Source organism: Anabaena sp. 54 (genome assembly GCF_017355725.1).
GTDB lineage: Bacteria > Cyanobacteriota > Cyanobacteriia > Cyanobacteriales > Nostocaceae > Dolichospermum > Dolichospermum heterosporum.
On sequence record NZ_JAAVWA010000013.1, the window covers coordinates 57672 to 115342 of the forward strand.

Here is a 57671-nt window from a genome sequence, read left to right on the forward strand (position 1 = left end):
GATATATCAATTACGTCAGTCTGTACAAGAACTAACTGATCGTAGTCGAATGTTAGAGCAAGTAGTACAAGAATTGCCCCAAATTTACCGTCGTAAGTTTGAGGAACGCATGACACCAGTACGAGACAAAGTAACAATACTACAACGAGAAAATCGCCAATTGCAAGCCGAATTGCAAAGTGTAAGTTACCGTTTAGCGCTCAAAAACCGCTACACAAATCATGGTGGTATTGATTTACCAACTTTTCCTCGTTCAGAAGCGACAGCCGATAGTATACCTGCTCCCCAGAATGCGTGACATCTTCCTACACTGTACTCCATAAGTCAGTGTAGGCTTAACATAGATGATAAACGCGCTTAAAAAGCAGACTCAGGTAATTTTAAATTTAATTTTCATAAACTATTAGTAATACAATTTAGGGCGGGGAAACCCCGCCCCTACTGACAATTCCGGCGTTGCTGATAGCCTGCGTGGCGAAGCCATATTGAGGTATGAAATTCCCAAATTGAACCTTTAAAACTCAAACCTCAGTGCGTCTTTGCGCCTTTGCGTGAGACTAAAATTCATACCCTTAATCAGCAACGCCACAATTCCTAAGTCTCTTTGGCTATGTCTGATATTAGATATTACTCATTATCCCCAATATCTCGTTTAAGTGGAAGTTTTCACTTATAGCGACCGCCAAAGCTCTTACCTCTGCGCCTCTGCGTGAAATAAATTCATATTTTCATGCACACCCACTTGTAACAAATCCAACCCTTGAGAAAAAATCTCATCAATTGGTAACATTTGCCCTTCTTCAGTCATAAACTTATGATCTTTTGTCGCGCGAATAATTGCCCCATTTTCTAATAAATATTCATAAACTTCCTGTTGTCCGCGATTATGCCATTGGGCAATTGATTGAGTATAAAGTATTCCATTACTATCAACAGTATAGACTTTACATTCAATCTGTTTTTCGACAATTTCCCCAATTTGTAAAAAACCATATTCAACAGTTAAAATTTCTGTGTCGTAACTTAAACAATATTCAGCAAACTTCAACATATCCCCAAATAAATGTTCAGAAACTTGGGGTACTACACCGTTTTTTGCAGAACCATCAATAAAATTTTGTTTTTGTTTCTCCATTTCTGATACTTTCTTTTTACCCATAGCGCGACGAAGTAAATCAGCTTGTCCTAAACTATAACCAGCCATATCTTGAGCAATTTTCATAATTTGCTCTTGATAAACCATGATTCCGTAGGTTTCATTTAAGATTGGTTCTAAAATTTGAGTATCATATTCAATTTCTTCTCGTCCATGTTTACGATTAATAAATTTAGGAATTAATCCGGCATCTAATGGACCTGGACGATACAATGCTAAAATAGAAGAAATATCTTCAATGTTTGAAGGTTTCAAATCTCGGACTATTTGTTTCATTCCTGAAGATTCTAATTGAAATATTCCTTCTAAATCACCAGCTTCTAATAGTGAATAAGCTTTAGCAACATCTTTTGGTAAGTTAGTATGATCACCTTTGGCTAATATTTTTTGTGCTTTTCTTTCTTGTCCTGTAATTTCATCAGGATCAATTCGGTATCCTTTGCTTTGTTCAATTAAATCAATGGTTTTTTGAATTAGGGTTAAGTTCCGCAAACCCAAAAAGTCCATTTTTAATAATCCCAATGATTCTAAATCTTCCATGAAATATTGGGTGATGACAGAACCATCATTATTGCGTTGTAGAGGAACAAGTTCGTCTAATGGTTCTGCGGAAATAACGACACCGGCAGCATGAACACCGAAGGTTTTGTTAGTTCCTTCAATTCGCATAGCCATATCAATCCAGCGCCGCACCGTTGGATCATTATCATATTTGGCTTTAAATTCTGGTTCGGGAGTTTCATCTGAAATCATTACTTTCAGTTTAGTAGGTTTACCCCGGACTACAGGAATCATTTTTGCCATTTTGTCAGAATCACCATAGGGAATATCTAATACTCTAGCAACATCTTTTAAGACTGCTTTGGATGTGAGACGGTTAAAAGTAATAATTTGAGCAACTCTATCAACACCATATTTTTCAGTTACATAATCAATTACTTGATCTCGTTTATCAATGCAGAAATCTGTATCAATATCTGGCATTGATTTCCGTTCAGGATTGAGAAATCTTTCAAATAATAAGCCATGATGTACGGGATCAATATTCGTAATTTTCATGGCATAAGCTACTAATGAACCAGCCGCAGAACCCCGTCCTGGACCAACGGGAATATTATTATCTCGCGCAAATTTGATGTAGTCCCACACTACTAAAAAGTAGGTAGAAAATCCCATTTGTTGAATCATTTTTAATTCATATTCCAATCTTTCTTTATAGACTTGATCTACTTCGTGGCGAGATTTGCGATTTAATCTTTCTAAAAGTCCCAGCCATGCAACTTCTTCTGCATAAGTATCTGCTGTGTGTCCTGAAGGGATTGTGGGTGTGGGAATTTGGGGATCACCCATGATGTGATAAGGTTCGACTTTATCGGCAATTTCTTCCGTTGTGGCGATCGCTTCAGCAATGATATCATCGGGCAAATGGTCACGGAATAATTGGTGCATTTCCTCAGATGATTTGAGGTATTCTGTGCCGCTATACCGCATTCTTTTATCTTCGCTAATGAGTTTCCCGGTTTGAATACATAACAAGGCATCGTGGGATTCTACATCAAAACAGGAGATAAAATGGGAGTCGTTGGTGGCGATGAATTTAATTCCTAATTCTCTGGCAATTTTGACTATTTCTACATTCACAATTCGGTCTTCTTGAGAACCATGATCTTGAATTTCTAAATAAAAATCTTCGCCAAATACATCTTTATACCATTTAGCAACTTTTCTGGCTGCATCTGGACGATTACTCATAATTGCTTGGGGAATTTCTCCACCTAAACAAGCACTAGTAACTATTAAACCTTCCCGATATTGTTTGAGTAAATCTTTATTAATACAAGGACGGGAAAAAATGCCTTTACCTTGAACACCTTGAAGGTGAGAAATTGTGGTTAATTTAACTAAGTTTTTATAACCTTTGGTATTTTTAGCTAATACGACTTGATGATATTTGGGACGGCGTTCTTGTTTGTCAATTTCACCGTTTAAAATGTACATTTCGTTGCCAATTATTGGCTTAACGTTCTTGTTGCGGCAGATTTTTATCAGTTCAACTGCGCCATACATGACACCATGATCTGTGAGGGCGATCGCTTTCATTCCTAATGCGATCGCTCGATCTACTAATTCTGGTAGTTGACTAGCACCATCAAGCAAGCTGTAATCACTGTGAATATGTAAAGGAACAAATGACATATTAGTATTTGGTAGAGTAAGAGAATTTTAGATTAACAATGATATCAAGTATTTGAGTTAATGATAACCCAATCGCGCATCTTTTACCAAAAGCTACATCATTCCCAATAATGGAGGCTTGATGTCCTGATAAAAGTACACCGCTATTAGCTGCTAAATTTCCATACATATCATATAATAACTTATTATGACCAACTACAAACTACTCGCTATCTTTTAATTATGAATCAATCCAATAATGGTGGCATACTTGAACAGGTTGTCAATATAGTAATGGGTGTAAAAACTGGGACTCAAGAACAGTCTCTAAATACATCAGCCGCGGATACACAAGAACTAGATATCAAGGCAGTTCTAGTTTATAAATTAGGAACTATCCTACAAATAGGAGTGATGATTCTTGTATTGCTGGGAATGGAAAAATTGGTAATATTGATTGATAATAATTCTTTTTTTCCTATTTGGTTTAGCACTTTAGTCACCGCATTATTTTTTGCTTTATTAAGTATCCGTTCCCGGATCTTCTCCCTTTTAGATAATACTCGTTCTCGGACAACGTATGATCAAGTAATTAGACCAAAGTGGTCTCCTCCACCTTTAGCATTTCCCATAGTTTGGATGATAATTGCGGTTTTGCGGGTAATTTCTTCGGTGTTAATTTGGCAGGAAATGAATCACCAATTTTTGATATTGCCGTTAATTCTGTTTGTTATACATCTAGCTTTAGGAGATACTTGGAATACGATTTTTACCGTAGAACGGAGATTAGGTGCTGCTGTTCCTGTGGTGATTTTAGGTCCTTGGTTATCGGCTATAGTGGTGACAGCGATTTATTGGCAAACTGTTCCTTTAGCGGGAATGATTTTATCTTTTTCTTGTGTATGGCTAACTGTTGCTGCTGTATTGGTATTGAGAATTTGGCAGTTAAATGGATCTGAGCCTTTGTATCCTTTAAAATTAGCTGTTGTGGAGAAATAAATAGGGTTTGCTGATAGCGTAGCGTGGCGTAAGCCATAAAAGTTGTCCGTGAAGGCAGGTGAAGGCAGGGAACAGTTTTAGCTATATCAATACCTTGTCCAAATCGAAAAAAGTCTTGATTTGTAGGTTGGGTTGAGGTACGTTCACGAAGTGTGGCGAAGCCATAACCCAACAAATGCGTGGGGTTGCGCTGTCGCTTAACCCGACCTACAAAAAATGGACAAGGTATTGCTATATGGATATCCTCAATTTTCCAAATCCGACAAGGAAAAATGCACCTATTTTGAGACACCATCAGCCAAAACCTGGCACTTTTTTGTGATAAAAATCCGCGAAACCTTTATTAATAAACGGTTTTAGCTTTATATGGTTAACGCCACGCTACGCTATCAGCAAGCCATAAGGGACTTCCAATTAAAAAAATACCCAAAAATTTCTTGTGGTGCGGGACGAATTGCCCGCTAATCATCAAGGACGGGCAGGATGCCCATCCCACAAAATTGGGTAATTTATTTTTTGGTGTTCCCTAAATGGTCACAATTATAGTGAGTTATGCGATGGCTACGCTCGTCAGAGGTTCCTCCACCTACCTATTTAACAAGAAAATTAAAAGTTGTTATAAAAAATATTAACAGTAGAAAGCCTTGCCATATCTAGGTTATAGCCATAAAGATAACCCAGGTTTCTAAATTTATCAAAAAATATTACGAAAACCCCTTTACAAATCGAAACATAGGGCTTAATATAGGTTCATAAGGTAGAAACACCTACCAAAACATACATAACTCAAACGCAATTATAAACACATGACAACCACCTTACAACAGCGCGAAAGTGCTAACGTATGGAGCCGCTTCTGTGAGTGGATCACAAGCACCGACAACCGTTTATATATCGGCTGGTTCGGCGTAATCATGATCCCCACCCTCCTATCTGCGATCGCTTGCTTCGTAATTGCATTCATCGCCGCTCCTCCAGTTGACATTGATGGTATCCGCGAACCAGTTGCAGGTTCTTTACTCTACGGAAACAACATCATTTCCGGCGCAGTAGTTCCTTCCTCCAACGCTATCGGTTTACACTTCTACCCAATTTGGGAAGCTGCTTCCTTAGACGAGTGGTTGTATAACGGCGGTCCTTACCAGTTGGTAGTATTCCACTTCTTGATCGGCGTATTCTGCTACCTCGGTCGTGAATGGGAACTTTCTTACCGCTTAGGTATGCGTCCTTGGATTTGCCTAGCATTCTCTGCTCCTGTAGCAGCAGCAACCGCAGTATTCTTGATCTACCCAATTGGTCAAGGTTCATTCTCTGACGGTATGCCTTTAGGTATCTCTGGAACATTCAACTTCATGATCGTGTTCCAAGCTGAACACAACATCTTGATGCACCCCTTCCATATGTTGGGTGTAGCTGGTGTCTTCGGTGGTTCTTTGTTCTCCGCAATGCACGGTTCTTTGGTTACTTCTTCCTTAGTTAAAGAAACAACCGAAAACGAATCACAAAACTACGGTTATAAATTCGGTCAAGAAGAAGAAACCTATAACATCGTAGCTGCTCACGGTTACTTTGGTCGCTTGATTTTCCAATACGCTTCCTTCAACAACAGCCGTCAACTACACTTCTTACTCGCTGCATGGCCTGTAATTGGTATCTGGTTCACAGCTTTGGGTATCAGCACCATGGCGTTCAACTTGAACGGTTTCAACTTCAACCAATCCATCATGGATTCTCAAGGTCGCGTTATCGCTACCTGGGCTGACGTAATCAACCGCGCTAACTTAGGTATGGAAGTAATGCACGAGCGCAACGCTCACAACTTCCCCCTAGACTTGGCTGCTGCTGATGTTGCTCCTGTTGCTTTAAGCGCTCCTGCAATCAACGGTTAATAATTAAAGCTTTGTTAATAGCTTAATTAAACAATCGCCCTCCAGAAATGGGGGGCGTTTTGCTTTGCATAAAAATCTGGTGTTGCTCATAGGTAAGATGGTAATTGTCCGTAATTAAAACCTTATGCCTAGTACCGCTAATTTTCTCCAATATACCCAATGGTCAGGTATTGCGACAATAGTATTTGCAGTTCTGACAATCTTGGCCTTCATACTCAAATGGGGCTTTCGCTTTCGATTGGTGGGTGCAACTGGCTTTATGCTGGTACTGACAGGGGGGTTATTTTCACTTTCCCTTGTTCCCCTGAGTCGTACAATTATTCCTGGTGCTGTCAAGTACACCCTAGTTTATGACAACGGTTCTAACCAAACAGTAATTGCGATCACCCCAGAAATTACTCCCACAGAATTAGAAGCCACTTTACGTCAAGCAGCTAGTAACCTTTATTCCTATGGTCGCTTAGGTACTGGTGGTAGCAAGGAAATGATAGTCCGCGCTCGCACCATTATCCACCCAGAAATAGGGTTATCTGTACCGCTGTACTTGGGTCAAATAAATCGCACTTTGGTCAGTCGTGAAGACCCAGAAATGGTGGTAGAAGTTTATTTAGACAAGTTTGCTTCCTTACCAAAACCTACAGCTTCATAGGTGACAGGTGACATGATAGTTAAGAGGGAATAGGAAAATCTGACAGGGCGCAGGCCCTGCGCCCCTACATCCTGATTTTCTATTTGCACATTTTTTGGTCATCTATCATACAATAAAGATTATTTTAAAATTTGATTAAGAAATATCAATAGTTTTGGCAAAATAACGATCATGCCTAATCAACATTCTACTGAAACTTTGTCCACTCAAACGACTAGTTCATTTTTCAGCCTTTCTGTTTCCCCTGGGAAAGTAATTCGCGGTGCGGGAGTTTTGTCAACCGTTGCGGCTGAAGTCGCTAATTTCGGGAGTCGTCCGTTAATTATTGCCGGCAACCAAACTCTTAATCTGAGTCAAGAGAGTTTACAACCTCTTTTCCAATCTCCAGAATTACATCCTTTGTCAGTTTCCTATGGTGCTGATTGTTGTGAAGCTAGTTTGAAGGCTTTACGCAAAGCTGCTAAAGAACATAAAGCTGATCTGATTATCGGGATTGGTGGTGGTAAAGCCCTAGATACGGCTAAATTAGTCGCCCACCAATTGACATTACCAATTGTGACAATTCCCACTTCTGGGGCTACCTGTGCGGCTTGGACTGCCCTTTCTAATGTCTATTCAGAAACTGGGGCGTTTTTATATGATGTGGCTTTATCTCGCTGTCCTGATTTGCTGATTTTGGATTATAATTTAGTTCAGACTGCACCTCCAAGCACATTAATAGCAGGAATTGGGGATGCGATCGCTAAATGGTATGAAGCCTCAGTGAGTAGTGGACATTTACAACAAACTTTAATTATTGCCGCAGTCCAACAAGCGCGAGTTTTACGAGATATTTTATTACAAAAGTCCGCCGCAGCCCTACAGTCCCCCGGTAGCAAAATTTGGCAAGAAGTTGTAGACGCAACTGTACTCCTAGCTGGAGTAATTGGGGGACTCGGTGGGGCGCAATGTCGCACGGTTGCCGCCCATGCAGTCCATAATGGCTTAACCCATATTTCTGGACATGGGAGCATTCATGGGGAAAAGGTCGCTTATGGTATCCTGGTACAACTGCGGTTAGAAGAAATGATCCAAGGAAATCAATTAGCAGCGTCAGCAAGACAACAATTGTTGAAGTTCTATGCAGAGATTGGACTACCCCAAAAATTAGCAGATTTGGGACTAGGTAATATCACTTTGGGTGAGTTACAAACAGCAGCGGAAATTAGTTTAGAACCTAATTCTGATATCCACCGTTTACCGTTTAATGTAGCGTTGGAACAATTGATGGCCGCAATGGTTTCTACCACTGCACCAATAGATATTAATCGTGTTTCCACCAGGGGAATAAGTGACGAGGTGAAGGAATGAGTTTGAGTTGGATGTCTCCCGCAGAACGGATACAAAAATTGCCGCCTTATGTATTTGCTCGTTTGGATGAATTAAAGGCTAAGGCTAGAGAACAAGGGTTGGATTTAATTGATTTGGGTATGGGTAATCCTGATGGACATACTCCCCAACCTGTGATAGAAGCGGCTATAGCAGCTTTGCAAAATCCCGCTAATCACGGTTATCCTCCATTTGAAGGAACGGCTAGTTTCCGTAAGGCGATTACTCAATGGTATAATCGCCGTTATGGTGTTACCCTTGATCCTGATAGTGAGGCTTTACCCTTACTCGGTTCTAAGGAAGGTTTGGGACATTTAGCGATCGCCTATATTAATCCTGGTGATACTGTATTAGTACCTTCACCATCTTACCCTGTGCATTTTCGTGGTCCGATTATTGCTGGGGGAGTTATCCACAATTTAATTCTCAAGGAAGAAAATAACTGGTTAATTGATTTAGCAGCTATTCCTGATGAAGTAGCTAGAAAGGCTAAAATTCTCTATTTCAATTATCCTAGCAATCCTACCGCAGCTACCGCCCCCCGCGAATTTTTTGAAGAAATTGTCGCTTTTGCACGGAAGTATGAAATCCTTTTAGTCCATGATTTATGTTATGCCGAATTAGCTTTTGATGGTTATCAACCCACTAGCTTATTAGAAATTCCTGGCGCTAAGGAGATTGGTGTCGAGTTTCACACTTTATCTAAAACCTATAATATGGCAGGTTGGCGCGTTGGTTTTGTCGTGGGAAATCGTCATGTGATCCAAGGTTTGCGGACACTCAAAACCAATTTAGATTATGGCATTTTTTCGGCTTTGCAAACAGCAGCAGAAACTGCCCTGAGTCTCCCTGATTCTTATTTACATGAAGTTCAACAACGTTACCGCACTCGTCGAGATTTTTTAATTGATGGTTTGGGTAAATTGGGGTGGAATATTCCCAAAACTGAAGCGACTATGTATTTGTGGATAAAATGTCCGGTGGGAATGAATTCTACAGATTTTGCTTTGAATGTTTTACAGCAAACTGGGGTGGTTTTGACTCCTGGAAATGCCTTTGGTGTGGGTGGTGAAGGCTATGTGAGAATTAGTTTAATTGCTGATTGCGATCGCTTGGGTGAAGCTTTACAAAGATTCAAGGAAGCGGGGATTTGCTATCAGTCGGAAGTTTCTGTTTCTGCGTAATAATTAAGGTGAATACACAATCTCAAAAGAATTAAGATCATGACAATTCTGGAAAAGGTAGTAACTACCATGCAGCAGTTACCTATAGATCAACAGCAGCAAGTTCTCCGTTTTGTTGAGTTTCTAGCATTTGAATTGGGTAATCACCAAGTTAATCAAGATTCTGAAATCTCAAATCTAAAAAAGCCTGAAGCTTCTCCTCATGATCTATTAAGAAAATGGGAAGGAGTTATTGAAGGTGGGGTAGACGATCTTTCTTTTAATAAGAAATACATGGAAGAATATGATTTAAGTCAACTAAAAAATCCTATTCGGGGTAAATATTCTCAACGATATCAAGAAGGATATAGTGTTACTATTCATCATGAAGATGGGACAACAACAGTAGAACATTTCCCTAAACAAAATGATATAATTATTCTTGATCCTGATGTGAAACAATATGAGTAAACTAATCTTAGAAATTCCTGATCAAGTAACTGAGGGATTACGTCTACCTCCTGATGAACGTCTGCATCGCATCCGCACTGAATTAGCAATTAGACTTTATCAAAAAGGGATTCTTTCTTTTGGGAAAGCCCGTGAATTGTCGCAATTAAGTAAATGGGAATTTCATGAGTTATTGGGACAAGAAAATATTGATCGTAGTTATGATTTAGAAGAGTTAGAAACAGATTTAGAGACATTAGAAATATTATCATGAAAGCAGTTAGTAATTCATCGGTTTTAATTGCTTTAAGTAGTATTGGACAATTAGAGTTAATTAATCAACGGTTTCCCGATTCGGATGAACCAATTTCAGGTAAATCTGATAAAGTCAGTTTGTGTTCTTCCATTAAATAAGCTAATACATCATTTCCGTGACAATTAGCAATGGGATAATGTTCTATTTCATAAGCCTCAATTATTGTTCCTAATGTATCTAATAAATGATAAAGAGGATGTTGTTCATTAGTACCAATTTCATCAAGTAAATCATTTAATCTTGAAATTGCTTGTTCATATTCTTCTTCATGCAGAATATCTTTAACAACTATTTGCGTTTTGTTATCCATATAACCAACCAAACCAAAAGAGTCCATCCCAAGGTAGCAATTATGCTTAAAATTAATGAAGCTGAAAAGTAATTTTTTGGTAATAAAGGTGAGTTGATCTTATCTATGTGCGTAGTGATAATACCGGAAAATATAGCACCACCACCAAAACCTATTCCTAATACTTGGACTGTTCTTTCTAAAGAGCGATCGCTCTTGAGTTTCTTATATCTCTACTATACCAGGAATTGAGATGATCGCTTGGTCTAACAACTTTCCCCTGACAGCTTACCCTGCTTTAGACAAAATTCTACTGTTTCTGAAATATCCAGAGATTTTGAGGTATTACCAGCACGAATGTAGAGTTCTGATTTTTTATCTTTACCTTGCATAATAGCTATTATATCTGATTTTCTGACATCAATTGCACAGACTACTTTACTTTCGATTGTCTCAAATCTAACCGTAACTAATGACATAAAACCAGCACCAATGCGATCGCAAATTAGATTTACAATTGTCTGTTCAAGTTGATCTAGAGAACCTTTGGAAAGTATAGCTAAATCTTGCTCTAATCCAAAAATATTACCATCATCTTCAACTCCAATAATTAAAGTTCCTCCTTCAGAATTGAGAAAAGCAGCAATAGTTTTAAGGACACTAAATTTTAAATCCTCATTTTTACGATTTTGTCTAACATCCCATTGCAAAGTGCTTTTGTATTCTAGTTTCGGACTTTCCGGTAATTTTATAAGTTCAGCAATTGGTTGTAAATTACCTATTTTTCTAATAGTAGTTAAAAACCGTCTTAATTTTCGTTCCTCAAGTAATTTGTTGAGGGTATCTTCATTATCTGCTGTTTCAATTACAGTTTTATTAATGACTGCAATATATTTACCCCAATAGTCTTTTTCTAAAATTTCCAGATTTTCAATTATCCACTGTTCATTGTGGACATTACCCCAGCGATTAAAATAAGTAATAGCTTCTTGGATAGAATCGTGGAGAGTATCAAAAACATTACCCCGCATGGTTTTAGAAATATAGTCCCATGCTTGCAATTTAAAAGCATTCCGACAATCTATCACATTATCATTAGCAGTGAGGATAATCACCACTGATGAAAGATTACCTGCTTTTACCTCTTCCAAAATCACAAATCCACTGTTATCTTGCTCCATTCGCATATCAGCAATTATGACATCAAAAGGATCACATAACTTTTCTGTTGCTTCAACTACACTAGAAGCAGTCTGAATCTGACGATAACCATAATCATTTAACCACTCTATAAGTTGAGTGAGGTAGCCAGAATTATCTTCCACCAATAGCAAATGAATATTTTCAGTCTGCATAATTCTATAACTTTCAGAGATTTAAAAACGACACAAAGTAAATTATACTATATTCCTAGTATAGCCTGATAGTGTGACTTATATCAAATTTAACAAAATTAACTATTTTCGCTTTTTGTATAAGGAATATAGATTTTAAATTTAGCTCCTTTACATCCAGTTTCTTGGATATATCCGTTCATCTGTGTTAATGTTTTGCGGATGATAAATAGTCCCAACCCACTACCATAACCTTCATTAGCTGTAGTTTTTAGAGGTTGAAATATCCAATCTTTTTTATCTGGGGGAATTCCTTGACCATTATCATTAAACTCAATTAATAGATATTTTTGCTCACCTGGAATAGTAGCACCACGAATTCCCGGAGGATTGATAATATCCTGTGTGGATATGGAGATGTTTAAATCTAGTTTTTTATCATTGTGTTTGAGAGAATTTTCTACTAATTCATTTAAAATACTTTTGATCTTTTCTTCATCACCATTAAACTCTGAATCACCATTTTCAACATCCAGAGTAATAGAAGCATTATCAATATGAGGGTTAGCTTCCCATTTTTCAAATAGTTTTTTGATTTTAAAATGATGATTTTTAATTTTGATACCTTCATTAATGGCCTTGAGATCATTAAGAGCAATTTGAGTAAATTCTAGTTGTGTTAATAGTTTCTCAAATTGCTTGTAGTGAGGATCATCAACAGCAAGTTTTCTCATAGCACGTCTAGTTTTAGACTCAATAATTGCTAACTGATTATTAACAAAATCAGAAATATCATGAGCAGTTTTGGAAATAATTGCTAGAATTTGCTCATATTGATCATTAGAAATAGTGGCAATTTGGGATTTTTCTAATCCTCGACGACGGTTAACTTCTTCAAGTACATCCTCAATATCATTAATAATACCTGTAAGCAGGGGATATTCTGTTTGAGAAAAACGCAAAATCCGGTAAGCAATCCCTTTGAGAATGCTAATTTCATTAGCAATTTTATGATAAATCGCTCGATTTAGTATTTCGGTGTCATTCACACCACTTTGGTAATCAGATTTAACCATTTTAAAATATTCTTCTTCACTTAAATTCAGCGTCAACATCTCCAGTGCTTGAGAATAGCGTGGTGATTCCTCAGCAATTTGTTGTAACATCTTAACAGCAGTTTCATTATAAGGATTATGAGCGAAGATACTTCTAGCACTAGATAATAATGATTTTTCTATATCATCTGAGTTAGCAATTGCTAAGTTAAAATATTGATCTCCTTTTTCGTACAATTTAAGACCATAGTGAAGTCTTCCTAGAGTAATATGAATAACATTTATATGATATTGGGGGAGACTATCAAAATCTATCGCTTGAAGTTGAGATATACCATCTTTGTATCTACCTAACTCTTCTAAACATCTGGCGTATATAAAAGATATATAATTATCAGATTTTATTTGTAAAAATCGCTTAAAAATTTCAGAAGCTTTTTCAAATTCTCCAGCATCTAATAATACTTTTCCATATTTAGTTAGAGTATTACCATATCGAGCTATGGTAATAATATCATCAGGTTGAAGTTGTAATGACTGCTCGAAAATTTCACAAGCCTTGTCATATCTTTCCGATTCTGTCAATGCTTGACCATAGCTAGTTAAAGTTTTTATATCATTAGGTTTAATTCGCAAAGACTGCTCAAAAATTTTATAAGCTTTCTCATAATTTCTTGCATATACTAATGCTTGACCATAGCTAGTTAATGCTATTATATTATTAGGTTTAATCTGTAAAGATTGTTTAAAAATCTCACAAGCTTTTCTATAATTCCTTGATTCCGTCAATGCTTTTCCATAGCTAGTTAAAGTTATTGTATTATTAGGTTCAATTTGTAAAGACTGCTCAAAAATTTCAAACGCTTTTTCATAATTCCTTGATTCCGTCAATGCTTTTCCATAGCTAGTTAAAGTTATTGTATTATTAGGTTCAATTTGTAAAGACTGCTCAAAAATTTCAAACGCTTTTTCATAATTCTCTGATTCTGCTAATGCCTTTCCATAGCTAGTTAAAACTCTTATATTATTAGGCTTGATTTTTAAATATCGTTCAAAAATCTCAAACACTTTTTCATAATTTCCAGATTTTGCTAATGGTTGTTTATAGCTATTTAAAGTTGTTGTATTATCAGGATTAATTTGTAAAGACTGCTCAAAAATATCAAAAGCTTTTTCACAATTTCCAGATTCTGCTAAGGCTTTTCCGTAGCTATTTAATACTATTGTATTAGTAGGATCAATTTGCAAAGCTTGCTCAAAAATATCAAAAGATTTTTCATAATTGCCCGATTCTGCTAATGCTTTTCCGTAGCTATTTAATACTGTTATATTAGTAGAGTTGATTTGCAAAGCTTGCTCAAAAATATGAAAAGATTTTTCATAATTGCCCGATTCTGCTAATGCTTGTCCATAGCTATCTAAAGTTATTGTATTATTAGGATTAATTTTTAAAGAACGTTCAAAAATTACAAAAGCTTTGTCATAAAGCTTTATTTTTAATAAAGCTTTAATATATGTACTTAACACTTTTACATTATTGGGTTCAATCTGTAAAGCCTTATCAAGAATATTTAATGCTTTATCATAATCAGCACTCTGCAATAAAGCACTTCCGTAGTTTCTCAAAATACTAACATTATTTGGTGCAAGTTGTAGAGCTTTTTCAAAAATTGTTAATGCTGCTTCTACTTTATTTAATTTTACTAGAGATTCAGCATAAATTTTCAAAGCTTCAATATTATCTGGTTCAATTTCTAAAACTTGTTGAATAATGACAATAGCTTGTTTACTGTCCCGATTCCTCAGTAAATCGTCAGCCTTGCTAATTAAAGATTGGATATCATCACTATTCATCATGGCATGGTTTATTTTTTAAATTTAAAATAATCCAGGGAATTTATTCCCTGTCTCAAAGCCAAAGTCGGTTAAAACCGACTAGAATATAGTCTAATTTACTGAAGGAACATTTGACAATCACATCCTGTAAATCCTGAAATCCTGGACATCCTGATTCTGACAATTATTCCCAAAAGTCCACATTTAACATTGCTTCAATATCACAACTAAACGGCCACGTATCAGGAAACTCACACTGTGGATAACTATTGCGGACAATTTTCAGAGCATCTGCATAAGCTTCATCAAATACTTGGCTAAAATAAGGCTTGAGACTAGGTGAATTTTTGAGTAACTTTCTGATTCCAATCCTTTGTTTAATGATTGATTCTACCCACCCACGATAACAATCAGGGATATGCACATAATTCCGCTTGAGAATATGTTCTAAAAGTTCTGCTAACCGATTTTCAAGTTCACGTTTATCTGAGCGACCCAAGTCCTCTATCTCCTCTATCAAATTATCAATATCTAGTCCTTCTATATCTCTATTCCGTAATTTGTGGACAATATCTTCAATCCAGAGTAAATAGTCTTGCTCATATAAAGATACTGCAATCGGTGTCCGTGTCATTGCTGTAAATCCTCTAAATGACCTAATTCCATTTTAAGTGAAATCATTTGTAAAGTTAGACAATCAACCTGTAAACTAGCAAAATCGACACAATTTAAATTCTTTTAACATTTTGCTTATTCAATACCTTGTCCATTTTCTGTAGCATTTTTTGGTTTCATGCTTCAACCCCCTCCCCACAAGCGATGAGGGGGCTAAGATGTACCTTATATGATTGGAAATTGCTGTAAATTACCCCCCTTAATCTCCCCGATGCTTTGGGGGGAAACCGAAAAAATTAGTTCCCTCCCCAAAGCATCGCGGAGGGTTAGGGTAGGGTAAAATATTTGATACAGCAATCATGACTTTTCAAACACCATCTTAATATTATTAGGCGATCGCTTACCTATAAAATCAAATATAGATACTCAAAATCACCACTATATCTATTTTGGACTGGGAACAGGAAAATGATTTGTGTTTCAAATTTAAACTCTAGCTATTGTAACAATCTCTAACTGATCTTGATATTTACCTCTGCGAGTTTCATAACTAACAGCACAGGGTTCACCCTCTAAAAATAGCAATTGCACCACACCTTCATTAGCATAAATACGACAGTCAGCGCTGGAAGAATTAGAAAATTCTAAAGTAAGATGTCCTCTCCATGCCGCTTCAGCAGGTGTTAAATTAGCTATTATACCACATCTTGCATAAGTAGATTTACCAATGCAAATTACTGTAATATTGGCTGGAACTTCCAGCTTTTCGAGAGCCACACCTAAACCATAAGAATGAGCAGGTAAGATAAAATAGCTACCACTTTCATCTGTATGTAATTGGGTAGACTCTAGATTTTGGGGATTAAAGTTTTTAGGATCAATAACAGTACCGGGAATGTGGCGAAAAATGCGAAATTCAGAGCCAGAAAGCCGGATATCATAGCCGTAAGAAGAAAGTCCGTAACTAATTACAGGTTGCGGAAGCTGAGATGAATCAGGTTGCAATTTACGAATTAAACTCGATTCAAAAGGCGAAATCATGCCTTTTTGAGCCATTTCAGTAATCCAGATGTCGTTTTTAATCACAAGTTCACAGATAATTCAACCAAGTTATTACGACATCTTAATACTTAAGGTTGATGACTGCGACGAATTTCTGTAATTTGGTCTGCTACATCTAAAAGAGACTTTGGCATTTGAGAACCTGTGAGGATAATATCAACATGAGGAGGACGGTGAGAAAGAAACTCTAAAACCTCAGTTTCTGGAATTAAACCGAAATTAATCGCTAAACTCAACTCATCTAATACCAGTAAAGAATACTTACCTTCATTAACTACCTTTTGGGTATGTTGCCAAAGTTGTTGCAGAGCCTGACTTTCCGCTGCGTCCAAATCGGAATTATCAATATAACGGGGTAAATCACAGCGAATCCAATCTAAATGTTGTCCCATTTGGGTGGGTCGTTCATGTCCTTGGCGAATCCCACCTTTGAGGAATTGGACTATTAATACTGGTGTACCTTGTCCAGCAATTCTCAGTGCTTGTGCCATCACGCTGGTAAAAAAGCTACGCTGGGAATTAGTAAAAACTTGTATCAGTCCTTCTACGGAATATGGTAGGCTGAGGGTTGAATTTAGACCTGGGGTTTCTAGTTGGGCAACCATAAGGCAAAGTTTAAAAACTCACTATAAATTTAATGACTTACATAGGACTTACGCAAGTTTCACACTAAAAATCTGTTGTAGGGTGCGTCAGATATCAACAATCTGTTTATTTGCAGAATTTATGCAGTCTGACCCACCCTACCAATGTGCCAGTTGGGTAAGTCCCGTTACATTTAAAGGCAAATTTTTGCTAACAGCAGAACATATAGTTATCATACAGCAGTATTTATCAGTAAAGCAGCCTTATTCCTTTGTCATCCTGGGGTAATCTAAAGGCTGTAGGCAAAAATTTTGAGGCAATTTCAATGACTTGGCAACGTCCTGACGGCAGAACCCCTGGTGAACTCCGTCCCCATAGTTTTTATCCTAATTTCACTCGGTTTGCACCTGGTTCTGTTTTAGCGAAATCTGGTGATACTCAGGTTCTGTGTACGGTTAGTGTGACTGAAGGAGTGCCTAAATTTTTGACTGGTAGTGGGAAGGGTTGGTTAACTGCTGAATATAGAATGTTGCCTTCTGCTACCCAGAAACGCCAGGAACGGGAATTGATGAAACTGTCGGGCAGAACCCAGGAAATTCAACGTTTAATTGGGCGGAGTTTAAGGGCTGCGCTGGATTTTGAGGTGTTGGGAGAACGAACGCTGACTGTGGATACAGATGTGCTGCAAGCTGACGCAGGAACGAGGACAATGGCAATTACTGGGGGTTTTGTGGCTTTGGCTCATGCTATTTCTCAATTATTGCAGCAGGGGGTTTTAGCGCGATCGCCTTTATGTGGACAAATAGCAGCAGTTTCTGTAGGCTTGTTGCAGGGTGAACCATTTTTGGATCTTAACTATGTTGAAGATGTAGCCGCAGATGTGGATTTTAACGTAGTCATGAATCATCAAATGAACATTATTGAAGTTCAGGGAACAGCGGAAGCGGGAAGTTTTAGTCGTCAGCAGTTGAGTCAAATGCTAGATTTTTCGGAACAAGGTATACAGGAATTATTAACTGCTCAAAGAAATGCTATTAGTGATTGGAATACTCTATTTGTAGCAACTTAAATTTTCATAATTCCCTAGTAAAAAAATTTAATTAGTGGCCGTAAACTTGCAACCAAAAAGAAATTTAGAACAATCTTGGATAATTCGCTATTTGTCAGTATTCCTGTTGTTCGGTCAAATTTTACTGCATTTCCTGCGCGGAAAAACCTACTATCGCAAGATATTAGAACATACAGTGACAACAGGACCAGCTTCCCTCCCTCCAGTATTATTAGTCAACGGTTTTGCGGGGATGATTTTCACGATTCAAACCGCTAGAGAATTGGTCAGATTCGGGGCTGTAGATACCGTTGGCGGTGCATTTGCTTTAGCATTTTGTCGAGAACTAGCACCAATTTTAACTGCTAGTATTATCGCCGGACAAGTTGGTTCAGCTTTTGCTGCGGAATTAGGAGCAATGCGGGTAACAGAGCAAATTGACGCTTTATATATGCTCAGAACAGACCCTGTTGATTATCTTGTCTTACCCAGAGTCATTGCTTGCTGTTTAATGATGCCTGTAATGATGATTTTTGCTGTAGTTACAGGTGTTATGGGTGGTGCTTTTGCGGCTATGCAGTTTTATCAGGTTAGTCCTGAAACATTTTTAGAATCAGTGAGAAATTTTTTATTACCATCAGATATTTTAATTATTTTACTCAAGGGGTGGATTTTTGGGGCTATAGTATCGGTTAATGGTTGTAGTTGGGGACTGACAACTCAAGGAGGCGCAAAGGAAGTGGGAGAATCAGCTACAACTGCTGTGGTAACTACTTGGGTGGCGATTTTTATTATGGATTTTGTGTTGGCGTTGCTACTGTTTGAGAAACCCTTGCTTTGACACTCCCCGGTCTAAAGACATAAGTAGTTTTGGGATTTGTTCACCTATCACCTATTTGTAGGATGATGATATTAGCATTTGTATGGTGTTGTTGCCGTCGTCAATAGGAAAATAGCGTGTCAATTCAAGAACATAAAATTACGGTAGATTCTCTAGAATGGTTTTATCGAGAAGCTGAACCGATTGGGAGAACTGATTTAATCCCTGTGTTATTTTTACATGGGATAGTTGCTCAAAGTTATAGTTGGAGAAATATTATACCTAGTTTAGCAGCACAGGGAAATAGAGCGATCGCACCTGACTGGATTGGTTGTGGATTTTCCGGTACACCAGAAAAACAGGATTTTGCTTATACTCCCGACGCATTTATCACAGCTTTAGGAGGATTTGTTCAAGCTTTAGAATTAGAAAAGTTTTCCCTAGTTGTCCAAGGTTTTTTAGGTTCAGTTGGCTTACAATACGCCCTCCGTCATCCTGAAAAAGTTGCTAATATTGCTATTTTAAATACCCCCATTTCTACAGCAGCAAAATTACCTTGGAAAATCAAACAAATGGGTTTACCCTTTGCGGGAGATATGATTACCCAAGATCCTTTATTAGTTGATAGAACCCTAGAAGGTGGAAGTCGTTACCGCATTGAAGATCAAGATTTAGATGTTTATAGAAAACCCTTTTTGAAAAGTTCTGCTCCTGGAAGAAGTCTCTTAGCAACAATTCGCAATTTCCAACTAGAAAAAGCCATGCTAGAAATAGAAAATGGGTTTAAAGAATGGCAACAACCTATTTTAGTCCAATGGGGAATGATTGATCCTTGGTTATCTGTAGATATGGCGGAAACTTTTGTAAAATCTGTACCCAATGGGGAAATAATCAAACTTAATAATGTGGGACATTATGCCCAAGAACATTATCATGAAGTGATTTTACAAGATTTACTCCCATTTTTCCGGCGTTCCCAATCGAATTAAATATCAACCAGTATTTCTTGTTCTCTGCTATCCTTCTTTTGTTTAAGTATTTTTAAGAAGAAGGATAGTAAAGTCAATACATTAGAGGATGTTTTAAAAGTGGTATCCCGTAATTTTCATCACATTTTACCCCCCTTTCCCCTTTACAAGGGGAAAAACAATAAAAATCCAGTTCCCTCCCCTTTACAAGGGGAGGGTTAGGGAGGGGTAAAACATTTGATACAGCAATCATGAGTTTTCAAACAACCTCTTATTGTCTGAGTTTTTGATTTGCACAATCAAAATTTTGCTTACTTATTTAAAATGATGATTGAACAACATAAAAATCAACAACATACCATTTTTCACGGTGATGCGGTCAACATTTTATTAAATCATATTCCTGCCGAATCAGTAGATTTAATTTTTATTGATCCTCCTTATAATATAGGTAAGAAATTTGGTAACTTCCATGATAAATGGGAATCAGAAACAGAATATATAAATTGGTCATATCAATGGCTCGATGAATCTATTCGCATTCTTAAACCAAATGGTACAATTTATGTGATGACAAGTACCCAAGCAATGCCTTATTTTGATATTTATTTGAGACAAAAATTAACTATTCTCAGTCGGATAATGTGGCATTATGATAGTTCTGGAGTTCAAGCTACAAAATACTTCGGTTCAATGTATGAACCTATTCTTCATTGTGTCAAAGATAAAAACAATTATATTTTTAATGCAGATGATATTAAAGTTGAAGCAAAAACAGGCGCACAACGGAAATTAATTGATTACAGAAAATCAGTTCCTACCCCCTATAATACAGAAAAAGTACCTGGTAATGCTTGGTATTTTCCCCGTGTGAGATATCGCATGGAAGAATATGAAAATCATCCTTCACAAAAACCAGAGTCATTACTAGAAAGAATCATTTTAGCAAGTAGTCATAAAGGAAGTTTAATCCTTGATCCCTTTGCTGGAACTTTTACAACTGCTGCTGTAGCTAAACGTTTAGGTAGGAAATCTATCAGTATTGAACTGCAAGAAGAATATCTAAAAATTGGATTGAGAAGGATTTTAGAAATGGAAGAATATCAAGGAGAAAAACTCTTACCACCACAGAAAAACCATAATATCAAAAATAAAAATGGAAAAAAAGTAGATTTAGATTTTATCCAAGGGAGTATCTTTGATGAAAATACTACAGCATGATTTTACGCAAACAATAATTAATATTCTTAATAAATACTTTCCTAGATATGGAGATATTATTTTAAAGAATAGTCAATTATTAAGTAGGTTAGCATTGAAAATCGTCGTTATGGCAAGGCAAGAGGCAAAAGGCAAGAGTGAAGAGGGTTTGGGGGATTTTACATTTCTTTACACAGTTTGGTTTTATTGTGTTCACCTACTTACAGTATATTAATATTAAAGCTAAAGCTGCAAATCGTGGTTCAAAATCAAGATCCAGATTTGCTAATCATTATGCTATATATGTTTTGATTGAAGATTATTTACAAAAGGAATTTCATCTTAAAAATGGCTATGAAGATTATGAAGGCGCACAGTTTACAACTTTAAAAATGAGACAACAAAAACTGCCTTTTGGAAATAAACTTCAAAATCATGCTCTGAATCATCGTTTAAATGAAGAATTTAAAAAATATTTTCACACCTCAGATTATTTACCAATAATAAGAGATTCAACAACAAATAGATATTGGATTAATGAAAATCTTTTAAAAATTGAAACACAAATGCAAATGATGGTGGGATAGATTTTGTCATGAAGCCTCTGGGAAGGTTTTTTCAAGTTACAGAAACCTTAGATACGGGAAAATATTTTTTAGATATTGATAAGGTACAAAAATATCCAGTTACTTTTGTAATCAAAACTGAGGAAGAAGTCGAATATTTACTCAATAAGATTGAGGAACAAGCAAAGACAAGATATCAAATCAAAGCTATTATTAAAAAGTATATGGAATGTATAGAGGAAGTGATAAATATTCCAGAACTAATACTTCGTTTTAATAAAGGTTTAGAATTTCAAAAGGGTATTCAAGTAATTGAAGAAATAGTTTTACAAAGTCGAGTTGAGTTTAATATGGAAGAAGAAGCTGTTGGGGATGAAGTATGATGATGCTAAATATACGGTTCACACTTCTTAACCTATCCACATCCTTGCTGCGAAATCATCTTAACCTGATAATGAGAGTAGATGCAATCATTTGTAAATTGATAAAGGTAGGTTACAATTCATGGCGTATTCTTGGTTTAAAGCATTTCATATTATTGGCTTTGTGGTTTGGTTTGCGGGGTTATTCTACCTAGTGCGGTTGTTTATCTACCATGTTGAAGCTAACCTTGAACCAGAACCAGCAAGAACGATACTGAAGAACCAGTATCAAATCATGGAAAAGCGTCTTTACGACATTATTACTACTCCGGGACTGTTTATGACAGTAGCAATGGCTATTGGTATTTTATCTACCAACATGGAACTGTTAAAAGAACCCTGGCTACATTACAAGTTAGGATTTGTAGCGGTCTTAATTGGCTATCATGTTTACTGCGCTAAATTAATGAAGCAGTTAGCAGCGAATGAATGTAAATGGACTGGTCAAAGTTTACGCGCCTTAAACGAAGCACCGACGCTTTTATTAGTCGTAATTGTGATGTTGGCGACATTTAAGAATAACTTACCTACAGACCTCACCGCTTGGTTAATTTTTGGTTTGGTGATTTTCATGGCTGTGAGTATTCAACTCTACGCCAAAATCCGCAGACGCAATCAGGAAAAACTGACAGGACAATTAAAAGAGGAGTCAGGAGTAAAAGCTTTTTAACTAAGTAGGTGGACGTGAAATAACCAAAATGTGTAACGATATGTAAATTCACCTCGATGGGTTATTGTCGTTGAGTTTTAGCCATTTCAAAAAACGAAATATATTTTGATTTTCCTCCGCCCACCTACTTATCGGTAGGGGTTTAGCACTGCTCATAGGTGTCAACTTAAGTGAGAAATGGCTTATCTGTTTGTTTTCACACCCGCCCAGAAATGAATTTCCGGGCTAATAGCTAAAGTTTACTAAAGTAAACTGAAGGTTTAGACAATTATTAGTCATCTTTAGATGACTTTCGCTATTAGACTGGGAATTAATTCCCAGACGGGCTATGGGTTTTACGTTAAGTTGACACCATTAAGCACTGCTAAAACCCTACATAGGGTTTGCTGATAGCGAAGCATGGTGTAGTCTATAGAAATTGTCTGTGAGGACAGAGAAATCTTAACTGGGAACAGTTTCAGCCATCTGGATATCCTCAATTTTCCAAATCCGACAAAGACAAATGCACCTATGTTGAGACACCATAAGCCAAAACCTTGCAAGACAGAGAGTATGGTGTCAGCTATACTCCTGTATTTTGTTAAACTGTAACTGGTTGACGAACTTCTACTGCTGCTCCTGTTAAACTAAAAGCACGAACTTCGGTAATTTTAACTTTGACGATTTGCCCTTTGAGGCGATTAATATCACCACTAAAGAATGTGAGACGATTTCCCCCAGTTCTTCCCATAACCTGGTTTGTGTCTTTGGTATTTTGAGCTTCTACTAATACTTCTTCAATCCGACCAAAGTAACGTTGCGATCGCTCTGCTGCTTTGATATTAACTAAATGGTTCAATCTTTGCAAGCGATCGCTTTTAACTTCCTCACTCAGTTGATTATCCCACAAAGCCGCAGGTGTACCAGGACGAGGTGAATAAGCCGCAGTATTCACTAAATCAAACCCGATATCTGCCACTAATTGCAAAGTATTTTCAAACTGTGTTTCTGTCTCACCAGGAAAACCCACAATCGCATCAGCACTAATTGACGCATCCGGCATATACCCTCTAATAGTATCAATAATCCGGCGATATTTTTCCTGAGTATAGCCCCGTGACATAGCTTTTAAAAGCTCATTATCCCCAGATTGAAAAGGAATGTGAAAATGTTCGCAGACTTTGGGCAAATCTGCACAGGCTTTAATTAATCTTTCCGTAAAATAACGGGGGTGACTGGTAGCAAATCTTATGCGTTCAATACCCGGTACATCATGGACATAATAAAGTAAATCTGTCAATGTGTGCAGGTGACGACCTTCGGCGGTAGAACCAGGTAAATCCCGTCCGTAAGCATCAATATTTTGACCCAGGAGAGTAATTTCTTTATATCCTTGTTTTGCTAACTGTTCGATTTCCGCCCGAACCGCTTCTGGTGTCCGAGACTGTTCCACACCGCGCACATTAGGAACAACGCAATAAGTACAACGTTCGTTACAACCATAAATAATATTTACCCAAGCAGTTACCTGACTATCCCGACGCGGCTGGGTGATATCTTCAAAAATATGAACTTCTTCCGTAGCGACAACTTGATTACCAGCAAAAACCGACTCTAGCAAATCTTTAAGACGGTTAGCGTGTTGGGGTCCCATCACCAAATCCAATTCTGGCACACGACGCAGCAAAGCTTCACCTTCTTGTTGGGCAACACAACCAGCAACAATCAAAGTTAAATCAGGTTGTTCCTGCTTGCGCTTGGCTTGTCTACCTAAATAAGAATATACTTTTTGTTCCGCATTATCACGAATCGTGCAGGTATTGTAAAGAATTACATCTGCTTGGTTTGGGTCATCTGACCACTCAAAGCCCATGTCTTCTAAAATACCAGCCATGCGTTCAGAGTCTGCCTTATTCATTTGGCAACCGAAGGTGATAATGTGGTAATGGCGGTTAGTGGTCATTGGAAATTACGCTTAGTTAGTAATGTATATCAAGTCTGTTTTCTATTCTATATAGGAATCTTATCTTATTTGGGTAACATTTTCAGGAGTGTGCGGTTTGTGGTGAACAATGGAAATGTGTCGCTCAATATTTCGGGGGAAAGCGCCATTCGATTATAACGGCTAGAAGCTGGACTTTTTTATCATACAAAGAACAAGGTTCAAAGCCTCTCCAGTATTAAATATTATTCCTTTTCCCTCTCCTCTTAGGAGAGGGTTAGGGAGAGGTGCAAAGGAGAGGTTTACCAGAGGGGTTTCATATTTGGTTAAACTATGAACCGTTTGCAGTATACGTTACGTTCTGAGCTTTCTCTAGACAAATTTTAACTTGTTTTGCCAATACTCTCACATTCGGTTCATTGAGAAGAGAAAGATGAGAACCAGGAATATACTTAATATCTAAATCACCCATAACTATCTCACCCCAACCAAAATGGGAATCATATTCTAAACCTATAGCCTCAGTTCGATTTTCATCTCTCGTGCGGAAAAGAGTTAGTTTCCCTGCATAAGGTCGAAATACATAGGTATTCAAAGCTTGTTTATGAGCATTTGATATTTCTAAATACTTTTTATCTTCAGGGAGAATGACATGAGAACCAGTCGGAAAGTAATGATTGCAAACTTGTTTAGTATATTCAGGTAATTTATTCTGTAAATATTGCCGAATTTCTTTAGTAGTAGGTGCTGGTTTTTGTTGAGGAACAATATAAGCTATGAGACGTTTATCTTCTGGACTATCTTCACTAGCTATAACTACAGCTTCTTTAATGTTGCTAATTTTCAGCAATTCCATTTCAATTTCTGCAACTTCAATGCGGAAGCCTCGGATTTTTACCTGAAAGTCTTTTCTTCCTTTATGAATTAAACAACCATCTGCTTGAATACAGCCTAAATCACCTGTGCGATAAATTCTTTTTTGGCTATTTTGAATATCGGGTAAAAATACAGCTTGCGTTAATTCTGGTTTTTGCCAATAACCTAAAGCTAAATATTCACTTTTGAGGGTAATTTCTCCAATATTGCCGTTTTTAACTTCTACTCCTGCTTCATCTAATAGCACAACTTCCATATCTTCAACTGCATAACCAATAGGTACGATGCTATTTTCAATTTTCGTATCTTTATCAACGATGAAATTACGGAAAGTTCCTGCTTCTGTTGCGCCTAAACTGGCATATAAAAGACAATCTGAAGAAAAGTATTTTTTATAATTTTCGACATCTCTAATTAAGGTAGCTTCACCACCTAATTTAACTAGGCGAATTTTAGGAAACTGTTCTGTACCAGTGAGAGTATCTACAAAATGCCGAAACAGAGTTGTAAATGAATGATAAATTGTAATTTCCGATGTAATTAACCAATTAACTAAATTAGTTAATCCCTGTTCTTTGACATTGAATGAATAGAGACTCGCACCATTAAGTAAGGTGTAGAAAATACATAATATTCCACCTAAAGCACTACAAGAATAGAGAAAAACTACACGATCTTGATGGTTAATTAATAAAGTTTTTGTGTCATTCATGCAGTAATGCAAAGCATTAGGATGATTCTGTACAACTCCCTTGGATTGACCAGTTGAGCCACTAGTATAAATTAGATAAGCTGGTGCTTCTGGTGATATTTTGATAGTGGGATTTTGGCAAGAATTATGGTTATCAATATTGTCTATATTAAATAAATGACAACTATTAATAGTAGCTTCAGCGAGTTTTATCGCCAAATCCAAATTGAGATTATTGGTAATAAATGCAACGGCTTGAGCATCTTTAATAATATAAGCTAGTCTATCAATAGGAAATGTGGGATCTAAAGGAACAAAGATTTTACCTGTTTTCAATACTCCCAACATACTTGTAATAAAATCTGCACCTTTTTCCAGTAGTAATACAATTACTTCTAATTTATTTCCTCGTTGTTCAAGAATTTGATTGGCTAACCGATTAGCATTTTTATTTAGCTGTGCATAAGTGAGAGTTTGATTCTGGGTTTTGATAGCAATATGATCTGGATATTTATCAACTTGTTTTTCAAATCGGCTAGGTATAGACTGTTCAATCTCAAATTTGGGAAAGTCTATAAAGCCTTTTGGCGAGGGAATTAGACGATTGCAAATAATTTTTTTCTGGAATAAGATATTTGGAATTGTGGAGTAAATATTATTCATGGCTATATAAACTTTATTGAATTTTTGGTGAAAATCAGGGTTGAGGTAGAAAATTATCTCTTTTTAATTTATTTATTGCCCTTGACTTAATTAATGATGTGCATTGATAAAAATAAATGGTATGACAAATTATAATAACCTGCCATACTCAAGGAGAATCTTTCATAAAATCTTTATCTATACTTTGTTTTTAAAATAAAAATTGTATACAAATTATCCAAATTAATGTATAATCATAAACTGTAGATACCCAAATTATCTAATAAATTGGGTATTTGGATAGTATATCTTCTAATTGCGATCGCGCTCTAATTGATCAATGACTCTTTGTAAATACCAATCATCTGACATTCCCGGATAATGATATTCTTGTTGTTGAATCAAGCCTTTGGCGATTTCCCATTGTCCCCCCACTAACCGCAACAGTCGCTGACGTAAAACTTCATATTTTTGATTATTAATTACGGGTTGGGACATTTGGATTTTTTGTAACCTATTTAATACCTGTTGATAATTTTCCCAGTCTTCTTGTTCACAATAAATACTCGCTGCTTTTTGATAATCGGCTACAGCAGTTTGTATTTCTTCTAACAATGTATAGGCAAGACCACGATTATAGTAAGCTGGAGCGTAATCATGATTTATGTGCAGTGCTTGACTATAATCTTGAATTGCATTCAAACAATTACCCATTTCTCGATAAATATTACCTCTAGCAACATAAACTAAAGGATCTTCAGGCTGCATTTTTAAGGCTTGGTTTAAATCCGATAATGCACCCTGATAATCACCAATTTGGCAACGGGCTTTTCCTCGGTTACGATAAACAATGGCATCTTGAAAATCCAGTTTTAGTGCTTGATTAAAGTCAGTAATTGCTTCTCGATAATTACCAAGTTTACACTGAACTACGCCGCGACAGCAATAGGCTTGAGCATCTTTAGGATCAACTTTTAATACCCAGTTTAAATCAGCAATAGCTTCTCTAGTTTCTCCCTGTTCTGCCTTTGTTAATAATTGCTGAAAATATTGATTGGTAGAGGTAATAGATACAGTTACAGACTTATTTATTTGTTGTTCTGGCTTTTGAGGTGGTTGTAATTGTTTAATTTTTTGCAAACAACTTTGACATTTTTCCTTATCTTTTTGTTCTAGATATAATTTAGCTGCTTTCTTGAAATTAGCGATCGCATCTTGAATATGTCCCTGTTTACGTCGGACAATCCCCCGTAAATCATAAGCAGCAGCATCATCAGAATCCAGCCAAATTGCCCTTTCTACATCCTCCAAAGCACCAGGAAGATTTTTTAATGCCAATCTAGCTAAAGCCCGAAAATAACAGGCTTCTCGACTATATTTATCCAGTTTTATAGCTTCAGTATAATCATAAACAGCTTGCATAATTGCCCCTGAATCATAATATGCTAGACCCCGTTGAATATATGCTTTACTAAACCCAGGATTTTGTTGGATAGCAGCGGTAAATTCTCCTATCGCACCAGTATAATCTTGTTGTTTAGCTTTTTCTAATCCCCGATTGTAAAATTCGTCATTCATCCTGCTAATCCTTTAATCCTGGATATCCTGATTCTAACAGGTTTGGATTTTATCGCTTGTAGGGTGCGTCAGACCCGATAATTTCGCAAAAAAACAGATTTCCTGTATCTGACGCACCTAACTCAACAAGTGATTCCCCACGCCGAAAACGACGCAATTTCATTTATTTATATTATTTATATTACAGCGATTTCCAATCATATAAGGTACATCTTAGCCCCCTCATCGCTTGCGGGGAGGGGGTTGGGGGTGGGGTTCTTGTTCTGGGTTTGATGACAATTTGCTGTATTTATATTATTTATCGAACAGAATTCAGGATCAGGAGTCACCGAGTCAGAATTCAGAATGAATTCTGTGCGAGTCACGGATGAATAACTGGGTTTAAGACCCCCACCAAATCGTAGATTTGGTGGTCTTTAATCAGTCGCAGGTTTGAATCCTCGACTGATTGATTCTGACTCCTGGCTACTGACTCCTGACTCCTTCTTCAAATTATTTATATTATTTATATAGCGGTTATCGGTTGGAGGCAATACAATTTAGGGCGCAGACCCTGCGCCCCTACAGGTTTTGTGATTAAAAGTCGGACATTATACTAGGATAATTGATCACAAATACATCCCTACTTCCCAATCCTGGAACTTGGGGTTCTATCGGCGTAGTAAAATGGAAAAATTGATCTTCATTCACCAAAATTATTTCTCCAGGTTGCAAAATCTTGTTAAAAACTGGCTTTTCTTTTTTAGCAGCATATAAATGGGTTTCTCCACCTTGAATATTGTCTCTTCCTGCGGAAAAAATGCCAATAAAATCACTACCATCTTTGTGAATACCTTCAGGTGCAGGATTTCCTAAATTAGTTGGTGAACAGGTAGTTCTAATTTGATGAACATCAACTGCTGCCGACGAATACAGTTTACAAGAATCACAAAATGCAAAAACCAGTTTCTTGAAAATATCTAATTCTATCAGGGCATCATCTAATTCAGCAAACTCTCTTTTTACTCCTCCCAATAAAGGATTATATTCTTTAGTTTGTAATAGATATCCATGAGGCAATTTAACCAATTTATCTCCAGAAACTTTAAATCTGGATAACCTGCGGGAACGGTATTCACCCTTAACATAGGGGTCAATTGGTAAATTCTCAAAAAATGGTCGAAAACCTGCTGTATTAATCGAGTTTACTTTTCTCAGAGTGAACAGAAAAGCATATTCTAATTCTGTATAGAGTGAGACTTTTTGCATAGGATATTTTTCCTTGCATTGGTAAATACTACCATATTTATCTAAATGGTAAGCTGTAATATCTATAGCAATCCTAAATGAAATGTGAACATCTCTTACTTCCCCACCTCTGTGTCCTCTGTGTCCTCTGTGGTTCGTTAAAAAAACTAGTTCATAACTCAAATAGGATTACTACATTATATTTAATTTCTCTAAAAATATTGTAAATTTGACTACAAAAGTTACTCATTTATGATGCAAATTAGACTTTTTCGATAAGAATTTAGGTAAAGTGATAATATCCCCGACTTCTGACATCAATTTATGGTTTGCGGACACAATAAACAAAAGAAGTCGGGGATCTGTTCATGGTATTTTCATTGAGTTACTATAAATCAATGCTCTACCTATTTATGACTAATGATTGATTGGCTCTATAACTACCCCACACTCTATCCTGGCATTTTACTCAAACGCTACAAGCGGTTTTTTGCTGACGTTCAACTAGATTCTGGAGAGGTAGTAACAGCACATTGTCCAAATACGGGTCCAATGACGGGAGTTTCTACCATTGGTAGTGCTGTACAAATTTCTAAAAGCGATAATCCTCACCGAAAGTTAGCTTATACATTAGAGTTGATTCAAGTTAATGATAATCAAACAGCTTGGGTGGGTGTAAATACGGCTTTACCGAATCGGGTGATTAAATTAGCTTTAGAAAAACGTTTATTTCCAGAGTTGGGTGAATATGAACAGGTGAAAGGTGAAGTTGTTTATGGAAAAGATCGCAAAAGTCGGATAGATTTTTATTTGACCGGTAGTGCTGAACAACGCCCAATTTATTTAGAAGTGAAAAATACAACCTGGTGTCAGGGAACTTTAGCCTTATTTCCCGATACAGAAACCACCAGAGGACAAAAGCATTTACGGGAATTAATGGAAGTTTTACCCGCCAGTCGGTCGGTAATGCTGTATTTTATTAATCGAGGTGATTGTGTAGAGTTTGCACCTGGAGATACAACAGATCCCGTATATGGTCAGTTGTTACGGGAAGCGATTAAACTGGGTTTAGAAGTTCTCCCATGTCGCTTTGATATATCTCCTGACGGTATTCGTTATTTGGGTTTAGCAAAACTGAAAATTTAACAGAAACGTTGATGAGATAATATTAATGTCACTAATTTTAGTTGCAAAAAGTTTTTGAGGGTAGATAAGGGAAGAATTGCTGTCAACCACCCATCACTTCCCTTCGGGTAAGTGAGGGCTTGTAAAAAATTACACAATTGATTTTTCTGTTCCCTGTTCCCTGTTCCCAGTTAAGAGTTCCCTGTTCCCTCTCTCAACGAGTGAATTTAATTTTGTCCGACTACTTATCAGGAATATCAGCCGATTGTCACTGATATTCCCGTTAATTTTGCTATTGGTTAAAGTTGATGGGAAGCGAGAAAAGCATCAACTTCTGCCGCAGTTGGTTGGGAAGCGATCGCACCTGGTTTAATAGTAGTTAATGCTCCCACAGCACTGGCATAGGTGACAATCCTTTTGGCTGTATCTGCATCTTTGAGGCTGTGAATCCCCACCTGTTGCAATTGATGGATAAACCCAGCCAAGAAACTATCTCCAGCACCAGTTGTATCTACCACAGACATGGAAAACGCCGGCATTTTACCTTCATTTTCCCCTAAACAATAGGCACAACCATGTTCACCGTCTGTCACCAAAACCCCTTCCAAAGAATTAAGCCTATAAGTAATTGCCCCTGGGTCTGTAGTATTAAATAACCATTGAGCTTCTTCTTTGGTTAATTTGAGAAAATCAAATCGCTTTAGCAATGACAGAATTTTAGTCTTAGCTGTATTTTCATCTTGCCAAAATACTGGTCGCCAATTGACATCGAGAATAATTTTTAGGTCATATTGTTCTGCTAACTCTAAAGCCCGCAAAACCGCTTTTTCACTTTCAGGATAGGCTAGTTCTAAAGTTCCTACTACCAAAAAGTCGGCTTCATTAAAGAGCGCAGTTGGTAACTTTGCAGCTTCTAGGCGAGTATCAGCAAATTCTGAAGTATCATATTTACCAAAACCAGCAAAAGTGCGATCGCCTGCCAAATCCCTAACTACATATACTTGTCTCGTTGGCGCTGTAGAATAACGTTGCACACCAGTTGTATCTACACCAACATCTTCTAATAATTTTATCAGTGTACTTCCTGCTTCGTCCTCACCCACAGCACCGATAAAACCGGCTGAAGTTCCCAACTTTACCAAAGCACAAGCTACATTCGCCGGCGCACCTCCGGGATAGGGAGTCCATGATTTCACTTCTTCTAGCTTAAGTCCCAATTGATCAGCTAAACAGTCAAGTAAGACTTCACCAAGACATAAAATAGAGGGATTACTCATTTCATTTTTGATTTTCGATGGGGCATAATCTAAATCTAGTTTGACACTATCGCAGTATGCACTTGAATACAGCTTTTTTATTTATCCTAGTTAAAATCAATACCTATTATTTGTAACAAGTAGGACTACAAACCTAAAATTAAAAGAAAATCTTGACATTAGTATTATTAGCAACATTTAAAACTATCTACCTCGGAAAGAATCTTCTAGAATGAGGAGTAAGATTTGAGTACATATACCAAGGGAGGAATAATAAGTCATGGCTACTAGTGAGTCTGGGACCCGTGTTAGTCTGTCAGACAGAGAACTGCAAATTATAGACTTAGTGGCTACCGGCTTAACTAACCAAGAAATTGCAGTCAAACTGGAAATTAGTAAACGCACAGTTGATAACCACATTAGCAACATTCTCACCAAGACGAAAACTGATAACCGTGTGGCTTTGGTACGTTGGGCTTTACAATGGGGTAAAGTTTGTTTGAATGATGTTAATTGCTGTCCTCTTTCTCCCCGGAATGATGAAAGTATCTCTTAGTCAAGAAGCTGATTAATCTAGCTTTTTTGCTATTTTATAGATTGCTGATTGAGAGTGGAGGTAGTTGATTTACGCTGTTGTGTACTACTTTGCATATTGAAAAAGCAAGGTTAAAGCACAGGTATCTAAAGGCGTAAATCAATTATCCCACAAATATACTTTTAATGATCGTTGCAGGTAATATCACATTATGTACAAACAATTGATTAAACCAATTATCTTTGTCATTACCAGCATGGTGACAATATTGCCACAGGTCAGTATTGCTGCACCAAAGGGTTTTCAATCCCCTAGTGGTAATATGTTTTGTGAGCTAATGCCAGGAGAAATAAACAGTTTAAGATGTGAAATCAATTCTTCACTGAAACCCAAACCGCCTCAACCTTATTCTGGATACTGCGGGTTTGATTGGGGAAGGGGTTTTTTGTTACCTGCTGATGCTAGACCAGAAATTTTGTGTATTAGTGATACTGTCGCTGATAAGAATAAAACTGTTTTAGCTTATGGACAGACTTGGAACAATGGCGGTTTTAAGTGTGTTTCCCAAAAAACTGGTTTAACTTGTACTAATCAAAATGGCATTGGCTTTTTTCTCAGTCGGGAAAAATGGCGTGTCTTCGGACTTTCTCAATCTTAGTTAAGCCAGCCAGCCAGGGAATGAATTCCCTGTCTAAAAGCTAAAGTCGGTTAAAACCGACTATTTCAGATAAATAGGATAATTTTTAATTTTGAATTAATTAGAGTGCGTTTTAACGCACTTTAGCTTTGAGACCGTAACTTAAGTTCCGGACAAGTTTGTTCCGCCAAACAAATAAGCTATTCCTAGCATAAGTTGACACCAATAATCACCGCTATACTAAACACGGGTGAGATTTAAACTTTTGCCAAATGACAAATAACCCAGATGTGTAGGGGTAAAGCAAGAGCTTCATCTTCATAGGTGTCAACTTAACGTAAAACCTCTATCCCGCAAAGAACTCAAGTCGTCTCGTTCCCAGTCTCTGACTGGGAATGAATTCTAGAAGGCTCTGCCTTCAATAATATTAGAGGCAGAGCCTCATCAACTGCATTCCTAGTCAGAGACTAGGAACGAGATGTGGTAGGGATTTGAGCTTAAGTTGACACCAATGAAGCTCTTGCTTTACCCCTACGTTTAGAATCAAACAATCAAGCCGTTTTGAGTATAAAGGGGTTAAAATAGAGGAAAGAGCGATCGCCTACAATCGCCCTTTATCTGGGGCTGGCTACCTACTCAAATCCCATCGCCGCCGCCACAGCCTTAATATCAGCATCAATGCCCTGTTTGAATTGAGCATGACTGTGTTTAATAGCCGTATCTGGATCTTTTAACCCATTACCAGTTAAGACACAAACAACCGTTGCACCACTAGGAACTTCGTCTTTTACTTGTAACAAACCAGCCACAGAAGCCGCACTAGCCGGTTCACAGAAAATCCCTTCCGATGATGCTAAAAGTCGGTAAGCGTCGAGAATTTCCTCATCAGTCACAGACCGGAATCTTCCTTGACTGGCTGTTTGCGCTGCAATGGCTTTATCCCAACTGGCGGGATTCCCAATTCTAATGGCTGTGGCTATGGTTTCAGGATGTGCCACCCGTTGACCATTGACCAAAGGTGCAGCACCAGCGGCTTGAAAACCCATCATTTTCGGTAGGCGATCGCATTTACCATCTTGATGATATTGACAAAAACCCATCCAATATGCTGTAATATTGCCCGCATTCCCCACCGGAATACATAACCAATCGGGAGCATCACCCAAAGCATCAACAACCTCAAAAGCTCCGGTTTTTTGTCCTTCTAAGCGGTAGGGGTTGACAGAATTTACCAAAGTAATAGGATAACTATCTGCCACTTCCCGGACAATTTCCAGAGCGCGGTCAAAATTGCCTTTAATAGCTAACACCTCTGCGCCATACAGTAGCGCCTGTGCCAACTTACCTAAAGCCACATAGCCATCGGGAATCAGCACAAAGGGTTTCATTCCTCCCCGTCTAGCATAGGCAGCGGCAGCGGCAGAAGTATTACCAGTGCTGGCACAAATCACAGCCTTAGCACCTGCTTCTGCTGCTTTAGAAATTGCCATTGTCATCCCCCGGTCTTTGAAGCTACCAGTGGGGTTAAGTCCATCATATTTAACATACACCTTCACCTGTCTGCCAATACGTTCGGCGATCGCTGGCACGGGAATCAAAGGTGTGTTACCCTCCAGCAAAGTCACCACAGGGGTTTTTTCACTGACAGGCAAGTATTGACGATAGGCTTCTATCAGCCCTGGCCACGGTTGGCAATGAGATTTAGCAGCAGACAGGCTCAAAGTCACAGGATTAAAAATTTCTTAATTAAGGATTTACGATTGGGAATGCTTTTGAATAAGTATCCCACTTTTCAAGTCTATATGTTAGTTGCGGAACACCGTAATAATGAAAAAATATTCAAGGCGGTTTTAACCGCCCGTGTCGCTTCCCTCTCAGGGCTAAAGCCACGCTTGTTTCCCACTTACCGGATATCCTTATGATAAAAACTATATAATGTCTTAACAAAGATTAAGATAAGTATATTATACTATCTCTAAATGGTGTGAGTTAAATTTCTAATGCCAACAACTATGTCTACTATGTCATCCAGTGTTTCCGAATGTGAATCCCACGCTAACTTAGTCGAGAAGTTAACGAAGGCGTACTATCAAGGCGATCAGCAAGTTAAGTTTATTAACTTACAAGCAGAGGTAGATTCTCTTTTAGAGCAATTGCAAAATCTCAAAAGCGAACAAATCGAAGCTCCTAGCGACGAAGCATAAATTAGGATCTGTGATAACTATTCAAATCGCTGATTAGTTTGTGACCAACGTTCCAAACTATATCCCTGCCTATTTTCTACCAGTAACGCTAGAGATTGATCATCGGTAAGTTGAGCGATCGCTATTAGCGTTTGCTGGTTTGCACGGGCAAAATCACTATAAATGACATTACTATCTGCCGAAAAGATGAGAGTCCGGGGACGTTTTTGATTATCTGTCGGTTTTGAAGTATTACCATCGAACTGATTTAAGGAGGCTATAGCAGGATCAGAAATAGTTAGCACAATCTCCTGATGTTGATCATTCGTCAAATCAGCCAATTGAACTGGCCAATCAGCCATTTTTTCGCGCATTTCCTGAAAATCAGGAATCACACCAGCAGTTAAATCACCCGACTGTTGTAATTTTCGCCATAGAACTGGCAGCATGGACTCCACTAACTTAGGTTGTTGTTGATATAAGTCCTTCACAGTTACCGGAGATGGTTCTACCCATGTTAACGCATCCACGGTCAGAGCTAAAGGTCGAGGCTGGAAAGAATTAACCTTGCGTTCAGGCAACGCAGAACCCAACATTAACAACCGTAAACTCTGTCCCCTAACTTGTACAGCCTGAATATTCGTCGTAGTAACCTCCTGTTCTCCATTAGGTTTCCAGACAATAACCTGCATACTGGGGTCAGAACTAATCCCCAGAAGTTTGCGCCAAAATTTTCGAGGTTGATTTTGCAGTTGGTCAAAATTAGCAAACGGATAACTTAACCAACTCGTACCATCATAAAAGGCACTAACTTCCACCTGATACCAAACTTGATTATTAGTAATTTTCAAATCAGTTTGCAGAGATATTGGCAACCAATCCCCCTCATTAATGCGACTAACTTGTTTTACAGTGCCAATAATTCGACTTTTATAGGCATTGATTTTATCATCATCAAGTTGAGTTAAAATACCTTGAATATAGTTAAGTGTTTCCGCATTAATATTCGGTTGTGCTTGCAACCAAGCATTAGCTCTTTCTTCTCCCCGTTGCACCTTAAAAATTAACGCTACCCAAGCTAAAACCGCGCGACGATTAGGATTAAGTCGCAACGCTACCGCAGCCCGATTCCAAATTCTCCCCTTATCAGTTTGTAATAAATTAGTAATTTCTTGACCATTATCAGGTGAATTTTCCAATACCTGCAAAGCCTTTTCCCAACGACCATCAATAATATCTGCTGTAACTTGTTGGTGAGGACTTGCCCAATTTTTATCAGCCTGCATTCTTGTAAATTCCGAATGTAAGCGGATGACATCTATTTGCGCCCGTGCTGCCGCTGAAAAAGGCTGTTTACGCTGTTTTTCTAAAGATTTCAACCATGTAAAAGCAGGAGTCCAAAGTCCATTTCTGGCTAATAACAGAGACTGTTGAAAAGCAAATTCATTAACGGCAGGTTTTTGGAAATTAATTGCTTCCAGATAAATAGAATTAGCCACTAACTGACTCGGTTTAACTTGATAAACTTGCAAATTTGGTTCTATATTTACCGTTTGATCAATAATTAATTCCTTTGAATCATTACCCGTTATCCCTTGCCATTTAGGTAACTGCCCATTGCGGGTTTTCCAAGATAACATTTTTTGTAAGCTTTTGAGAGTAGGATTGTAATAGACAACTTGACCATAGATAATATTATTATCGTTATTTTTGTATTCACCCCGCAAATAAAACCAAAATCCTGGAAACAGGTGAGGATCTGTAAAAGCTTTCACCTTAGTTAGAGGTAAATGTATTTTTGTTTCTTGATTGTCTGATTCAGAAATAACCACACCTGAAGAGGATTCTATAAAACCTTTCGATAGACCAATAACAGGTAATTTAGTAATTAAATAGTAGTATTTTTTTGACTGAAATTTATATTCCAAATCCTGAGAAAGTTTATAGATCCTCAGTTCTACCAATTCTTGACAATTAGACTGACAATGCTTGCGTTTTTGGAAAATTGGTAATAAAAAAGATTCCTCTGATTGACCATCTAAAGGCATGATTTCGCCAGATAGAAGTTGTTTTTGACTTAAACCGAGTTCAATAGCTGTAACTGTTTCCGGTAATTCTCGTTTACCTGTAGATATTTTTGCCCATTTTGGTAAAAAATCATTCACCCAGCTAACCTGGGCAGGATTTAAAATAAATAGCACACTCATCCAACCAACACCAATAATTATACCAGCACTGCTTAACAACAGACTCAGCGCCAACGTAGACGATAACCAACTACGCCGTTGATAACGTTTGGGTAGTTTTTTAACATTCTTATTTGTTACACTTTGAGGAGGCTGATTCAGTCCAGCAGCTTTTGGTATGCGTTTGCGGGGTTTATTGATCATCTGACGATTACTAGCACTGGTAATTTGATGTTGTTCAAAATCATCCATGATAAATTTTGACAAACTTAGTGCAATTTCGCCAGTGTACTAGTACATCATGGCGTAAATAAAGCAACTATTTTAATCAGATACGTAATAAAAGCGGTGAGGAAAGGTATGAATGTAGATGTGAGAATTGACTCCTTTCCCTTTAGTGAATTTAGTTTTAAGTAATTACTTTTCAAACAATGTCTAACATACCAATATTTCTTCCCTCCGTGTCCTCTGTGCCTCTGTGGTTCGTTTATATTGTAGGTTAGGTTGACGCAAATAAACCCAACAAAATATTTGATAATTTTGATAATGTTGGGTTGCGCTGTCGCTTAACCAAACCTACTATATACTTATACCATAAATAATAACCAGTACAAACAAAAAAACCCCCTTGGGGGGGATTGTAGGTTATTCGAGTGGAGTGAACAACTAAGTAATAAATACCTAGAGTAAATAGAGTAATCCGAACAAAATAATCCAAATTACGTCTACAAAGTGCCAGTAAATTTCCGCTGCTTCAATGCCGAAGCGGTTTTCATTGCTGTAGTGTCCGGGAGTAAGCGATCGCCACAAAACTGCTAAAATCGCTAAAACACCGATGGTAACGTGCAAGCCGTGAAAACCAGTCAAAACATAAAACGTACTAGCGAATAAATTGGTAGTCAGACCAAACTCCAAATGAGTATATTCATAAACCTGACCCGCCAAAAAAATCGCCCCCATAGCTGCGGTAATTGCCAACCAAAGCCGCATTCCTTTCGTATCATTCTTTTTAATAGCCGTATCAGCATTGTGCATCACAAAACTACTAGCTATCAAAATAGAAGTATTCACAGTCGGTAACAACAATTCTAAATCTGGAGTTCCTGTCGGTGGCCAGACAGGAATAGTTGAACGGTAAGTTAGGTATGCACCAAACAAACCCATAAAAATCATGCCCTCAGCCACCAAAAACATAAATAGACCAGTTAAACGATGATCTGGATGTTCCTCATGATGAGAAACGTCCGTATGGTGATTTAATTCAGTTTTTGCCGTGTCAACAATTTGACCTTGCATAAATTAGTAATTGGTAATGGGTTCAAGGCAGGGCTAGTTCATTTTTATCTAGTAGTCTGTCAAATTTATTTTGACGGGTTTTTGGTAGTGCGGCATCTTGCCCGCGTGAGCGAGACGCTCACACTACAGTCCATCATTTTTATCTTGACAGACTACTAGCCCACCTCAGAATGAATTCTGAGTCTAATAGCGAAAGTCGTCTAAAGACGACTAAAATAAATTTCTAGTCCGTTTCAACGGACTTTAGTTATTAGCCCGGAACTTCAGTTCAGGGCGGGTTATGTCAATCCCTTAAAGTGCTGATTCAGTTTGGGGAGTTAACACAGGTTCAGTTTCCACCCGTTCCTCACTCACCCCATAATCGTATGGACCAGTAGTCAAAACAGGAAGAGTTTCAAAATTCTCAATACTAGGAGGAGAAGAAGTCATCCATTCCAAAGTCAGCGCTTGCCAAGGATTATTGCCCGCTTTTTCCCCATAGAACCAACACCAAACCGCATTGATGATAAATGGTAACGTCGAAACCGCCAATATATAAGATCCGTAGGTACAGATTTGATTCAAAGTCGTGAACTTAGGATCATATTCCGCAATGCGGCGGTTCATACCCATTAATCCCAGTTTGTGCATGGGTAAGAAAGTCATATTTAAACCAATCATGGTGAGGGCAAAATGCACCTGACCCCAAAATTCGTTCAGTTTCCGTCCCGTCATTTTTGGAAACCAGTGGTAAATAGCCGCAAAAATCCCTAACACACTCCCACCAAACAAAACATAGTGGAGATGTGCCACCACAAAGTAAGTATCGTGAACGTGAATATCAAAAGGAACTGCTGCCAACATGACCCCACTAATGCCACCAATCACAAAAGTGGCTAAAAAGCCGATAGCAAACAACATGGGACTGTTGAGGCGGATTTTACCACCCCAAATAGTAGCTAACCAACCGAAAATTTTAATACCAGTGGGGACAGCGATGATCATGGTAGTGATCATGAAAAACATCCGCAACCAACCGGGAACACCACTGGTAAACATATGGTGCGCCCAGACGATTAACCCTAAAAAGCTGATAGCTAGGGATGAAAAAGCGATCGCTTTATAGCCAAAAATCGGTTTACGGGCATGAATTGGCAGAATTTCCGAAATTGCCCCAAAGAAAGGCAAAATCATAATGTAAACTGCCGGATGAGAATAGAACCAGAACATATGCTGGTAAACAACAGGATCTCCCCCACCAGTCGGGTTAAAAAACGTTGTTCCTGCCAGCAAATCAAAACCCAGCAAAATCAAAGCCGCAGCTAATACTGGTGTAGATACCAACACCAAAGCCGAAGTTGCAATCATCGCCCAACAAAACAACGGCATTTGAAAGATGCCCATACTAGGAACACGCATCTTCCAAAGGGTGACGAGAAAATTAATCGCCCCCAAAATCGAAGAAGTTCCCAATAGCAACACACTCATAATCCAAATCCCCTCACCCACCTGGCCTGTTACCAAACTCAGAGGTGGGTAAGAAGTCCAACCAGCATCCGGGGCATCACCTACAGCCAAACTAGCAACCAGTAATACACCTGCTGGGGGAACCATCCAAAAAGCTACCGCATTCAGGCGCGGAAATGCCATATCTCTCGCCCCAATCATCAATGGGATCAAATAGTTAGCAAATCCTGCTCCTGTTGGTACAATCCACAAGAAAATCATGATTGTGGCGTGGAGTGTAAACAGGCTGTTGTAGACTTCAGGCGTGACAAAATCCACTTCTGGAGTCCGTAATTCTGTCCGCACCAAATCAGCCATTACGCCGCCAATGCAGTAAAAAACAAACGATGTTACCAGATATTGAATCCCAATCACCTTATGGTCTGTACTAAAACCGAAAAAGTCTCGCCAATGCCTTTCCCCATGTTCTTCAGCATGGTTAGGGACATTAGCAATTTCTTCTAACTGTGCTTGTGTCATATTTTAAAAAAGAGTTAACCGAGCGGTTCAAAACCCCGTCTATACAGGCGAAACCCACCTTCGTGGGTTAAATGAACTTGATTTTTATTAGTCCACGCAGGTGGACTTTGTTTGTGTAGCCGCGTTCGCGGAGCGTGGCGAAGCCATATTCTATTCGCGGGGACTTTGTTTATTAACCGGGACTTGATTTTGTAAACCCTGCAACTCTTACAATTCCCAAACTACTTAATTTGATGCAGAATTTCTGAGTGAATGCCCATATCCTTGATGTAAGGAGAGAGAAATTCATCGGCAGTCATGGACATAGAATTCACAGCTACCGCTTGATTAGGGATATCTTTACCAGCAATTAGCTGTTCTTGCATCCAACTATCAAAAGCTTCCTGTGTCTCCACAACTACTTGGCTTTTCATCACCCCGTGATATGGACCACACAATTCAGCACAAATTAGGTCATAATCGCCCGCTTTTCTGGGTGTAAATCGCAAATGGGTTTGTCTACCAGGAATAGCATCTTGTTTCACCCGAAATTCAGGAATCCAAAAAGCGTGGATGACATCGTTAGCTGTCATGTTGATTTCCACAGTTTTGCCAATGGGTAAATGCAGTTCACCCGTTGTTACGTCCGTGTCTGGATAGTTGAATAACCAAGCATATTGGAGTCCAGTGACGTTAATGGTCAATTCTGGCGGGTTTTTAACTTCATCAGAATTTGTCTTTAACTGTGATACTTGTACAGTCGCAGCCATTGCCGTTCCCGGCATATTCATGGCATCTTCCATCATCGGGGCAGCATGAGCCGAATGGGGATCAAAGCCACCCATGTTGTTATACACATCAAAACTGTAGAGAGAAATACCGACAACGATAATTGCGGGGATCGCTGTCCACAGTATCTCTAGAGGTACATTACCTTCAATGGCTGGTCCATCTTCATTGTCTCCAGCCCGACGACGATATCTAATAACAGCGTAAATTAAAACACCTTCAACAATCAAAAATATGCCTGTAGAAACAGTCATCATGGTGTTGAATAGACCATCTACCAAAGGGGCTTCGTCGGAGGCCGCTACAGGTAACAGACCGTGATTTTGACCGTACCAGAGACTGGCAAGTGTGAGGACAATGCCAATGAGTAATGTCCAGATTGCATTTGGAATTTTCACGGCTGATTTGGTGATTAATTGACTATTTTATCTCAATACCTTCGATTCGTAGGTTGGGTTAAGCGACAGCGCAACCCAACAAAGCAAAAAATGGTAAAGGCATTTTTATCTGTAAGTTACTTCACTTTTTAAAGTAACTCTACTTACTAAGGTAGTGCAGGGAATGAGATATAGTGTCCGCTGGTCTGAAATCTTTATTAATTTTTTCGATTAATAACACAATTTTGAGTACAAGGGAGATAAGTTGTCTTGCCCAGGTTAGATGACAATTAGGCAAAAATTTTCAGAAATTTCCATTAATTCCCATTGGTTAATTATTTCCATCTGCAAAACAGCACGAAATCTTACAGCGAAAACTAGCTAAAGTGATCCAAAGTATAGGGGAAGGCTGATTTCCATATTCTGACCTATACGTTAGGGTGAATATAAGTTGGCACTAAATCAAAATAGAAAATTCTCAATTTCCAGCACAAGCGGTCCGAAGGTATTGTTAATGAACGAATTTGTCCTAGAACAACAAAATAAAGCGGCAATAGTAGCACAACAGCCCCAGGAGATGATTCGTCGCTTGGTGTGGAAAATATGCGTAGCCACCTTGATTTTGATGGCTATAGGCAGTGCTACCCGCGTCATGAATGCTGGACTTGCTTGCCCTGACTGGCCTTTGTGCTATGGGGAATTAGTTCCAGCTAAACAAATGAATCTCCAAGTGTTTTTGGAGTGGTTTCATCGTCTAGATGCAGCTTTAATTGGCTTTAGTGCGATCGCCCTTTGTGGTTTATCCTGGTGGCATCGTCAACATTTACCCAAGTGGCTACCTTGGGCATCCACATTTGCCCTGTTTTTAATCGTCTTCCAGGGGATTTTGGGAGGACTGACTGTAACTGAATTATTGCGGTTTGATATCGTTACCGCCCATTTAGGAACAGCACTACTATTTTTCACCACTTTGTTAATTATCGGTACAAGTTTGATCCCCTATCAAGGCACGGGAACAGTAGGAAAGTTGCCCTGGGTGGGTTTAACTGCTGCTGTTTGTGTCTACTTGCAAAGTTTACTGGGTGCAATAGTAGGTTCGCGTTGGGCTTTACACCAATGTTTGGCAGGAGAACTGCTTGCAGCAGCGCCTCGCTATCAACTTTGTGATGTCATGTACAGCCATATTTTTGGCTTAGTACCGCCAACTATCGCTACTTTAGCAGTTGTTTTCATTTCTTGGCGGACACCGGCACTGCACCCGACTTTGCGAAAACTGGCAAATATGGCTGGTGGTTTGTTGATTTTACAACTCCTCTTAGGTGTGGCTACCTTCCGCCTACATTTACAAGTTGAACCTCTCACTGTTTCTCACCAAGCTATCGGTGCGACTTTACTGGGGACTTTGGTAGTATTTACAGTTTTATCATTACGGGATGGTTTACTTCCTCAGTCACCAAACTTACAGCAGATTCCAGATCAATAAGGTACAGAATCTAAATTCAAAACCAGTTTTACTCGTGACTCGGTGACTCCTGCTGTAACTCATGGCGTAAATCCATAAAATCTCATTTCTCTGTCCTCACAGCCAGCGGTTTGCTGACCAGTTCTTGAAAAATAAGGAAAAAGACCCAACATGATTGAGACTAATGTCTCTCGTCGTCAACACGACACATTTCTCCAAGTCATTCAAAGTTACTACCAGCTAACCAAACCCCGGATTATTCCCCTGCTGTTAATTACTACTGCTGGGAGTATGTGGATAGCCGCCAAAGGTGAGGTAGATCCCTGGTTGTTAATTATCACGATGATTGGTGGGACTTTAGCAGCAGCCAGCGCCCAAACTATTAACTGTATCTATGACCGAGATATAGATTATGATATGGAACGCACGCGCCACCGTCCTATGCCGTCTGGGAAGATACAACCCCGGGATGCTTTAATTTTTGCGATCACCCTGGCTGTACTTTCTTTTACCCTCCTCACGGTATGCGCCAATCTTCTAGCAGCATTTTTAGCCTTCTCTGGCATCATCTTTTATGTTTTAGTCTATACTCACTGGCTCAAACGTCATAGCACTCAAAATATCGTCATTGGTGGTGCAGCAGGGGCAATTCCCGCTCTAGTCGGTTGGGCAGCAGTCACAGATACTTTAAGCTGGGCAGCTTGGCTAATTTTTGCCATTGTCTTCTTATGGACACCCCCCCATTTTTGGGCTTTGGCGCTCATGATTCGTGATGATTACGCCAAGGTAGGCATCCCCATGTTACCTGTAGTCGTAGGCGATGAAGCCACCGTCAGGCAAATTTGGTTTTATACGGTAATTACTGTCACAGCGACTATTTTACTGTTTTATCCCTTACACGCCAGTGGCATTGTCTATGCTGTTATTGCCTTGACTTTAGGGGGAGTATTTGTCCATAAATCTTGGCGGTTGTTGCAAAATCCCCAAGATAAAACCATCGCCCGCGAGTTATTTTTGTATTCCATTTCCTACATGATGCTGTTGTGTTTGGCAATGGTGGTAGATAGTTTACCCATTACTCATCATTTAGTGAGTACAGTGCTTCATCAAATGCGCTTGTAGTCATGCTCAGGACATAGATCCCCGACTTCTTCGAGAAGTCGGGGATCTATTAATTCAGGGTATTGATTCTTGAACGATGGTAGCCAAATCATAGAATAGTGGTTTTTGTCTGTATTTTGTAATCAAAGTTTATATTTAGTTAAAATTCCATAATTTAATCTTTTTTTTAGAACAAGCTGCTATTTTCTTGTATACTGTATCAATTAGACTGTATTTAGTTCTACTTAAGCAAAGGAATTATAAGAATATAAATATGAAACGCCTAGTTGTTTGCTGTGATGGAACTTGGCAAAATTTGACTAGTAACTACCCTAGTAACGTAGTGAAGCTAAGTCAGTCAGTAAAACGAATTGCCAGTGATGACATACCACAAATCGTTTTTTACGGTGCAGGAATTGGTTCCGAGAATAAAAAGATTCTGGGTGGTGCTACTGGACTGGGAATTGATCAAAGCATACAAGATGCCTATAAATTTCTCTGCCTCAACTATGTAGATGGTGATGAAATTTACCTATTTGGTTTTAGTCGTGGTGCATACACAGTCAGAAGTTTAGCCGGGATGATCCATTGTTCAGGTCTTCTCAGCCGCCAATATATTACTCGAGTGCCTCAAGCCTACGAGCTTTATCGCAATAGAAATGTCAAACCCAAAGATGATAAAGCTCGTAAATATCGTGAAGACTACGCAAAAAATGAAGGTAAACCAGTCAATATTACCTTACTTGCTTGTTTCGATACTGTAGGTGCGCTGGGAATTCCTTTACTACCTATGTTCAAAATATTTTCTCCAATACTTCATAGCCGTTACAAATTCTATGACACTACTTTAAACAAGTATATTCAAAACGCACTGCACGCTATGGCAGTAGATGAAATCCGGGAAATTTTTGATGTAACCCCGATGACCAAAAACCCCGATGCTCCAGAACAACAGCTAATTCAAAAGTGGTTTCCAGGTAATCATGGTTGCGTTGGTGGTGGCACAAAAGAATATGCTCCCCTATCAGATGGCGCATTCAAATGGATGATGGAGTCCATAAAAGGCTTAGACTTAAAACTGGAATTTGATCTCAACTCAATAAGCATTGAGCTAAAACCTACTGTTGATTTTAACAACGATCCAGGCTTCTATAAATTAGTAGGAACTAAACTTCGTGATGTTCCCAATCAAGTTGCTGATATTCATGAAAGCACAATTGAGAGATTGCAAAAGCGTAAAGATTATCGTCCCAAAAATTTAGCACAAACTATTTCTGAGTTGAAACTGAATTAATAATCCCCCAAAGCAAAGTATTCTTTGTTTAATCATTTGATTAAATATCTACATGGTAGGAACTATCAGATTCAAAGGAAATTTTTATGCAAGATCAAACAAAAGAAGTAGAAGCAACAATTGCCGAATATAACAAGGTATTTGCCCAGCTTAAGCCTAGTATATTAGGTCCATTTTATCACTATCCATCAATACTAATTACACCAGAAACAGCCGTCACTATCACCAATGGCTTCAAACTGTGGATTGTTTTTACAAAAATCGTAGGTGATTTAAAAAAACAAAACTATGGTAGAAGTGAAACCGGTCCCCTTAAAGTTAAATTACTCAGTGATAATCTAGCCGTAGTTAGTGCAGTTGCCACCCGCTACACCAAAGATAATCAACTGCTAACCAGCTTTGGTTTTACTTATACCATGCGTAAAGTAGACCAGCGCTGGAAAATTATTGTGGGAACAATTCATGACGTAGATTCTGTATCTTAGATGTGAATAGTATTCCCGTCATTCCAAAAATTCCAAAAATTCGAGAGGTCTTATGTCCTATTTAGAAAGATACGATAGCATTCCGACAGAAAATGTCGCTGATAGAGTTAAAGTAGTCAATCAAGGAGTTTGGACTGATTGGCAAGGATTATTTAAAGAACTCAGAGAAAAACGACCTATTTTTCTCACACCTAAATTTACATTAGTAAGTTTATTCCCCGACGTACAAGAAGTTTTATCTCGCTCCGAACACTTCTCAGTCAGAACCTTTGCTCCCAAAATGGACCCTGTTTTTGGCCCTTGTATGTTGGCTAGAGATAACACAGAACATAATTGGCAAGAAAAGTCAATTATGAGATCAATGTTGCAATTGGAAGATTTACCACTTGTCAGAAAAAAAGCAGGTGAAATTACCAAATCCCGTTTAGATGAATCCGCAAAAACCGGTAAAATCGAAGTTGTTCGTGAGTTAGGAAAATATGTTCCTATCAAAATTTGTGGCGACTATTTTGGGTTTCCTGGTCCTGATTTAGAAACTATGTATCGCTGGGCAAAAGCCACCCAAGACGATATGTTTAGAAATTTGACCAACGACCCTAAAATTCATGAAGCTTCGGTACAAGCCGGACAAGAAATGCGTGTTTACTTGGGTCAACTTCTAGCACAGAAAAAAGCCCAAATTGCTCAAGATTTGCCTAAAAGCATAGATGATTTATCATCAGGAGAAATATTCCAGGGCTGGTTAAAATCAATTTTTAGTCCCGGAACTTCCACAAGTAATAAAAATTCTCAAAATAGCAAATCTACCGCACCAGCAGACATTTTTACTCGGTTAGCAAACACAACATTTGCCAGCGATATTGACTTTGATGAAACCAAGATCATCAGCCACATGATCATTTTATTAGTGGGTAGTATCGAAGGTACAGCCCAGGTAATTACTCAAGGTTTAGAACAAATTCTCAAACGTCCAGAAATCTTCGCCAAAGCCTTAGCAGCAGCCCAAGCGGACGATAATCAAACCTTTGATAAATACGTTTGGGAAGCAGTTCGTTTTAATCCTTTCAGTCCTTTTCTGGTGCGGTTTTGCGAAGCAGATTACACCTTAGCCGCAGGAACTCCTAGAGAAACCCGTATCCCGGCTAAAAGTATTGTTTTAGCTGGTGTAGGTTCAGCTATGTTTGATGGCGCAGTTGTGACGAATCCTGATGAATTTTCCATTGAACGGCCAAAATATAACTATATGCACTTTGGCTATGGTAGTCATACTTGCCTGGGTGAACATCTTGGTGGTGTAATTGTTCCTGAAGTCATCAAACAAATTCTATTACGTCCAGGCATAAAATTACTTCCTGGTGATGAAGGTAAAGTTGAATATCAAGGTTATATTCCTGGACGTTTTGTGATTGGTTATGACAAGTAATTAGAATTTAAAAAAAGGGAACAGGGAATAGATAAGAAACTCGAAGAAACAATGTCATTATTTCAATCTTATGTTTATAAGCATGATTTTTTTCTCTTCTCCGTTCTCTGTTCTCTATGAACAGATTTATTGACAGCTTTTGCAAAATTTATCAATATTCCCAGGAGTTATTATGTCCAAACTGAAAACCATTCTTGATGAACTGAAGCAAGTTTTTGGAATTAAATTAGCCGACAGCGATTTAGGAAAAAATAAAGCTATAAAGAAGGCTAAAAAAAGCATTGTTCAAATTCGTGAACAGGAATTTGATAAGCCTCTTGATCAATTAAATAAAGCTACTGGCAAGTTAGTTTTTAGTGATACAAATAAGCCTGTACACAATATCCAATTAGAATTGTGGGACAGAGATATCGGTACACCTGGAGATTATTTAGGTCGCGGTGAAACTGATTACAATGGTCAGTTTACAATCTACTATGATCCAGGTAAGGCAGGTTTTCTAGATCAACCTGATTTAGAATTAAGATTGTTAGAGAGTCGTATCCGTTTTGATAGTGATAATCAGCCAGTTGCCACCTATCGTATTGCTTATACTATCAAAGGTGGTGATAATGTCACTCAAAAAAATTATGATTTCGGAACTTGCACTGTTCCTTACTGGCTTTATAAACCAGATAGTCACTTTGCGCGGTTGTTTTTCAGTGAATTAGAGGGAACTCCAGATGATTATTCTGTTGGTCGGACTCTTCAAGGTTATGATGCTGCTAGTGGTTTAGTTCCTATTAAAGCCAAGCACGTTATTACTAATACTCTTTATCCTGATCAACCAACTTTACCAGAAATTCAAGCGGCATATCCTCCAAATTTGACGATTAAATTAGATCGCAAAAATCCTGGTTATACCAGAAGTGATGAATATTTTGTGTTGCGGGTAATTAATGGGATGAATCCCTGTTTGCTGAAACGGAATAAGCAGAACCCAAATCTGTTTAAAACCGGATTCAATTGGGATAATTATGAAAAGGATAATGACCACGACCTGAATAATGTGGAAGCCTTTTTGGAACTCAAAGAAAATAAGTTGGTGGTGACTGCAATTACGGTGCAAAGTCGTTATCCTGATTCTTTAGCACCCCATTCTCCTCTAAAAGAGGCTGTCACCTATACTCCTAATGATGGGGAAAAATGGTTACAAGCGAAACGGATTTTCCGTACTAATAGTTTCTTTGCCGCGGAAATGATTGAGCATTATATTAAGGCTCATTTACAAATGGAACAGTATACAATTGCTGCTTTCCGCAATTTACGCAAAAATCCTGTGCGGTTGATGTTATTTCCTCATGTGAAAAGTTTGGTTAATATTAATCAACGGGCTGATGAGGTTTTGGTATCGCCAACTGTGGGTTTAGTTACTACTAATGGACCGTTAACTCCTGGTTCTGTGGTGCAAATCTGTAAGGAAAGAATGGCGAGTTATGATTGGAAAGGTTGGAAACCTCGTCAGCCACTTTTTGAAGGTCATACTTTTGCGAAGATTGCTAATCTTTACTGGCAGGTTTTAACTGAATATATTGATAGTTTTTTCCAAGATTATCAGGAGGATATTATTAAGGAGTGGGCGGAAATTCACCGTTTATCCGATGATATCGTGGAGCATAGCGTGGCTTATCAACCGTTAGTGGTCATCAATGATACTGACTATGACTGGTATGATCACAATGAGCTTGATCATCCTGAGATACCCAGAACAACAGTTAATGGTACAGTCAAAGCAACTCGCGCAATTACTACATCTGATCAAGCTAGTGCTACAGATATCGAGAATTTAAAAGAGTTGTGTCGTTATGTGATTTTCCACCTTACTTTTTGGCATTCTTGGGTGAATGATGCTCAAGCTGATGAGGGTGGAGAAATTTTCTATAATTCGTTGGCGTTACGCGGTGGTAGTTTTGGAAGTGAGGATGATCCAGCGATCGCTCCTAATGTCTTAGAATCTACTAATCTGATCTATATGGTCAATGTTCTCACTGCCATTAAATACGGTTATATTCTCAAGAATGAAGATGATGACATTCCTGAAGAATTAAGAAAGATATTGGCAGGTTATAAACAACAATTTGCTGATCTTGATTACGAGATTGGCAACATCAGAGCGTTGATTAACGTTTAAAAGAGCTATGAGTATTCAGCGGTCATGAACATTAGCTGACTAGCTGAATACTAGCTTGTTAAATTTAAATAATCTATCACTATATTTTGATACCCAATAGGAATCTCATCAGAAATGGTTGCGCCTACCTGTATTTTGTAAAGTATATTTGGAGAAAATTTTCCTTTGGAAGTACATTCACCGCTGGCAATCAATTTGAAAATGGTTGCGGATTCTATCTCACGTGGCTTGCGATAGTATATTACTGAATCTTGAGTTATGAAGGGAGGACAACCCATACCAGGTTTTATAATACAAGACAAATCTGAATTTGGTAGCTGCTTGGTTGTATTCACAAATAGATATTTAGTGATTGTTAGCGGTACTATGGCTACAAACAAGTGAAATCCTTTTGGTGTGTCCAAAAAGAATGTATCTCCAAGATTTACGTTATTGTCAGCCATTTAACACAGCATCCAAGAAGGCTTCTTTTTCTGCTTCTTCACCGATACCTCGAATTTCGTCATCGTTTTTACCTAGTTGTCTAAGGATTTCCTCAATGTAGATAGGGGCGGATTTCGCTGCTGGCAAAGGATTTTTCCATTCGGGGAATTCTTGGTGTGTTTTCTCTGCTAATTCAAAACGGTCAAGATGCCCAACAGCCTCATACACCTCTTGAATAATTCTTAGCTCTACTCTAGAAAGATGGTTAATACCTGGATCAGCTTTAAGTTGAACTTCGTAATTACTAAAATTAGTTGAGATGTACTCAAACCATATATTGTTATCGTCTTTACCTTTGATCAAGTCATAAACATTACTCAAAACTGGACCAAATTTCATGGCTACATAAGAATCACCAGTAATGGGTTGATCTAAACGTTCAAAGGCAATACGATCTGCTGTGTATAATAACTTGACAAGTCCTAAATACTTCATGGAATTCTTGTTCCCGCGAAGTTTCAAGAATAGAGCAGCCGTTTCAACTGCTTTCTCTGGATTGAATTTAAAACGTATAGACATAAGTTCCACCAGAGTCCACTACAATAGTATTATTGTACTATTTGTCCGAAAATAAATAAACAGTATTAGAGCTTGTCCATTTTACATAAATTCCGTGTATGTTACATAATTCTCACAAATAATTTTTGATATAACTACCGCTTTGACAATTTACAACAAAACTTGAAAAAATTAGCTCTACTGTTAACCACATTTATGAAGATAAAATAGATTTTTTGTCCTGATTTTATATCAAAATATATTCTATTAAAACTTTTATCTATATAAAAAACTTATGATTGAGTCAATTAATTTGACATTGCCACACACTTTATGATATCTAGGTTTATTTGGGACTACTAACAAAAATCGCAACATCAATGGTCTATTGTTTGGATTTAGTCCCCAAAATGCTGGTAATATCACTCTCCTCAGTACACAAACCCCAGGAAAAGTAATTAATAGCTACTCATTAACCGATCAACCTGTGTCATCGTAATTGGATATCTACTATTGTTGATATAGATATCCAAAATTTTAGCCTGTGCTAAAATCAGCATACCGGCACGACGCAGGTGATGGGAAAAATGCCATGTTTGAACGCTTCACAGAAAAAGCCATTAAGGTAATCATGCTGGCCCAAGAAGAGGCCCGCCGTTTAGGTCACAACTTTGTCGGAACTGAGCAGATCCTCTTGGGTCTGATTGGCGAAGGCACAGGAGTAGCCGCCAAGGTGCTGAAATCAATGGGAGTTAATCTCAAAGATGCTCGCATTGAAGTTGAAAAAATCATAGGACGGGGTTCTGGCTTTGTCGCCGTAGAAATTCCGTTTACGCCACGAGCAAAACGGGTTTTAGAACTATCCTTGGAAGAAGCACGCCAATTGGGGCATAACTACATTGGTACCGAGCATCTGCTGTTGGGACTGATCCGCGAAGGGGAAGGTGTCGCAGCCAGGGTGCTAGAAAACCTCGGTGTAGATTTGACCAAGGTGAGAACCCAAGTGATTCGGATGTTGGGAGAAACGGCGGAAGTTACGCCGGGTGGCCCCTCTGGTCGCACTAAAACCCCAACTCTCGATGAGTTTGGATCGAATCTGACCCAAATGGCTATAGATAACAAGCTTGATCCTGTGGTGGGACGCGCCAAGGAAATTGAGCGGGTTATCCAAATTTTGGGTCGCCGGACGAAAAACAATCCCGTGTTGATTGGTGAACCAGGTGTTGGTAAAACCGCGATCGCAGAAGGTTTAGCTTCACGTATCGCTAGTAAGGATATCCCCGATATCTTAGAAGATAAGCGTGTAGTCACTCTCGATATTGGTTTGCTAGTAGCAGGAACTAAATATCGCGGTGAATTTGAAGAACGTCTCAAAAAAATTATGGATGAAATCCGCTCTGCGGGTAATGTCATCCTGGTAATTGACGAAGTTCACACCTTAATTGGTGCAGGTGCAGCCGAAGGGGCGATTGATGCAGCGAATATCCTCAAGCCAGCTTTGGCGCGGGGTGAGTTGCAATGTATCGGTGCGACTACTTTGGATGAGTACCGCAAGCACATTGAACGGGATGCAGCGTTGGAAAGACGCTTTCAGCCTGTAATGGTGGGTGAACCTTCTGTTGATGAAACAATAGAAATTTTATATGGTTTGCGCGATCGCTATGAAGCACACCACAAGCTGAAGATATCCGATGAAGCATTGGTAGCGGCAGCGAAATTGTCTGATCGTTATATTAGCGATCGCTTTTTGCCAGATAAAGCCATTGACTTGATGGATGAAGCGGGTTCACGGGTGCGCTTGATTAACTCCCAACTGCCCCCAGCAGCCAAGGAATTAGACAAGGAACTACGGCAAATCTTAAAAGAAAAAGATGATGCAGTCCGTTCCCAGGACTTTGATCGGGCGGGAGAATTGCGCGATCGGGAAATGGAAATCAAAGCCGAAATCCGCACCATTGCTCAAACCAAGAGTAACGGTGCTAGTGGTGACGGCGTTGAACCTGTAGTTACAGAAGAAGACATTGCTCACATTGTCGCTTCTTGGACAGGTGTACCGGTGAACAAACTTACCGAATCTGAGTCCGAGAAGTTGCTGCACATGGAGGACACCTTACATCAGCGCCTCATCGGTCAAGAAGACGCTGTTAAGGCTGTTTCCAGAGCCATCCGTCGCGCTCGTGTCGGGTTAAAAAATCCGAATCGGCCGATCGCTAGTTTTGTCTTCTCCGGTCCAACTGGGGTAGGTAAAACTGAATTGGCGAAATCCTTGGCTTCCTACTTCTTCGGTTCGGAAGAAGCCATGATTCGCTTAGATATGTCCGAATACATGGAGCGCCACACCGTCAGTAAATTGATCGGTTCACCTCCAGGTTATGTCGGTTACAACGAAGGTGGTCAGTTAACAGAAGCTGTTCGTCGTCGTCCTTACACTGTGGTGCTATTCGATGAAATCGAAAAAGCCCACCCCGATGTCTTCAATATGCTCTTGCAAATTTTGGAAGATGGGCGTTTAACTGACGCGAAAGGTCGCACGGTGGACTTTAAGAACACTTTGCTGATTTTGACTTCCAACATCGGTTCTAAGGTAATTGAAAAAGGCGGTAGCGGTATTGGTTTCGATTTTGCTGAAGATGCTAACGAATCTCAATACAACCGGATTCGTTCTTTGGTGAATGAGGAACTGAAGAATTACTTCCGTCCTGAGTTCCTGAACCGGTTAGATGAAATTATCGTCTTCCGTCAATTGAATAAGCTGGAAGTTACCCAAATTGCCGAAATCATGCTCAAGGAAGTGTTTGGTAGGTTGACGGAAAAAGGCATTGTCTTAGAAGTCACAGACCGCTTCAAGGATCGCTTGATCACTGAGGGTTACAGTCCTAGCTACGGTGCAAGGCCATTACGTCGGGCAATTATGCGCTTATTGGAAGATAGTTTGGCGGAAGAAATTCTGTCTGGACGCATCAAAGATGGCGATACTGCTCTTGTTGATGTTGATGAAAATGGCATTGTTCAAGTTAGTTCTCAGCAAACACGGGAGTTATTACCCCAAGGTGTTGAGTCTTAGTTAGGTTTTTGTAATTGTAAATTGAACGGTAGAGGATTTCGGTTCTCTACCGTTTTTTTTGTTTTTTCTCACGCAAAGGCGCAGAGGCGCAAAGAGGAGAAGGAGATTTTTGTAGCGGACTTAGAGATTGAAACGAACAGTTCGTTGAGAAACTTCCAGGCGCGGAGAGGGGAAGGAGGTTTTTGTAGGGGACTAGTCATCTTCAACTAACCTCGGATCAGGTACTCCGTAAAGTCGTTCGGCTAGATCTATATCACGTTCATAATTTGGTTCATACCCGTAATACTCAAGCTTTGTTAGTGGTCTTTCATAAAAGTCAGGAAGAAGTTGAGGAAATTAGACAAATAGCACTGAGGGAAGCATATTTAGATGAGGTGCTAAGTGTCTAGTATTTCTATAAACATAGGAGATGTATTTTTAATTGATACACCTCCTAATGGCCAACATTTTTATGTCGCAATTGCAAAAACTTCTGATAAGTAATGGGACAGAATTAATTACACAATTGATTTTTCTGTTCCCTGTTCCCTGCGATGCACTGAGCTTGTCGAAGTGTTCCCTGTTCCCTCTCTCAACTCCCTGTTCCCTCTCTCAACGAGTGAATTTAATTTTGTCCGACTACTTAATAAATATTTATTTGTTAATTTAACAGACAAGAAAAATAACTCTGAAGGAGTTTGTGTTTTAGCACCAGATCCGAGTGTACTAAGTTTTATTAAAAAGGAATCTGTTATAGCTTACTATTTTGCTCGTGAGATGGATGCAAATGATCTTGCTATTTGTATAACTTCTGGTAGTCCTATTCCCAAGGATTGTTTATCTGCTGATATTGTATCACAAATTCAACAGGGAGGATTGATTTCTAAGAAGTTGAAGAATAAATATAAAACTGCATTGAAGAATTTTTTAGGAATTGATTAAATTAAACTTAGTAATGGGAAAGGTTTACTTGAAAATCACGAATAATTGGTAATTGATAAAAATGAGGTAAGGTGAATTATAAGTAATACAAAATCTGTGCGTCGTCGTCAACCAGGGAGAATTTTTCCAGAATTTACAATACCACCGGAAGAATTAGCTAGAAGGGCAATACTGTTCGGTTAAGACTAAAAAACAAAAATACGTAGGTTGGGTTGAGGAACGAAACCCAACATTTTCAATGATTTGTTGGTTTTATACAATAGGTTGTTTACGTGGAAATTTTCGTTAACCGAACAGTATTGGCTAGAAGGGAAGCAGCGAAACGAGAGGAGAACATAGTGAACTCAAATTTTCTGAAAATATTGATGAACTGAAACAACAGTTTATCAACCGTCGTGAATTTATGAAATTATCAATAGAGGAACGAAAAAAGATTTTAGCGTCACAATCCGATTTAATGTTAGGGCATTACCAGCATAATTAAGAGTAGTCATGATAAAAGATTAATTAAAAATTAAGAATAATGCTTAACCGATTAGGCATTTGTGAATGGATATGATATACTGGGTCACAGAAAACTGTAAAATCATATAATCCTCAAGTTTTAGATTTAATTAGTAAAAATATAAGGAAGAATAAATATGATCACAAATAGTCACTTAATTTCAGGTGAAACATTTATTGATAAAAATAGCTTGGATATTTATCCAGTCTCTCGTTCCGACGATGAAATTAACGAAAAATATAATAAAGGAGAGATAAGAATTGTAACGGAACAGGCTCGTTATCCAATTGATAGTATAGAAACTATGCTTGACAGTAAAAGGTATATCCTAAATCCTGAATACCAGCGCAGGAAAAGATGGAATTATACTCAGAAATCTCGTTTAATAGAATCATTAATAATGAATGTGCCAATTTCACCTATATTTCTGTATGAAATAGATTATTCTACTTATGAAGTAATAGATGGAGAACAAAGACTAACGGCTATATATGATTTTTATAAAGGAAAATTTAACCTAGAAGGTCTAGAATATTGGCAGGAACTTAATGGACGAAATTATCAAAATTTGCCTGGACAAGTTAGAAGAGGAATAGATAGACGCTATTTATCATCTATTGTCTTATTACAAGAAACAGCTAAAAATGAAAGAGAAGCTGAATATGTAAAACATATAGTTTTTGAAAGATTGAATAGTGGAGGAGATAAATTAACTCCACAAGAAACGAGAAATGCCTTACACAATGGTAAATTCAACCAAGTATGTATAAAACTTGCTCAAAATGACTATTTCCGTAAAATGTGGAAACTACCTTTAGAAAGCGAAGGAGAAGAAAAATTACTTAAAAGTGAATCTTATCGCAAAATGGAAGATGTAGAATTAGTTTTGCGATTCTTTGCTTATCGTCATATAGATAATTTAAAATCTCCTGTGGATAGATTTTTAGATGAATACTTAAAACAAGCAAATAATTATTCAGATGAAACAATTAAATATCTTGAAACCCTGTTTAACGAAACTATTCAGTTGATATATACTATATTAGGAGATTCAGCTTTTATACCTCCAAAAGGAGAGCGTGAGAGAACAAAGCCATTAAAAACTATATATGATCCAATAATGCAGGTGTTTGCAAACAATATTGCTTATAAGGAGAGTTTACTGATAAATAAAGATGCTATTAAAAATAATTTATATTCAGAGCAAGAATCACTAAACATCAAAGAAGAAAATAATAGATTGCTATTTGATGGTAGATACAATAATAAAAAAGATGTGGAAGCACGCATGAGCTATTTTCATAATTTCTTACAGAACTATATTTAATTAATTATTGATAGAAATTATGAATATACAATCATTGGAAAACTTTAAAAGAGAAGTCAATCAAATCAGAGAATATTTAAAACATATTCAATATGTAAATGATGTAGCTGCTTATTTTGTTTTAGAAAGCGATAATGAACAAATCAGAAAATTACTGAATACACTGAAAGAGCATGATAGAAGTTTTAGAACAGATAAGCGAATATTTGAATATAAAGCATCTATTATCTCACTATATGGACTGCTAGAAAAATATGTAGAAATATGGATTAAAGAGTATCTTGATTTTCTATCGACTGTCATACCTGAATATACACAAATACACGAAAAAATCAGAGACAATCATTTTGAACTTTCTTTAAAATTGATAAATACTATTACCAGTAGGGAAAGTGCCAAATATCAGCATCTTACAAAAGAGGAAGTGCTAAAGAAACTTAATAATTGTATAGTCAATCCTACCAAATACCAAATTAATACAGATGCTTTTGTTCTTTTGTCAGGTAATTTAAAACATAACAAAATTGTAGAGTTATTCAACAAGTTAAATTTGGATTTGAATGAGGAATTGTTAAAAAATGAAGAACTTAAAAATGAAATTGGTTTAAACCAAAATACTATTTCTAGAATAGAAAAGGATATTTTGTATAATAAAATAAATGATTTGGTTGAAAGAAGAAACCAAATTGCTCACGGTTCAGAAGAAGTAGATGATATCCTCAGCATATCTGAATTAGAACCTTATATTCAATTTTTAGAGAAATATTGTCAAGCTATTTTTCAGACATTATTTGAACAAGTTATTAAAGAAGAATCCAGACATACTTTTCAGAAAGTAGAAAATGTAATTAAAATTTTTGGCAATAAAGTATTGGCGTTTGAGCTTGAAAATTATACGATAAAAGTTGGAGATATGTTAATTATCCAAGCAAAAGAAGGTAGGTTTTATAAAAAACCTATTTTAACAATTCAATTAGATAATACCGAATATCCTGAACTTATAGTTACAGAAAAAACAAAGATTGCTGCAAGTGTAGATT

At 38.0% G+C, this 57671-nt stretch carries 50 protein-coding genes (2 of these 50 cut by a window edge); 30 read left to right on the forward strand and 20 right to left on the reverse strand.

The genetic code is table 11. The features are described from left to right. Nucleotides 1-298, forward strand: the 3' portion of a protein-coding gene (locus tag HEQ36_RS13880; RefSeq protein ID WP_053540633.1) for an Npun_F5560 family protein. It extends 263 nt beyond the left edge of the window; the window shows 298 of its 561 coding nt (coding positions 264-561); the start codon falls outside the window, past its left edge; it ends in the stop codon at nt 296-298. A gap of 393 nt (nt 299-691) precedes the next feature. Here HEQ36_RS13880 and HEQ36_RS13885 read toward each other — a convergent pair whose 3' ends face one another. Next, a complete protein-coding gene (locus HEQ36_RS13885) occupies nt 692-3352 on the reverse strand; it encodes a DNA polymerase III subunit alpha (protein ID WP_290707917.1) in 2661 nt (886 codons plus the stop codon). Between the two features lies 1 nt (nt 3353). Continuing rightward, the gene (locus HEQ36_RS13890; protein WP_168636226.1) at nt 3354-3521 is read right to left on the reverse strand and encodes a hypothetical protein; all 168 of its coding nucleotides are present in this window, start codon (nt 3519-3521) and stop codon (nt 3354-3356) included. A 53-nt stretch (nt 3522-3574) separates the two neighbouring features. Here HEQ36_RS13890 and HEQ36_RS13895 point away from each other — a divergent pair, with 53 nt between their 5' ends. The 7 genes from HEQ36_RS13895 to HEQ36_RS13925 all read left to right on the forward strand — a co-directional run bounded on the left by HEQ36_RS13895 (nt 3575) and on the right by HEQ36_RS13925 (nt 10123). Next, the gene (locus tag HEQ36_RS13895; RefSeq protein ID WP_168636227.1) at nt 3575-4330 is read left to right on the forward strand and encodes a TspO/MBR family protein; all 756 of its coding nucleotides are present in this window, start codon (nt 3575-3577) and stop codon (nt 4328-4330) included. Nucleotides 4331-5136: 806 nt separating this feature from the next. Further along, nucleotides 5137-6219 carry a photosystem II q(b) protein gene (gene psbA / locus HEQ36_RS13900; protein ID WP_053540635.1) on the forward strand — a complete coding sequence of 361 codons (1083 nt, stop codon included), beginning with the start codon at nt 5137-5139 and terminating at the stop codon, nt 6217-6219. Nucleotides 6220-6343: 124 nt separating this feature from the next. Next, nucleotides 6344-6868, forward strand: a complete 525-nt coding sequence (locus HEQ36_RS13905) for a Ycf51 family protein (RefSeq protein WP_168636228.1) — start codon at nt 6344-6346, stop codon at nt 6866-6868. Between the two features lie 171 nt (nt 6869-7039). Next, nucleotides 7040-8218, forward strand: a complete 1179-nt coding sequence (locus tag HEQ36_RS13910) for an iron-containing alcohol dehydrogenase family protein (RefSeq protein ID WP_168636229.1) — start codon at nt 7040-7042, stop codon at nt 8216-8218. Next, nucleotides 8215-9420 (forward strand): aspartate aminotransferase, encoded by a 1206-nt coding sequence (locus tag HEQ36_RS13915; protein WP_168636230.1) that lies wholly within the window; start codon nt 8215-8217, stop codon nt 9418-9420. Before HEQ36_RS13910 ends, HEQ36_RS13915 begins: the two co-directional genes overlap by 4 nt. Before the next feature lie 39 nt (nt 9421-9459). Next, complete coding sequence (locus tag HEQ36_RS13920) at nt 9460-9870, forward strand: hypothetical protein (protein ID WP_168636212.1); 411 nt, start codon at nt 9460-9462, stop codon at nt 9868-9870. Beyond that, nucleotides 9863-10123 (forward strand): UPF0175 family protein, encoded by a 261-nt coding sequence (locus tag HEQ36_RS13925; RefSeq protein WP_039202188.1) that lies wholly within the window; start codon nt 9863-9865, stop codon nt 10121-10123. The genes HEQ36_RS13920 and HEQ36_RS13925 overlap by 8 nt, the downstream gene beginning before the upstream one ends. 64 nt (nt 10124-10187) lie before the next feature. Here the strand turns inward: HEQ36_RS13925 and HEQ36_RS13930 are convergent, their stop codons facing one another. The 6 genes from HEQ36_RS13930 to HEQ36_RS13955 form a co-directional block, all read right to left on the reverse strand. Continuing rightward, nucleotides 10188-10475, reverse strand: coding sequence for a type II toxin-antitoxin system HigA family antitoxin (locus HEQ36_RS13930; RefSeq protein ID WP_233455500.1), 288 nt, complete (start codon nt 10473-10475; stop codon nt 10188-10190). Nucleotides 10476-10720: 245 nt separating this feature from the next. Then, complete coding sequence (locus HEQ36_RS13935; protein WP_168636231.1) at nt 10721-11809, reverse strand: RNA-binding domain-containing protein; 1089 nt, start codon at nt 11807-11809, stop codon at nt 10721-10723. A 98-nt stretch (nt 11810-11907) separates the two neighbouring features. Beyond that, entirely contained in the window at nt 11908-14700 is a 2793-nt protein-coding gene (locus tag HEQ36_RS13940; protein ID WP_205748544.1) for a tetratricopeptide repeat protein, read from the reverse strand. Between the two features lie 163 nt (nt 14701-14863). Continuing rightward, the gene (locus HEQ36_RS13945) at nt 14864-15313 is read right to left on the reverse strand and encodes a DUF29 domain-containing protein (protein WP_168636232.1); all 450 of its coding nucleotides are present in this window, start codon (nt 15311-15313) and stop codon (nt 14864-14866) included. A gap of 467 nt (nt 15314-15780) precedes the next feature. Next, complete coding sequence (dcd, locus tag HEQ36_RS13950) at nt 15781-16350, reverse strand: dCTP deaminase (RefSeq protein WP_035083368.1); 570 nt, start codon at nt 16348-16350, stop codon at nt 15781-15783. A gap of 74 nt (nt 16351-16424) precedes the next feature. Then, complete coding sequence (locus HEQ36_RS13955; protein ID WP_168636233.1) at nt 16425-16961, reverse strand: P-loop NTPase family protein; 537 nt, start codon at nt 16959-16961, stop codon at nt 16425-16427. 305 nt (nt 16962-17266) lie between these two features. Here HEQ36_RS13955 and rph point away from each other — a divergent pair, with 305 nt between their 5' ends. From rph to hemJ, 7 genes are all read left to right on the forward strand, one after another. Next, on the forward strand, nt 17267-18010 hold the full coding sequence (rph, locus tag HEQ36_RS13960; RefSeq protein WP_168636234.1) for a ribonuclease PH: 744 nt from the start codon (nt 17267-17269) through the stop codon (nt 18008-18010). A gap of 46 nt (nt 18011-18056) precedes the next feature. Next, complete coding sequence (locus tag HEQ36_RS13965; protein ID WP_039202221.1) at nt 18057-18830, forward strand: MlaE family lipid ABC transporter permease subunit; 774 nt, start codon at nt 18057-18059, stop codon at nt 18828-18830. 116 nt (nt 18831-18946) lie between these two features. Beyond that, on the forward strand, nt 18947-19798 hold the full coding sequence (locus HEQ36_RS13970; RefSeq protein WP_168636235.1) for an alpha/beta fold hydrolase: 852 nt from the start codon (nt 18947-18949) through the stop codon (nt 19796-19798). Nucleotides 19799-20101: 303 nt separating this feature from the next. Next, nucleotides 20102-20998: an adenine-specific DNA-methyltransferase gene (yhdJ, locus tag HEQ36_RS13975; RefSeq protein WP_233455501.1), complete on the forward strand. Its 897-nt coding sequence runs from the start codon at nt 20102-20104 to the stop codon at nt 20996-20998. 188 nt (nt 20999-21186) lie between these two features. Beyond that, a complete protein-coding gene (locus tag HEQ36_RS13980) occupies nt 21187-21564 on the forward strand; it encodes a hypothetical protein (protein ID WP_233455502.1) in 378 nt (125 codons plus the stop codon). 8 nt (nt 21565-21572) lie between these two features. Further along, complete coding sequence (locus tag HEQ36_RS13985) at nt 21573-21926, forward strand: type II restriction endonuclease (RefSeq protein ID WP_168636236.1); 354 nt, start codon at nt 21573-21575, stop codon at nt 21924-21926. A 121-nt stretch (nt 21927-22047) separates the two neighbouring features. Then, on the forward strand, nt 22048-22635 hold the full coding sequence (hemJ, locus tag HEQ36_RS13990) for a protoporphyrinogen oxidase HemJ (RefSeq protein ID WP_168636237.1): 588 nt from the start codon (nt 22048-22050) through the stop codon (nt 22633-22635). A gap of 580 nt (nt 22636-23215) precedes the next feature. Here hemJ and miaB read toward each other — a convergent pair. The 4 genes from miaB to HEQ36_RS14010 all read right to left on the reverse strand — a co-directional run bounded on the left by miaB (nt 23216) and on the right by HEQ36_RS14010 (nt 29591). Further along, a complete protein-coding gene (miaB, locus tag HEQ36_RS13995; protein ID WP_168636238.1) occupies nt 23216-24577 on the reverse strand; it encodes a tRNA (N6-isopentenyl adenosine(37)-C2)-methylthiotransferase MiaB in 1362 nt (453 codons plus the stop codon). Between the two features lie 310 nt (nt 24578-24887). Then, nucleotides 24888-26786 carry an amino acid adenylation domain-containing protein gene (locus HEQ36_RS14000; RefSeq protein ID WP_168636239.1) on the reverse strand — a complete coding sequence of 633 codons (1899 nt, stop codon included), beginning with the start codon at nt 26784-26786 and terminating at the stop codon, nt 24888-24890. Between the two features lie 291 nt (nt 26787-27077). Then, nucleotides 27078-28343 (reverse strand): tetratricopeptide repeat protein, encoded by a 1266-nt coding sequence (locus HEQ36_RS14005; RefSeq protein WP_168636240.1) that lies wholly within the window; start codon nt 28341-28343, stop codon nt 27078-27080. Nucleotides 28344-28919: 576 nt separating this feature from the next. Continuing rightward, complete coding sequence (locus HEQ36_RS14010; RefSeq protein ID WP_168636241.1) at nt 28920-29591, reverse strand: 2OG-Fe dioxygenase family protein; 672 nt, start codon at nt 29589-29591, stop codon at nt 28920-28922. A 399-nt stretch (nt 29592-29990) separates the two neighbouring features. Here HEQ36_RS14010 and sfsA point away from each other — a divergent pair, with 399 nt between their 5' ends. Beyond that, a complete protein-coding gene (gene sfsA, locus HEQ36_RS14015) occupies nt 29991-30716 on the forward strand; it encodes a DNA/RNA nuclease SfsA (RefSeq protein WP_168636242.1) in 726 nt (241 codons plus the stop codon). Nucleotides 30717-30994: 278 nt separating this feature from the next. Here sfsA and HEQ36_RS14020 read toward each other — a convergent pair whose 3' ends face one another. Next, nucleotides 30995-31972 carry a carbohydrate kinase gene (locus HEQ36_RS14020; protein WP_168636243.1) on the reverse strand — a complete coding sequence of 326 codons (978 nt, stop codon included), beginning with the start codon at nt 31970-31972 and terminating at the stop codon, nt 30995-30997. 259 nt (nt 31973-32231) lie between these two features. Between HEQ36_RS14020 and HEQ36_RS14025 the strand changes: the two genes are divergently transcribed. Together HEQ36_RS14025 and HEQ36_RS14030 are read left to right on the forward strand one after the other, a co-directional pair. Beyond that, entirely contained in the window at nt 32232-32507 is a 276-nt protein-coding gene (locus HEQ36_RS14025; protein ID WP_039200413.1) for a LuxR C-terminal-related transcriptional regulator, read from the forward strand. A 190-nt stretch (nt 32508-32697) separates the two neighbouring features. Continuing rightward, on the forward strand, nt 32698-33144 hold the full coding sequence (locus tag HEQ36_RS14030; RefSeq protein ID WP_205748545.1) for a DUF6636 domain-containing protein: 447 nt from the start codon (nt 32698-32700) through the stop codon (nt 33142-33144). Nucleotides 33145-33755: 611 nt separating this feature from the next. Here the strand turns inward: HEQ36_RS14030 and thrC are convergent. Then, nucleotides 33756-34850, reverse strand: a complete 1095-nt coding sequence (gene thrC, locus HEQ36_RS14035) for a threonine synthase (RefSeq protein WP_039200414.1) — start codon at nt 34848-34850, stop codon at nt 33756-33758. A gap of 273 nt (nt 34851-35123) precedes the next feature. Here thrC and HEQ36_RS14040 point away from each other — a divergent pair, with 273 nt between their 5' ends. After that, nucleotides 35124-35327 (forward strand): hypothetical protein, encoded by a 204-nt coding sequence (locus tag HEQ36_RS14040; protein ID WP_080683959.1) that lies wholly within the window; start codon nt 35124-35126, stop codon nt 35325-35327. A gap of 17 nt (nt 35328-35344) precedes the next feature. Here the strand turns inward: HEQ36_RS14040 and HEQ36_RS14045 are convergent, their stop codons facing one another. The 4 genes from HEQ36_RS14045 to HEQ36_RS14060 form a co-directional block, all read right to left on the reverse strand. Next, on the reverse strand, nt 35345-37744 hold the full coding sequence (locus tag HEQ36_RS14045; protein WP_233455503.1) for a hypothetical protein: 2400 nt from the start codon (nt 37742-37744) through the stop codon (nt 35345-35347). Nucleotides 37745-38173: 429 nt separating this feature from the next. Next, the gene (locus HEQ36_RS14050) at nt 38174-38788 is read right to left on the reverse strand and encodes a heme-copper oxidase subunit III (RefSeq protein WP_168636244.1); all 615 of its coding nucleotides are present in this window, start codon (nt 38786-38788) and stop codon (nt 38174-38176) included. Between the two features lie 291 nt (nt 38789-39079). After that, nucleotides 39080-40753, reverse strand: coding sequence for a cytochrome c oxidase subunit I (gene ctaD / locus HEQ36_RS14055; RefSeq protein ID WP_168636245.1), 1674 nt, complete (start codon nt 40751-40753; stop codon nt 39080-39082). Between the two features lie 221 nt (nt 40754-40974). Further along, entirely contained in the window at nt 40975-41919 is a 945-nt protein-coding gene (locus HEQ36_RS14060) for a cytochrome c oxidase subunit II (protein WP_039200416.1), read from the reverse strand. 493 nt (nt 41920-42412) lie between these two features. On the opposite strand from HEQ36_RS14060, the gene HEQ36_RS14065 reads away from it, so the two are divergent. The 6 genes from HEQ36_RS14065 (at nt 42413) to HEQ36_RS14090 (ending at nt 49833) form a co-directional block, all read left to right on the forward strand. Beyond that, the gene (locus HEQ36_RS14065; RefSeq protein ID WP_053540648.1) at nt 42413-43381 is read left to right on the forward strand and encodes a heme A synthase; all 969 of its coding nucleotides are present in this window, start codon (nt 42413-42415) and stop codon (nt 43379-43381) included. A 150-nt stretch (nt 43382-43531) separates the two neighbouring features. Further along, on the forward strand, nt 43532-44482 hold the full coding sequence (locus HEQ36_RS14070) for a heme o synthase (protein WP_168636246.1): 951 nt from the start codon (nt 43532-43534) through the stop codon (nt 44480-44482). A 253-nt stretch (nt 44483-44735) separates the two neighbouring features. Next, nucleotides 44736-45755 carry a DUF2235 domain-containing protein gene (locus tag HEQ36_RS14075; RefSeq protein ID WP_168636247.1) on the forward strand — a complete coding sequence of 340 codons (1020 nt, stop codon included), beginning with the start codon at nt 44736-44738 and terminating at the stop codon, nt 45753-45755. A gap of 86 nt (nt 45756-45841) precedes the next feature. Beyond that, on the forward strand, nt 45842-46240 hold the full coding sequence (locus tag HEQ36_RS14080) for a hypothetical protein (RefSeq protein WP_168636248.1): 399 nt from the start codon (nt 45842-45844) through the stop codon (nt 46238-46240). A gap of 52 nt (nt 46241-46292) precedes the next feature. Further along, the gene (locus tag HEQ36_RS14085; RefSeq protein WP_168636249.1) at nt 46293-47663 is read left to right on the forward strand and encodes a cytochrome P450; all 1371 of its coding nucleotides are present in this window, start codon (nt 46293-46295) and stop codon (nt 47661-47663) included. A gap of 172 nt (nt 47664-47835) precedes the next feature. Further along, nucleotides 47836-49833, forward strand: coding sequence for a lipoxygenase family protein (locus HEQ36_RS14090; RefSeq protein WP_205748546.1), 1998 nt, complete (start codon nt 47836-47838; stop codon nt 49831-49833). Between the two features lie 50 nt (nt 49834-49883). Here HEQ36_RS14090 and HEQ36_RS14095 read toward each other — a convergent pair whose 3' ends face one another. Both HEQ36_RS14095 and HEQ36_RS14100 read right to left on the reverse strand, forming a co-directional pair. After that, complete coding sequence (locus HEQ36_RS14095) at nt 49884-50276, reverse strand: hypothetical protein (protein WP_168636250.1); 393 nt, start codon at nt 50274-50276, stop codon at nt 49884-49886. Continuing rightward, complete coding sequence (locus tag HEQ36_RS14100) at nt 50269-50835, reverse strand: Panacea domain-containing protein (RefSeq protein WP_168636251.1); 567 nt, start codon at nt 50833-50835, stop codon at nt 50269-50271. The genes HEQ36_RS14095 and HEQ36_RS14100 overlap by 8 nt, the downstream gene beginning before the upstream one ends. 571 nt (nt 50836-51406) lie before the next feature. On the opposite strand from HEQ36_RS14100, the gene HEQ36_RS14105 reads away from it, so the two are divergent. The 5 genes from HEQ36_RS14105 to HEQ36_RS14125 all read left to right on the forward strand — a co-directional run. Then, nucleotides 51407-53878, forward strand: coding sequence for an ATP-dependent Clp protease ATP-binding subunit (locus HEQ36_RS14105; protein WP_039200429.1), 2472 nt, complete (start codon nt 51407-51409; stop codon nt 53876-53878). 266 nt (nt 53879-54144) lie between these two features. Continuing rightward, entirely contained in the window at nt 54145-54267 is a 123-nt protein-coding gene (locus HEQ36_RS14110) for a hypothetical protein (protein WP_257720883.1), read from the forward strand. A 367-nt stretch (nt 54268-54634) separates the two neighbouring features. After that, entirely contained in the window at nt 54635-54799 is a 165-nt protein-coding gene (locus HEQ36_RS14115) for a hypothetical protein (protein WP_190383067.1), read from the forward strand. A gap of 641 nt (nt 54800-55440) precedes the next feature. After that, on the forward strand, nt 55441-56631 hold the full coding sequence (locus HEQ36_RS14120) for a DUF262 domain-containing protein (protein WP_053540643.1): 1191 nt from the start codon (nt 55441-55443) through the stop codon (nt 56629-56631). A gap of 19 nt (nt 56632-56650) precedes the next feature. Beyond that, nucleotides 56651-57671, forward strand: the 5' portion of a protein-coding gene (locus tag HEQ36_RS14125; RefSeq protein WP_053540642.1) for an MAE_28990/MAE_18760 family HEPN-like nuclease. The gene runs 44 nt beyond the window's last position; 1021 of the gene's 1065 nt are visible here — the first part of the coding sequence; it begins with the start codon at nt 56651-56653; the stop codon falls past the right edge of the window.

Bases quoted from the DNA above. Each gene is read 5' to 3' on its own strand.
- HEQ36_RS14040 (WP_080683959.1), top strand. From the start codon at position 35,124: ATGCCAACAACTATGTCTACTATGTCATCCAGTGTTTCCGAATGTGAA.
- dcd (WP_035083368.1), bottom strand. From the start codon at position 16,350: ATGGCTCAAAAAGGCATGATTTCGCCTTTTGAATCGAGTTTAATTCGT.
- miaB (WP_168636238.1), bottom strand. From the start codon at position 24,577: ATGACCACTAACCGCCATTACCACATTATCACCTTCGGTTGCCAAATG.
- HEQ36_RS14100 (WP_168636251.1), bottom strand. From the start codon at position 50,835: ATGTCTATACGTTTTAAATTCAATCCAGAGAAAGCAGTTGAAACGGCT.
- HEQ36_RS13910 (WP_168636229.1), top strand. From the start codon at position 7,040: ATGCCTAATCAACATTCTACTGAAACTTTGTCCACTCAAACGACTAGT.
- HEQ36_RS13915 (WP_168636230.1), top strand. From the start codon at position 8,215: ATGAGTTTGAGTTGGATGTCTCCCGCAGAACGGATACAAAAATTGCCG.
- HEQ36_RS14085 (WP_168636249.1), top strand. From the start codon at position 46,293: ATGTCCTATTTAGAAAGATACGATAGCATTCCGACAGAAAATGTCGCT.
- HEQ36_RS13925 (WP_039202188.1), top strand. From the start codon at position 9,863: ATGAGTAAACTAATCTTAGAAATTCCTGATCAAGTAACTGAGGGATTA.
- HEQ36_RS14065 (WP_053540648.1), top strand. From the start codon at position 42,413: ATGAACGAATTTGTCCTAGAACAACAAAATAAAGCGGCAATAGTAGCA.
- rph (WP_168636234.1), top strand. From the start codon at position 17,267: ATGACTTGGCAACGTCCTGACGGCAGAACCCCTGGTGAACTCCGTCCC.
- yhdJ (WP_233455501.1), top strand. From the start codon at position 20,102: ATGATGATTGAACAACATAAAAATCAACAACATACCATTTTTCACGGT.
- HEQ36_RS13895 (WP_168636227.1), top strand. From the start codon at position 3,575: ATGAATCAATCCAATAATGGTGGCATACTTGAACAGGTTGTCAATATA.
- HEQ36_RS14005 (WP_168636240.1), bottom strand. From the start codon at position 28,343: ATGAATGACGAATTTTACAATCGGGGATTAGAAAAAGCTAAACAACAA.
- HEQ36_RS14000 (WP_168636239.1), bottom strand. From the start codon at position 26,786: ATGAATAATATTTACTCCACAATTCCAAATATCTTATTCCAGAAAAAA.
- HEQ36_RS14030 (WP_205748545.1), top strand. From the start codon at position 32,698: ATGTACAAACAATTGATTAAACCAATTATCTTTGTCATTACCAGCATG.
- psbA (WP_053540635.1), top strand. From the start codon at position 5,137: ATGACAACCACCTTACAACAGCGCGAAAGTGCTAACGTATGGAGCCGC.
- HEQ36_RS13985 (WP_168636236.1), top strand. From the start codon at position 21,573: ATGAAGCCTCTGGGAAGGTTTTTTCAAGTTACAGAAACCTTAGATACG.
- HEQ36_RS13955 (WP_168636233.1), bottom strand. From the start codon at position 16,961: ATGGTTGCCCAACTAGAAACCCCAGGTCTAAATTCAACCCTCAGCCTA.
- ctaD (WP_168636245.1), bottom strand. From the start codon at position 40,753: ATGACACAAGCACAGTTAGAAGAAATTGCTAATGTCCCTAACCATGCT.
- HEQ36_RS14105 (WP_039200429.1), top strand. From the start codon at position 51,407: ATGTTTGAACGCTTCACAGAAAAAGCCATTAAGGTAATCATGCTGGCC.
- HEQ36_RS14070 (WP_168636246.1), top strand. From the start codon at position 43,532: ATGATTGAGACTAATGTCTCTCGTCGTCAACACGACACATTTCTCCAA.
- HEQ36_RS14090 (WP_205748546.1), top strand. From the start codon at position 47,836: ATGTCCAAACTGAAAACCATTCTTGATGAACTGAAGCAAGTTTTTGGA.
- HEQ36_RS14025 (WP_039200413.1), top strand. From the start codon at position 32,232: ATGGCTACTAGTGAGTCTGGGACCCGTGTTAGTCTGTCAGACAGAGAA.
- HEQ36_RS13935 (WP_168636231.1), bottom strand. From the start codon at position 11,809: ATGCAGACTGAAAATATTCATTTGCTATTGGTGGAAGATAATTCTGGC.
- HEQ36_RS13885 (WP_290707917.1), bottom strand. From the start codon at position 3,352: ATGTCATTTGTTCCTTTACATATTCACAGTGATTACAGCTTGCTTGAT.
- HEQ36_RS14050 (WP_168636244.1), bottom strand. From the start codon at position 38,788: ATGCAAGGTCAAATTGTTGACACGGCAAAAACTGAATTAAATCACCAT.
- HEQ36_RS13945 (WP_168636232.1), bottom strand. From the start codon at position 15,313: ATGACACGGACACCGATTGCAGTATCTTTATATGAGCAAGACTATTTA.
- hemJ (WP_168636237.1), top strand. From the start codon at position 22,048: ATGGCGTATTCTTGGTTTAAAGCATTTCATATTATTGGCTTTGTGGTT.
- sfsA (WP_168636242.1), top strand. From the start codon at position 29,991: ATGATTGATTGGCTCTATAACTACCCCACACTCTATCCTGGCATTTTA.
- HEQ36_RS14010 (WP_168636241.1), bottom strand. From the start codon at position 29,591: ATGCAAAAAGTCTCACTCTATACAGAATTAGAATATGCTTTTCTGTTC.
- HEQ36_RS14020 (WP_168636243.1), bottom strand. From the start codon at position 31,972: ATGAGTAATCCCTCTATTTTATGTCTTGGTGAAGTCTTACTTGACTGT.
- HEQ36_RS14120 (WP_053540643.1), top strand. From the start codon at position 55,441: ATGATCACAAATAGTCACTTAATTTCAGGTGAAACATTTATTGATAAA.
- HEQ36_RS13890 (WP_168636226.1), bottom strand. From the start codon at position 3,521: ATGTATGGAAATTTAGCAGCTAATAGCGGTGTACTTTTATCAGGACAT.
- HEQ36_RS14095 (WP_168636250.1), bottom strand. From the start codon at position 50,276: ATGGCTGACAATAACGTAAATCTTGGAGATACATTCTTTTTGGACACA.
- HEQ36_RS13920 (WP_168636212.1), top strand. From the start codon at position 9,460: ATGACAATTCTGGAAAAGGTAGTAACTACCATGCAGCAGTTACCTATA.
- HEQ36_RS14080 (WP_168636248.1), top strand. From the start codon at position 45,842: ATGCAAGATCAAACAAAAGAAGTAGAAGCAACAATTGCCGAATATAAC.
- HEQ36_RS14045 (WP_233455503.1), bottom strand. From the start codon at position 37,744: ATGGATGATTTTGAACAACATCAAATTACCAGTGCTAGTAATCGTCAG.
- HEQ36_RS14075 (WP_168636247.1), top strand. From the start codon at position 44,736: ATGAAACGCCTAGTTGTTTGCTGTGATGGAACTTGGCAAAATTTGACT.
- HEQ36_RS13940 (WP_205748544.1), bottom strand. From the start codon at position 14,700: ATGATGAATAGTGATGATATCCAATCTTTAATTAGCAAGGCTGACGAT.
- HEQ36_RS13905 (WP_168636228.1), top strand. From the start codon at position 6,344: ATGCCTAGTACCGCTAATTTTCTCCAATATACCCAATGGTCAGGTATT.
- HEQ36_RS13930 (WP_233455500.1), bottom strand. From the start codon at position 10,475: ATGGATAACAAAACGCAAATAGTTGTTAAAGATATTCTGCATGAAGAA.
- HEQ36_RS14115 (WP_190383067.1), top strand. From the start codon at position 54,635: ATGGATGCAAATGATCTTGCTATTTGTATAACTTCTGGTAGTCCTATT.